Genomic DNA, 57,671 nt, shown 5'->3' on the forward strand with positions numbered 1-57,671 from the left:
ACCTATATCCGTTATGAAGGAATCGGCTTGGAAAACAACAGGATCGGCTACCGGCTGTATCTCGACTGGCGAAACGCGTAGGTGATAGCATAATGTACTTTAACTGCTACATTTTTTCAAAAGACGATTCTTTAAAAGTCGGAAAAGTCAAAAATTGGAATAATAGTATAATAAATCACTGGATATTAAGAAAATAATCTAGTATATACTTTTCTTATTTGCTGAAATTATTAAAATGAGAATCATTTACAAGTAAATCAAGATATTTTATTTTGATTTGTAGGAACGATTATTGTTATTAAGATCTATTTGCACATAAAATGTTTGGAGAATCTTGGGCCGATAACGGCGATCGTTTTTGGACGTGCTTATGATCTTTTACTTAAGATGCTGCCGGGATAGATCACAGCTGGCGGTAGTTGGTCTAACAACTTGGAAAACGCAAAATGTTTAGAAAATTATGGGTTAAAGTTAATTTGAAGAGAAAAAAATAAATTTCTAAAGCAATTGGTTTATAAAAAATGATTTTCCTTTTTACTGAAGCTAATTAATAAAAACAGCAGGAAAGTATTTCATGGTTGAGCTGAATCTAAATTTCAGATGAAAATAATGTTTTTCAGTAAATAGGCAGAAATTCTTTCTGTAAAATTTCCTACTGCCATACCCTTGTCATCATCTGTCTTATCTTTGCACTATAAATAACCATTATGAGCTATTGCACCGTTATTGAAACCCTGCAGCCCGAAAGCAGAAGGGCACTTCACCAAAATTATCACGACAATTATTACGGTTTTCCGATTCATGACGACAACGAACTTTTCGGAAGGCTAGTGATGGAAATCAACCAGGCAGGTCTGAGTTGGGAAACCATTCTGAAAAAGGAAGAAGGGTTCAGAAAAGCATATGACAATTTTGAGATCGAAAAAGTTGCAGCGTATACCGAAGCTGACCGTGAAAGGCTGCTTGTTGATCCCGGAATTATCAGGAACAGATTAAAGATCAATGCAGCCATCGAAAATGCAAAAACCATTATCGGGTTACAGAAGGAATTCGGTTCGTTCGAGAAATGGCTGGACCATCACCATCCGAAAACACTGCCGGAATGGATGAAGCTTTTTAAGAAAACCTTTAAATTCACCGGCGGGGAAATCGTCAACGAGTTCCTGATGAGCACGGGCTACCTGAAAGGCTGCCATTCGGAAAGCTGTCCGGTGTACCAGAAAGTGCTGGAACAGAATCCGAAATGGCTGGAAGGATGATAAGCAGAAAGAGGGAAGCTGGGTGCTGGAAGTTTTTAGTAAACAGTAAGAATAATTAATGTGGGTCTGATGTAACATAGAATTAATTATTTGATATTCAATGTATTGTGATTGTCAACAGCGTCAGGCTTTAGCCCGATGTGAAAATTGCAATTCCAAATCGGCTTTAACCGAAATTTTACCAAAGTTTTGGCTAAAAACAATCTTTCTTCTAAATTATTAAAATGGGCTCCCTTCCCTTCGTCAAGCTCAGGATAATATTGCCAATTCATATTGATATTTGAACATTATATTTACAATATTTAAATTAATCCTGATTGGCTTTTAATCCTTTCCGTCAGCATCGAAATAATCCTTTTATTAAATGATTTGGTGTCGGAAAGATAGAACTTCATTTCTTCCGGAGTCAGCATGCCGATGGTCATTCCGATAAAGATATTACGGAGGGCATTATCTTTCTGCAGGCTCTGATCAATAAAATTTATTTTCTTTTCCTTTTTCAGCGTCTCAAAATCTGAGGTTTTACGCAGCGCATAATCTTTGAACAGCATCAGATACACTTCATTCTGCAATTTCAGAACAGGACGGAGCGTCTGGTTTTGGAAGATTTCTGTTTCGCTGGTGGTATCGAATAGGGGAAGATCCAATGTTTCCCGTAAATCGGTTTTATTAATCATCAATGGAAGTTTCTTAATTTAAAATTTATTTTTGATGCCAGCTCAATCCGCAGTATCTGCATTGTTTTGCAACAGGGGTTCTTGCCAGCTTGCCGCAGTTCGGGCAGTTGTTGAAAAAGATCTTTTCCGGTGTTTGCGCTACAATACGTTTGGCCACGTCGGTTTCAAATTCCTCATACCCGTTCCGGAGCAAATCATCCGTTTCAGTTGTCTGACGGATCCAGCCTTTTTCTATCATGATTTTCCGTTGCTTTTCATTATCGGAAGATTTATACATATACATCTGATATTTCAAGGCTGCCTTTTCATCATCTGTCATGAGATGGCCGAAATAGCGTATAATATATTTTACGGTTTCTTTGTCCATGAATTTAGTTATTTAAAACAAAATCAATTCGTTTTTCAGCCTCTTTTTTTGAAATTCCCCGGTGGAAATCTTTCACAAAGGGATGATCATGGCTTTTATGAGGGTAGATGAAAGGTCTTCCTAGTTTATTATCGATAAAGACGTCGGTAGGAATAGAATTGCTGAAATCGTAGTCCGGAAGGTAGCTCGCCAGCCATCCAAAACATCCGCCTTCAAATTCTTTGTCGTCATAATGTTTCACGTAATTCTCAGAACTTTTTTCGCTTAGAGAAACCCAGACCCCATATTCAAGATCCTGGCAGTCGTCATGTACTTCCTGCACCAGAACACCCCTGATAAAATAACAGGTTTCATCCGAATACCGAATAATGCAAAGATCGGACGTTAATTCGGAATTCTTTATTTCATCTTCAGATAAACCGGAATAGGGATATGGTGCAGAATAGGCTATTGCAGGCCAGTCTTCTTTTTCTTCGCCACAGCATGGGCAGGTGTATTTTATCATTGTTTTTTAACGATTCTGGAACTCAGAATTTGTTTGTTTTTTGAAATAACCCGTATCTGATAGACTCCAGGTATCAATGATTCCAGATTCATATCAAGTTCCTGTCTCTCTGAAAAATACTCGGCATACACTTTTTTTCCGGAGCTATCGTAAACCTCTGCTGTAAGGATTTCATATTTCTTATCGAGAAGTATTGAAATATTTTTAATAAATGGATTAGGATAGATTTTATAGGAGTAAACTACTTCTGATTCCTGTGTTGCCAGATTGGAAAGATCATTAAAGAAATACACTGCTCCTGCGCTTGTACTGATATTATTGCCTGCGGAATCAAAATCATGATCTGGTGCCCCGACAACAACGTTGTTATTGTTAACGCTTAATCCGTAACCGAAACCGTCATAAGGATGGGAATCATTATTAAAGATCTTTTGTTTTTGCACCCAGATATTATTTTCAAGTCTATATAAAAATACGGCACCTCCATTCGTAATTTCGTTGGTAGCACCCGGTGCATTGATTGCCAGTAGATTATTATCTATAGATATTCGTGATCCGAAATAAGTAGCCCCATTGTTAATGGTTTGTACATAATTATATTGTCCTGTTGCCTGCTCAAGCTTATAAACAGCGACAAATCTATTTATGCTGTTGGCTGCTGTTATAAAAAGATAATCCCCGTTGGCATGGGTGGTAAATCCGAATTGATTTGAACCTGTAACCGGGGAATTGATCGTCTGGTTAAGTTCCCAGGTATTTGAAGAGATGTTCTTCTTATAGATCGTAACCTGACCCGTATCAGACGTTCCGTTAACCACTTGATTTGAAGAGCCTATAAAAATTCTGTTGTTGTAAACATACGGATTTGAATTATATATCGATGGAAAATTCTGCTTAAAATCAAACATCTGGCTGCTGCTGTTATATTCATAAATAGTAAAGCCCTTTCCTTCTGTACCTACGGCAAGAGTATTGGAATCCGCTCCGAGCCGGTATCCGAAATGAGTATAAGCAGCAGCAACGGCAGGCATAAGCTTTTGGACCTGAATCCAGTCTCCGTTGTTGTTTTTACTGAAAAAATAAACAGCACCTACTGCGAAGCTTGTGCCGGATCTTTTTTCAGCAGCTCCTATAAACAATTTATTGTCATCTCCTAAGGCAAATGCTTTTCCAAATTCATCACTGCTGCTGCGGTCGCTGGCAACCAGCTTGGTTTTCTTTACCCAAGAATTATTTTGCCATTCAAATACATAAAAGCTTCCGGCTTTAAATAAACTATTTTGGTCATTCGAATCATAATAATTTCCGTGTAATGAACTATATAAGAAATTATTTTTCAGCAGCAGATCGAACCCGAAAGAGTCTCCACCCTGTCTTATAACAGGAGTTAATTTACTGGTTTGAGTGAAATTTTGGGCAGAAAGATTTATGATAAAAAATAAAGAGGAGATAATATAAAACTTTTTCATTGAATTTTTTTGACAGGGTTAAAAATTTTTACCAAAAATAGGTAATTATTTAATAGTAAAACCTTAACACTGTTTTTACCCCACCGTCTTCGTATCCTCCTCCTTCAGAATCTTTTTCTCCTTCATGGAGAGCATCATTCGTTCGCACTTGTATTTTTGCCAGTCGAATTGGTGGAGAAAATCAAGGGCGGCTGAGAACCCGCGGTTGAAAAGTTCTTCCTTTTCGTTTCTCTTCATAAAAAAGTTCAGCCAGCTGCTGGTCCCGCAGTTTACGGTCTGGATGCTGAACAGGTGATAAAACGTATGTTTGGTGAGAAAGGTTTTATCGTTAAAGCCTTTCAGGGTGCTCAGAATGTTACCGGCAAAAGAAAAAGGCGATTTTAAAATCTCTTCGCTTGTTTTTCCTTTTTCCGAAAGGATGTCCGAATCGCTGGTAAGCTGTACCCCGAAAAGCGGGGTTCTCGGGTAAAATATATCGGCGGAGTGGAAAAGGTCGATCGGGAAATTGGAAATACTGCCGCCGTCGATAAATACTCCGACGGGATTAATATCTTCAGGCTTTGTGTTCATCCAGAATTTCCAGGCATATTTTACCGAATCGTCGTTCCGGTTGATCGGTTTCCGGAACGGCTCGAAAAAGAAAGGAACCGACATCGAAGCGCGCACGAATTCCGCCGGACTGATGTGTTTGAGCTCTTCTTCGGACCAGTACAGATTGGCCATGGTCGGCAGTTCCACTTTGATCTTGGCATTGATGTCCGTTGTTACCACGATATATTCCGACTGCAGCAGGTAGAAAGGGTCTTTTTTATAATAATCGTTGTTGACAGTCCCTTCATAGAAAATCCGGTACCGGATCTCGTCGATGTGTTCTTTGTTGTTGGTGTAGATTTCCTCAATGCTTTCCACGGCAATATCGTAATACTGCATTTCGTTTCCGTAGCGGTAATTGAGGTTGAGGTTTTTGCCTTTCTGAACAAACTTCTCATTCAGTTCGGCAACGGTTTTGATGCCGAAGCCGTCCAGCACCGCTTCCATCTGGTTGAGGAAGGTGTTTCCCGGATTGAGGCCGGAATTGGCTTTTTTAAGGTCGTTATACAGCTTCAGCAGGCAGGTCATGGCAATGAGGATCGGGACGATCGGAACCAGGAACAGCAGTTTTGCCCGCAGGGTCGTTTCCGAAGAAATGGCGAACGGCATAATGACCAGGATCAGCATGATGACCCCGGCAATGATCGCATTGTTCCGGATGAAATGCTTATTGTTCAGCATCGAATGGATGGTGGTTTTGATGTACGGTTTTCCATCCATAAAATCGGCAAAGTTCCAGTTGAACAGGATATCCCTGATGGTTTCGCTCTTGGCTTCCTCTTTCGTCCGGCACGCGGCGATCAGCATGGTATTGATGGCTCCCGCACTTGTTCCTGCCACTTTCAGAAACCGGATCCCGAAAATTTCCAGGGCGTATAAATACCCTACCAGCGCGCTACCCCAGACCCCGCCTCCTTCCTGAACGAATTCTACATACTGGTTCCCTTCTTCATCCAGCAGGTCCGAAAATTCCTTGGCCGAAATAAGATCGTGCAGCGCGGAAAGCTTTTCTTTGGATGCTTTGGAAAGCGTATTGTCTTTAAGGATTTTCTGCAGGGCTTCGGGTTTCATGGTGATTGGTGGTTAAATTATTTTGGGTTCAACGAAGATATTTAATTCTGCCTTTAATAAAATACCCAGACAAGAATTCTTTCAATCTTTACAGCCGTTTTCATCATAGAGCTAATCAATTTAACATTACCACTGCTTCCTTCTCGCGTAAATAAAGGTACAGATTACGACCAGTGCCATTAATCCTAAGGTGAAAAAATATCCGTTTTTTTGGTGCAGTTCCGGCATATTGTCGAAATTCATCCCATACACCCCGGCGATAAAAGTAATCGGTAAAAAATAAACGGAGTAGACGGCCAGTACTTTCATCACCTGGTTGGCCTTCTGGTCGGAAAGCGCCAGGAACATTCCGATCAGGTTGGTCACCTGGATATTGAGGTGGTCGAAATCCGCAACCACATCTTTATGCTTGTCCTTTAAATCGGAAACTTCGGAATCCTGAAGTCCCAGCAGTTTAAACTTATCGATGGCATCGGTAGAAACCGTCAGCACCCTTGAGTTAAGCCCAGACTTTCTCTTCAGCTTGTACAGCCGCCTGATCTGGTTGGTGTGGTTGGTATTTTTAAGGAAAATCTCATTTTCGATATTGTCCATGGTTTCCAGCAGGCTTACCGATTCGTCGTCAAAACTTTTCATGATCAGCAGGGCAATCCTGAGGGCGATATCCTTGACCGTGGTTTCGGTTGTCAGGGAGGATAACTGCTTTTTGGTTTCGGTAAGGCTCTTGGTCTTCATCCGGTGGATGGTGATGATGGTTTTATCCAGCAGGAAGATCCCGATTTTGGTGCTGATGTCGCTGATGGAGTTGAGGTTTTTCCGTTCCAGTTCGGTGCTTTCCCGCAGCAGGAAAAATTTTACGTCGCCGTCCTCCTCATATTTCGGGAGGTGGTTCGGATCCAGGGTATCTTCCAGGAGAAGATTGTTGATTGCGTATCTTTCGTGTAAAAACGTCAGGTCTTCCGCCGTAGGAGCTTCCACATCCACCCATTCGCATTGGGAGTCCCGGTAAATGGTAACAATTGCCATATGGTAAAAATAATAATATTTTGAAAAACTATGTGTTAAATAAGTTTATCTTTACCAAAATTAAACAAACTACATGATTAAAAGTACAATAAAAGGGATCGGATTCCATGTTCCGGATCACATTGTTACGAACGATGATTTAGCCAAATTAATGACCACCAATGACGAGTGGATTACGGAGCGTACCGGGATTAAGGAAAGAAGACACCGGGAACACCGTAACGATGCGCAGGAAACAACCGCTTATTTAGGATTCAGGGCTTCCGAAAAAGCCATTGCCAATGCAGGACTGACTTCAAAAGATATCGATTATATTATTTTCGCCACCCTTTCACCGGACTATTATTTCCCGGGATGCGGTGTCCTTCTGCAGGATATGCTGGGTTGCGGGACCATTGGGGCACTCGATGTAAGAAACCAGTGTTCGGGTTTTGTTTACGCCATGAGCGTGGCCAATGCATTCATCAAATCGGGAACCTATAAGAATATTCTGGTGGTCGGAGCCGAGGTACACTCTTTCGGGCTGGATTTTTCCGATGAAGGGAGAGGCGTTTCCGTCATTTTCGGGGATGGGGCAGGAGCCATTGTCCTTTCTGCGACCATTAATGATGACGCGGGAGATGTACTGGCGGTGAATATGCATTCCGAAGGAAAATACGCTGATGAACTGTGCACCCAGTTTCCGGGTTCCAAATACGGCTGGAGCGACCGGATGAGAAAAGAACCGGAAAACGTAACCAATAAGGAAGTCTATCCGATCATGAACGGCAACTTTGTTTTCAAACATGCGGTAACGAGATTCCCGGAAACAATGAAGGAAGCCCTGGACAAAGCCGGAAAAACCATTGATGACGTAGATATGTTCATCCCGCACCAGGCAAATTTAAGGATTGCCCAGTACGTACAGCAGAAATTCGGTTTGCCGGACGAAAAGATCTTCAACAACATCCAGAAATACGGAAATACGACGGCAGCCTCCATCCCGATTGCCTTAAGCGAAGCCATAGAGCAAGGGAAGATCAAAAGGGGAGACCTCGTCCTGCTTTCGGCCTTCGGAAGCGGCTTTACCTGGGGAAGCGTCCTTTTTGAATATTAAATAAAAACTTTTTAAAATAGAAATCCGCTGTCTGAAGAGGCAGCGGATTTTTTTATGTTTTTGACGTGACGTTAATCTTTCAAGAGCTTTTCGATCAGCTTGTTCTGCATTTCCATCAGTCGGTTGATCTGGTGTTGATTATTAATAACATTTTCCAATAAATTCTGATCAGTCGTATTGTTCATTGTTGTATCACCAATATTTCCTACAGATGAATTCGTGCTTTTTTCAACGTTATTGTTAACAATCGTATCACCTTCTAAAAAATACTGAGGTTCCACTTTAAAAAAATCGGAAATCTTCTGCATAAAAATGAAGTCCAGTTTTTCGATGGCCCCGTTTTCAATTTTGCTGAGGTGGCTTTGGGATACATCCAGCTGAAAAGCCTGGTCCTCCTGATCAATGTATTACAGTCAGCAATATCAGGCGGTAAGAAAAATATTTAAGCAGGCTGCTATTGCTGCGCAAACTTCAGCAGATGTAGAAATATGTTCTGTTGACTCTTTACAACATGGTATACAAAGCAAATTCCTATTTCTGAAGGACCTTATCGGTTTAAAGGGCTCACAGGTCTGATACTTCAGGTTAATGGCGAGAAAAATTATCACTCTTTCAATGCGATTGGTATTGAGAAAAAAAAGGTTGAAATAAAACCTTTCTCAAAAGGTATTCCTGTTACCGGAGAGCAATACTTAAAAAAGAGGGATGAATTTAAAAATAACCCGTACCCTGAAAGAAAGAATTTTCCAAAGGATAAGAGAGATCAGATGATTAAAGCGTTTAAAAAAGAAGTTCCATTAGAAAGTTAAAAGACCCGATTTAAGAATTAATAAAAAATCCGCAGATTGTTCTGCGGATTTGTCAATTTTATTGTATCGTTAAGCTCTTCAGCAGCTTTTCGGTATCTGCTGAATCTTCGCCGGATTTTTTCGCCAGTGCAATGGATTTTTCTGCCCAAAGCTTTGCGTTTTTCTTGTCGCCTACTTTGTTGTAAAGGTTGGCCAAAGTATCGGTATTGGCATAGTTCTCATTTTTCTTCACCGATTCCTGTGCCCAGGCTACGGCTTTTTCAAGAGACGCTTTATTGGTTACGTTCTCAAAGAAATTCCATGCCAGGGAATTCAGTTCTTCCGAACTCATTGCAGAAGTGTCTTTATTCAGTTCCAGGGTCAGCTTTTCGTATTTGGCAATATCTTTATCCCTCAATGCTCTTCCAGCCTGTGTCTTCTTAAGAATTTTTTCAGCTTCTTCCTTAGACATAAACTTTTGCGCTTCCGTCAGGAAATAATTGTCATTCCAGGATTTGGTATCGGCATTGTATGATTTCTTGAAGAGACCGCTGATCTTAATGCTTTTATCAATAGCCTCATATTTTTCAGGAGTAATGACGTTGGAAATCTGTGCCTTTTTAGCCTGGAATGTTTTATACATCGGGCTGTCGATATTCTGGGCAGCAAACACAAGCATCTGGATATCCTCCTGGTTCAGTTCCGTTTTCGCGTTGAAATAACGTTCCATTACTTTTCCTGAAAATTCAGGGTCGCTGTACATGGTAAGTCCGGCAAGGTTTTTCAGGAATTCAGGATCTTTTTCCCCGTCTTCGAATTTCTGCTTCAGGGCAGTCAGTCTTTTGCTTGGATCTCCCGCATCCTTGGCAAACTGGATAAAGTCGTTTTCTTCTACATATCCCAGAGTCCGGTGTACCAGTTCTCCGTTTCCGTCTACAAAAAGATAGGTAGGGAAGGCCTTCACGTTATATTTTTTGGCAATTTCGATTCCTTCGCCTTTCTCCATGTCGATCTTGGCATTTACAAAATTGGCATTGTAATAATCGCCTACGGTTTTCTGTGGGAATACGTTTTTGGCCATCAGCTTACAAGGTCCGCACCAGGTGGTATAAGCGTCGATAAAGACCAGCTTATTTTCTTTTTTGGCTTTGGCAAGAACCGTAGCAAAGCCGGATTCTTCAAATTTAATTCCCTGTGCGAAAGCAAAAGCTCCGATAAACAGGGCCGAGAATATTGTCAATTTTTTCATAGTACTTTTTATTGGCTACAAATGTAATAATTATGTCGACATATCAGTCTGAATAAGACAAAAATAGTTACAGCCATATTTAGATTAATGAATGCCTTTCAGGTTAAAAGACAAAACCGGTACTTTGAAAATCAATTTGATAGGAGAGCTCAGGGAATTTCTTCAATAAAAAAACCGCAGTAGAGCTGCGGTTCTGTTTTATTTCGTTGTTGCGGTATCCCGTTTCATTGCCGTGCTGTCGGAAGCAGAAGATTCCGAACGGGCGCTGGCCGTGTCGCCCAGGCTGTTTCTCATATATTCCTTGTTGTGGTCGTCCTTAAATTCTTCACGGTTTTCTTTTTTATCCGCGCAGCTGCTTAAAAACAATAAGCCTAAAACAACGCCTATTCCTAATTTTTTCATAGTAAATTCTTTAATGTTTAGTAGTAGATCAAATATAGTGATTAAAAGTAAAAAGTAAAAAGTAAAAAGTAAAAAGTAAAAAGTAAAAAGTAAAAAGTATCTTTATTAAGTCTCTGGAAAGTTACCGGTCGTAAGGTGTTGTACCATAATGTAACTTAAAGCAGCAGTGTAATTATAGGCTGGAAAAGGGATGCCGGATGCTGTAAGCTTTCTTGTGGGTACTATAGCCAATGGTCTTGAATATCAAATGATATTTTTCTCAGCCTGCTAAAAGGATTCTAATTAAATTAGATTGATCAAATTCGCTGTTCACTAACTGAAATAAATAAATTATAACTGCATTTACATTAAAACAAAAATCCCCTGATTTTTCATCTGAGGATTAAATGTTTGGGGTAAGGTAGATCCTATCGCGCAGTAGCGGCAGTATCCATTTTCATTTTCATGCTGTCCGGATTACCCGTGGTCGTCGGTGCCGTCGTCATGGTATCTGTGGTGGCAGGTGCCATGGTTGCAGTATTGTCCACTGCCGCGGAATCCGAATTACTCATTGACGTCGAAGATTCTTTTGTACCGCAGCTGATGGCAAACATTCCGACCGCTGCTATTAACACTAATTTTTTCATAATATTTTGTTTTGGTTGCGTGTTTCCATCAGTTCAATAACCGTTCCGAAAATTCCGTTTGCAATTAAATATCAAAATAAAACCCCGGAACCAAAATTCCGGGGCTTATTATCATTCATCAATGATCATTTATCGTTCATTATCCAAGATATGGATACTTATAATCTTTAGGGGAAACAAAAGTTTCTTTAATCGATCTTACGGAAGTCCATCTCAACAGGTTCATTTTAGAACCGGCTTTGTCATTGGTTCCGGAAGCTCTTCCGCCTCCGAAAGGCTGCTGGCCCACTACGGCTCCTGTCGGTTTGTCGTTGATGTAGAAGTTTCCGGATGCATTTTCCAAAGCTTTGAAGGCTTCGTTGATGGCATAACGATCCTGTGCGAAAACAGAACCCGTTAAGGAATAAGGTGAAGAAGAATCTACCAGTTCAAGGGTTTCCGCCCATTTTGCATCTTCGTATACATATACAGATAAGATCGGTCCGAAGATTTCTTCAACCATGCTTTCGTACTGTGGATTGGTGGTTTCAATAACGGTAGGGTATACGAACCATCCTTTGGAATCATCAGTTTTTCCGCCGATTACTACATTCGCTTCTTCCGATGCATTGGCTCTGTCGATATACCCTTTGCACTTTTCGAAGGAATTTTTATCGATTACCGCATTCACAAAGTTGGACGGATCTTCAGGAGAACCGATTTTAATGGAAGAAACCTGTGTTTCCATTACTTTTTTCACCTCAGCCCAAAGCGACTGTGGGATATAAGCTCTGGACGCTGCCGAACATTTCTGTCCCTGGTATTCAAAAGCACCTCTTACCAAAGCGGTAGCTACTGCTGCTGCATTGGCGGAAGGGTGGGCGATCACAAAGTCTTTTCCTCCGGTTTCCCCAACGATTCTCGGGTAGGTTCTGTAATTATGGATGTTATCTCCGATCATTTTCCACATTCCCTGGAATACTTTTGTAGAACCGGTAAAGTGAAGTCCGGCAAAATCTCTGTGGGCCAGTACTTTTTCAGCTGTTTCCTTCCCATCGGTAAAGATCATGTTGATTACTCCTTTGGGAAGACCTGCTTCCGTAAGAACGTCCATGATTACTTTTGCGGAATAGATCTGCTTATCGGAAGGCTTCCATACCACCACGTTTCCAAGCATGGCCATACAGGCCGGTAAGTTTCCGGAAATTGCCGTAAAGTTGAATGGGGTTACTGCAAAGCAGAATCCTTCCAACGGTCTGTATTCTACACGGTTCCAGATTCCTGCATCCGACACCGGCTGCTCGGAATACATTTCCGTCATAAATTCTACATTGAATCTTAAGAAGTCGATGAATTCGCATGCCGCATCGATTTCTGCCTGATGAACATTCTTAGACTGCCCGATCATCGTTGCTGCATTGATCACATCCCTGTAAGGTCCGGCCAAAAGATCGGCCGCTTTCAGGAAAATCGCAGCACGGTGCTCCCAGCCCAGCTCATTCCATTCTTTTTTGGCAGCCAATGCCGCGTTGATGGCATCATCTACGTGCTGCATTGTCCCTCTATGATAGAATCCGAAATCATGGGAATGATCCTGAGGCGACTGAAGCTGAACTTTGTCTCCTGTCGTTACTTCCTCACCATTGATGATCATTGGGATTTCTACCTTCTCCGCCCACATTTTTTTATATTGGGCGATCAGGCTTTTTACTTCCGGGGTTCCCGGTGCATAAGAATTTACCGGCTCGTTTACCGCGAACGGTACTTGCGAAATTGCTTTTGCCATATTCGTTGTATATTTTTTATTTGCTAAGGATACAAATTTACAACATTTATTTGAGGTCTCCGGCAAAGAGCGTTACGAATGGTGAATAGTAAATGGTCAATCCGCAATGCTTTTCAATTTTTTATGAATCAGGCTTTTTTAACACGGAGTTCGCAAAGTTTCGGTTAAAGGATTATGCATATTTCCCATCCGCAATGGCATGGTAAATAGTGAATTCACTGTGCCTGTCAATGGGGAATGGTGAATTTTCCGCCAGTCGTTAATTAAGTTTTGTCCTAGTAAGACATTAGTACATTTTTGCTTAAAACTGACCATCTGTCATTTACCATTGACCTTCTAAATCTTCTCGTTTTCCAAAATCTTCAGCACCAGCTTTTCCTCATGGGTAAGGCCGGCTTTCCCGTCATTTTCTTCAATTTTCTCGAGTTCGTCGAGGTATTTTTTGATGGTGTTGTTTTCATAAAGGTTGATCACCAAAGGATGAACATAGTATTTACGGCACACGGTGCTGGTATTTCCCAAATGGGAAGCAACCATTTCCAGGGCTTCTTTTACTTTTTTCTTGTATTCCGTATGGGTCCCTGCATAGCCAATTTCTTTAAAAGCAATAAGGGCGCTTACCGTTCCGGACCAGGTTCTGAAATCCTTTGCCGTAAAATCTTCACCGCTGATTTCCTTGATGTACTCATTCACCATTCCTGAATCCACGGTATGACGGTTTCCTTCATCATCGATGTACTGGAAAAGTTCCCTTCCGGGAATATCCTTGCATTTCTGGATCAGTCTGGAAAGCCGCCGGCTTTTGAGGTCGATATCATGCATCACCCCTTTTTTACCTTTGAAGTGAAACGTAATTTTCTGTCCCTTAACCTTTACATGTTTACCTTTCAAGGTTGTCAGTCCGAAAGACCCGTAGAGTTTTTCGTAGGCATTGTTTCCGATACGGATATTGGTTTTCTGCATCAGGCTTACAATCAGCGCAAGGATTTTTCTTTTTTCAAAGTTCCGCAATGCCAGATCTTTTTCCACCTGCAGCCTGATATCGGGCAGTGCATAGCCGAATTGAAGCATCCTGTAAAACTTGGTATGGTTCCGAAGGGCACTCCATAGCGGATGATAGCGGTATTGCTTTCTTTTCTTAACGTCGATTCCGGTTGCCTGGAGATGGCCATTATCCAATGCACAGATCCAGACATTTTCCCAGGCCGGAGGAATTACCAGCTTATTGATGCGGGCAATTTCTTCTTTATCCTTTATTTTTTCGCCGTCTTTGTAATAGGAATATTTTTTACCTGTTTTTTTCCGGGTAATTCCGGCTGTTTCTGCATCGGAGGTATAAATAAGATGTACCGCCTTTGCAGAAGCTACCGGATCTTTCATAATTTTTACAATCTTCGAAGGCTTCAGATGGGTGATAAGGTCTAGGTCTGAATTTTCCATAAGATTTGGTTAAGAGTTTCTACCCCTTGAGAATAGCCATAAGATAAGGGCTATTACGCCGACAACGACAATGATGCCCCACCACATCCCTGCTTTAAAGATTGTTTCTACTGCTTCGCAACTTGTTAACATCAGCAGACAGAATACCGTCATGCTGTATAAGCTCAATTTTTTCATGATAATTTATTTTGGTGTTTATTATTTAAAATTAAATCCGGTGATGGTCGGCCCGCCATTTTTTGATGGATCTTTTGATTTCATCGCCTTTGATGTTTTCGTGAAGTGCTTTATACAACAATTCCTTGAATTCATCATCATAGGCGAATCTCAGAGCAGCAATCTGGTCAAATGTCAATTTGCTTTCTACTTCATCAGACCGAAGCTGGAAAAGCTCAAAATATCTTTGCCTGAATTCCATTCTTACCATCCGGTTCTGTAGCCCAAGTGCGTAATGCTGTCTTACCATAACGGCTAGGTATAAAATCAGAAAAACAACTGCTGAAAATAAAACCCAGAGCAACTCATGCGGTTCATCACTAAAAATCTTATAAATCCCGAAAATCTGCAGCACCATTAATAATGGAAGGTAAATAAAATGATGCGGCGGGTAAAATTTCCTGTGGTTTTTATAATTTTGGCTTTCCATAATCTGTAAGTAAGCAATAACCTTTCCAAAATCTTTTAATTTCTGATCGGAACAGCATTTTGGTCTCAAGAAATGGCAAGTTTAGGCTTTAATTGTCATGCCGGATAATAGGTTATAATAATATCTGAAATTGTGTTTACCTGTACATCGTTATATTTGAGTATCTTAACATTTTAATTAAATACATGTACAAATAACCAACGGGGGATACTGAGTATGTTGACTATTCTGATTTCAGTAGTTTATTGTAGTCAAATACAATTTTACTGATGCATGTATATGCAAGCCAGCCGGTTAAATTTTTTAAAAATCTTTAAAGAATAAATGGTTTGATTATGGACAAAAAATAAAAATATTTCTGATCAGATCTGCAGTTGTTTTAAGCGCAATCCATTTATCTGGCTTATTTTATCTATGACTACTTTAAGTTTGAAGGAATCCGCACAGTTGATAGGTACACGGAGTTTTATAGATTCAAATTTTATGATGACGTTTCTATTTCCCACTTTTTTATTACCGGCCTGTTTCTGTTTTGCTTTCTTGTTTTATTGTTAAGGAATCATGCCAAAAAAGATACAGCGCCGCCAACAAGGTGAAAATTGGTGATTCCGTACTGCTTATTTCCTTTCTCTCACTGACTTTTTTTAAGTTATAGTTTTGGATTAAATGCCAAAATGAGACAGGAGCTTCCTGAAAAAAATTTTAATAAAGACAAGACTTTGCTGAATGTCCTAAATCCGTTTTTGTACACTTATACTTCATATAGTTCGGACAAATTGTTCAATCCGGAAAATATTTTATATCCTGAACCTTACCCGGTGATCGCGGAAAGAGACACCACCTTTTATGATCCCGGTAATCCGGACTATTATTCCGTTGAAACAAATTATTACAGTGTAGATACCTTAACAGCGCCAGGTTCTGATTATAAAAACATAAGCTCTGAAATACTTTCGGAATGGGTGATCTCGGACTTGAACCTAAGGCGGTTATAAAAAGAATTATTTCGAAAAACATATCCGGAGACAGTACGGAATTATATTCAAAGGGATTGAGGTAGATCCGGAGTATGATGAACAGGTTTGTGTCTTTTTAGAAAATAAGATGTTATACAGCCCCCTTTCTAAAGTTTCTCAAACGGCCCAACAGTATCAGAATGCGGTAAGGCGATACAAATTGCTTTATAAATATAATCAGGACTCGCTGCTTCAATCGTTCCAAAATTTCGCTGCTTTGCTCAGAAAATATCATATAGAATCGCAAATCGTTCCCAAGGACCTGAACCATGATGTCTTTTATTACCGTGACCACAGCCGGGAACCCCTCAATGAAATCCGGAATACTTTTGACAGGCCTGAACTGAAAGATAGATTGGTGACTCTTGAACGTTTATATTATAAACCCAACTATCTTCATCCCTCGATCCGGATTATTTTCATGATCGTCGTGCTGAGCGTATGGCTCTTATCTTTCTGCTGTATCTGATCTGGAATTACATGAACACAAAGAAATCTTAGGAGGCCTTCGCAGGATAATGGATATTTGCAATAAAGTAAAAAGACGATCCTCCTTCAATACAGAAACGGCCTAACAAGATGGTATTTATCTGAGCTTCGATCGTGGCGGGCAATATGCTGCAACAAAATCCGATAAAACATCGTTAAACGCTGTCAGATAACCTTTAAATTCGTAACTTCACCTTTTAAAAAATTATAAAAAAATGACTTCAAAGGACAAAGTAGCTGCGCTTCGTGAAGAGATGCAGAAAAATAATGTTGATGCATTTATAGTATATTCCGCAGATCCGCACATGAGCGAATACCTGCCTCAGGAATGGCAGGAAAGGGCTTGGTTGTCAGGATTCCTGGGTTCCGCAGGTTTTGTGGTAATTACCAGAGACAAAGCCGGTTTATGGACGGACGGACGGTATTTTACCCAGGCACCGATTGAGCTGGCCGGATCGGGGATCGATCTGTTCAAGGACGGAATGGAAGGAACGCCGAATTACATCGACTGGATCATTTCCGAAATTCCGGAGAACGGAAAAGTAGCAGTAAATGCGGTGGCCACTTCCCACGCCAACTGGGAACTTCTTACGGAAAAATTAAACGCTAAAAATATTACGCTGGTCGATCTTCCTTTGCTGAAAGAGATCTGGAAAGACCGGGGAGCCCCATCTAAAAATCCGATCTTCGTACATCCTGTGGAAAGAGCAGGGAAATCGGTCATTGATAAAATTGCATCCATCCGCCAGAAAATGGAGGAGCAGTGTGCGACCATCCATATTATTTCGAGCCTGGATGATGTGGCCTGGACATTGAACCTCCGGGGAAGCGACGTTGAGAGCAATCCCGTATTTTTAGGGTATCTGGTGATCACAAAAAACGATGCGAAACTTTTCACGGACCTGGATAAGCTGGATGTGGAATCGAGGCGGCAGATGGATGAAGCGTGGGTAAAAATGATGCCGTACGAAGAGTTCTACAACTGCCTGAAAGCATTCAGCAATGAGAAAGTATTGGTTTCGCCAAACAGCAACCAGTCGATTTTTGAAGCGCTGAAGCCGGATAATGAGTTCATCAAAGCGGCGGTGCCGGGAAATCTGATGAAGGCCCAGAAGAATGAAACGGAGCTGGAAGGTTTCAGAAAAGTGATGGTGCGTGACGGCGTAGCCATGGTGAAATTCCTGTACTGGCTGACGCACAATGCCGGAAAAGAAGCCATGAACGAATATTCCATCGGGGAAAAACTGAGAGGTTTCCGTGCGGAAGGCGAGAATTTTGTAGGCGAGAGCTTCGGAAGTATTGTCGGATACAAGGATAACGGAGCCATTATGCATTACTCCGCGAAAAAAGAAGGCAGCAAAGAAGTGACCGGCGACGCCAGTATTCTGGTCGATTCCGGAGGACAGTATCTTGAAGGAACAACAGATATTACAAGGACACTGGCTTTAGGGGCGGTTTCCGAAGAATTCAAAAGAAACTCAACGCTGGTCCTGCAGGGACTGATCCGTCTGTCGATGGTGAAATTCCCGAAAGGCACACGTGGCGTACAGCTGGATGCCATTGCCCGACTGCCTTTATGGATGGAAGGAAAAGATTACAACCACGGTACCGGCCATGGGGTAGGAAGCTTCATGAATGTGCACGAAGGCCCTCAGAATATCCGGAAAGACATGAATCCGCAGGAGCTGATGGCCGGAATGGTGTGTTCCAACGAACCGGGGTATTACCTGGAGGGAGAATACGGCATCCGTCATGAAAACCTGATTGCGGTAAAAGAATCCGAAACAACAATCCACGGCACTTTCTATGAGTTTGAAACCCTGACGTTCTGTCCGTTCTTCAAAGATACAGTCGTTAAGGAAATCCTATCCGAAGAAGAAGTTACCTGGCTGAATACTTATCACAAAACCTGTGAGGAAAAGCTGGCTCCGTTCCTGGAAGGGGAGGTGAAAGAATGGTTCCTTGAATTGGTGAGCCCGCTTTAGCAGACTGCTAAGGCTGGAAAAGAGGAGCCGGGTGCCGAAAATTTTCGGTTGACATTCTGCTGAATTCGAAACCGGCTTAGAAATCTTAAAATAAATGGTCGTCCTGCAAATCCTGCAGGACGATTTTTTTATCGGGTTACCGTGTTTTTACGGATGGCATTTTAGGGTTTTCCCTGAAGATACCGGAACCGGCTGATCCTATCTTTGTCCCAACAAACATCATTCATATCTTCAATAGTAAATTCAAAGCAGGCAAATCATCTCAGTTCTTGAGGTGATTTTTTTTTCTATTTTATTATAAATATTTGATAATAAATAAATTATAAATTTAATTCCTCCGGTGAGGGGCGCATTGAAAATAAAGTGAATCGTGAATTTTGCTCGAGTCAGTCATCAAATCTGCAAACATCGACCATTGCCTGTTTTGCCTACGGCTGCCTAGCCCGGATAGTAACGGATACCCCGCAGCAGGAGAAGGGGAGCAATGGCTTAAGCCAAGGCCGGGAAAGGCGTGAGGAGTATAAGTGGATAGCCGGAAAAAGCTCCTGAGAAAATGCCGGGTTTATCAATGGTGGAGTCTGTGTTTCAAGTGAATGCTGAATCTTGATGTGTTGAAAATTGAACGTAAAGGTGAATCTTATGTATTAAAAAACTGACAAATAAAGCGGATTGACGATTCACTATTCACCTTCCAATAGAGGCAATAGACAAACGGTATGGCGGTTTGCGATTAAAATCCGTAAATTTGCGGCATGAATAACGATACGATTTGTGCGCTGGCTACGGCTAACGGCGTAGGGGCTTTGGGAATTATCCGTGTTTCAGGAAATGAAGCTTTGGCTGTGGTTCAGAAATCCTTTCCGGGGAAAAACCTGGCCAGACAGAAATCGCATACCATCCATTACGGTTATTTTATGGATGGGGAAGAGGCGATCGATGAGGTTATGCTTTCGATTTTCCTGGCGCCGAAGAGCTTTACGACCGAAAATTCCGTGGAGATTGCTTTTCACGGGTCGCCGCATATCGGGAAACGTATTCTGGAAACACTGATTAAAAACGGTGCGCGGATGGCCAAAGCCGGTGAATTTACGCTGCGGGCGTTCATCAATGGCCGGATCGACCTTTCACAGGCCGAAGCCATTGCTGATGTCATTGCCTCCGAAAACGAAGCTTCCCGGAAAGTCGCTATCAGTCAGCTGAAAGGGGGAATTACCAATGAAATTTCGTTTCTGAGAACAGACCTGCTGAATTTTGTTTCACTGATTGAACTGGAACTGGATTTTGCCGAGGAAGATGTGGAATTTGCAGACCGCAGTGCCCTGAACCAGCTGCTGGATAAGATCACTCTGAAATTAAACTCGCTGATTGAAAGTTTCCAGTATGGAAACGCTATCAAAAACGGAACCGCCGTGGCGATCATCGGAAAGCCGAATGCCGGGAAATCGACGCTGCTGAATGCGCTTTTGAAGGAAGAGCGTGCGATCGTCAGCAATATTGCGGGAACAACGCGGGATACGATTGAGGAAGTGCTGCACATCAAAGGCCATGCATTCCGCCTGATCGATACGGCCGGGCTGCGTGAAACGATGGATGAAATCGAAGCCATCGGGGTAAAAAAAGCCAGGGAAAAGGTAGCCAATGCCAATATTCTTGTGTATCTGGCCGATGCCGGAACCGCCGATTTTTCGGAAGATATTGAGATGATCCAATCCCTGCTGAGGGATGACCTGAAGCTGATCATCTGTGCCACGAAAATCGATGAAGTAATCCCGACCCAATATGAAAAAGTGGAAGATACCTTCCGGCAGGCAATTAGCCACGAGTTTGATTTCATCAAAATTTCTGCCGTTGAAAACCAGAATATCCAGGATCTTAAAAATGAACTTTCTTCCTATGTCGAACAGCTGAAAGCTTCGGAAAACAACGTGGTCATTACCAACCAGCGCCATTATGAAGCCCTGCAAAAATCCCTCGACGCCGTTGAGAAAGTCAAAGAAGCCGTCACCTTCCGGATTTCCACCGAACTCCTGGCCTACGAACTGCGCAATGCCCTGGAGCATCTCGGTGAAATCTCAGGGGAAGTGACGAACGACGAGGTGCTGGGGAATATTTTTTCGAAGTTTTGTATCGGGAAATAGTCAAGGAAGCAATTTAAAGCGGGATTAATTAGGGTACTTTATAGAAATCTACAGTGCCTGATCACAGGACTTTTTCTCAGATCATTGCATTTTCCCAATCAAATCACCAAGCCGCCTGCTTTTATCATCAATTGATGAAGCTCCGTATTTTTGATAAAGGGGGAAAGAAATTCTCTTCCGGGACCGTAGGCGGCAACTTCCACATAATCTCCCGAATGATCCATACTGATCCATCCGACATGATTGTGCTGCTGCTGAATATCCGAATATGCTTTGTAAGGTAGCTTTTTATAATTATACAATCCGGATTCCTGTTTCTCCAGTCCCTTATAAAAATTGAGGAGATGCCTGCCTTCTTCATCCGTCAGCCGGATCTGATTGGTCTCATAGATCCAGTCTTTGATCTGCTGCAGGTTAAAATCAGATTTTATAGCATTCAGGATGTATTCATTGGAATATTTGTAACCGGAGATGCTGTTGAACCCGGAGGCGGCATCGGTTCCGTAGATGGTTCCCGGATTGGCATTGCCATGGTCGGTTGTAATGATAACCAGGGTTTCTTGATCTTTTTCGGCAAAATCGATGGCAACTTTTACCGCTTCGTCAAATGCCAGCTGGTCGTGGAGGAGGGCTGCCACATCATTGGCATGGGCTGCCCAATCTACTTTACCGCCTTCTATCTGTAGCACAAAACCTCGGGGATGGTCCTTCATCAGGTCGATAGCCGTTTTGGCCATATCCGCAAGGGTAGGGCTGTGCTGCAAATCAGAAAGATTTGTCCGGTCTATTGCATAAGGCAGTGCGCCCGTACCGAAAACCCCCAGCATCTTACCGGGCTTCCGGATATTTTTCAGGTCATTTTTGGTTTTGAGAATCTGATAGCCTTTCTGCCGATAGGCTTCATACATATCTTTACGGTCCGCTCTTTTGTCGGGATTAAAAAACTCATCACCTCCGCCCATCATGACATCCAGGCCAAGCTGGAGATACATTTCTGCAATTTCAGGCTCAGCGTTCCGGCTGTCGGAATTCACACAAAAGCCTGCCGGAGTAGCGTGCGTAACGGTAACTGTCGTCACGCAGCCTGCTTTTTTGCCTGCTTTTTTAAACTTCTGCCATATCGGAACATATCGTTCACCATTAACGCCGACGTTCAGCACGCCGTTTTTAACCCGGGTTCCGCCTCCGAATGCCGAGCTGGCGGCGGCTGAATCCGTCACAATCGAACTGGCAGACGCCGTATCCATCAAAGCCCGGCTTACCTGCCCCGTGTGATACAGGTTCATCCAATGGCTGGTTCTACCGAGTATATTTCTGGAATAAAGATCCGCCATCGTGAGGGTTCCCATACTCATGCCGTCACTGACCATAAAGATGATGTTTTTAGCTTTTCCGGGATCCGGAGAAGTTATTTTTGAATTCCCGGCTAAAAGATCTGCCGGATTTAAAGCAAAGGCACCGGTGATAAACGCCGAACCTTTTAAAAATGTACGTCTGTCCATAACGGAATTAAATGTGCAGCGAAGATATAAAGACTTTAGTTCTATTGAAACTTTGTTGCGTTAATTATTTGTAAATTTTGAGATTAAATATTTTGGGGAAAGGGATCTTCAAAATATCTTTCTTCTTTAGCCATCTTCGATTCCATTTCATTTACCAGGCAGTTTTCCAGATCTTTTTGCATTTGTGCAGGATTAATATGCTGTCCGATGAAAACCAGTTCATTGATTCTGTCTCCCCAGTTTTTATCCCATCTTTCTTCGATGAAAGCCTGATTTTCCACAAATGATGAATATCGGACCCTGTGATTAAGCGGCATGCTGCACCACCATACACCGGCCTTTTCCAACCGGAATGACCCGCCGGCCTGCGAAAAGTTAAGGGCGTCATCCGGCCTTGATGCCAGCCAGAATAAACCTTTCGCCCGCAATGTCCCCTGAGGATAAGAAGTGCTGAGGTATTCCCATAGCCGGAACGGGTGGAAGGGCCGGCGGTCTCTGAAAACAAATGCATTTATTCCGTATTCTTCGGTCTCCGGCGTATGATTATCAGCCATTAGCTCTTTCTGCCACCCTGCAGAGTTCTGCGCTTTTTCAAAATCAAATAATCCGGTATTTAAAAGTTCTTTCGGATTCACTCTGCTGAATTCCGACTGAATAATCCTGGCGTCAGGGTTCAGCTTATTTAAAGCGGCTTTCAGGAAGCCTATTGTACCGGCATCGACAAGGTCGGTTTTATTGAGTACAATGACATTGGCAAACTCGATCTGATCTGTGAGAAGGTTAACGATGGTCCTGTGGTCTCCCTGGATATCGGTAAGTTTCCGGTCGGTAAGCAACTCATTACTTTCAAAATCTTTTTCAAAATTAAAGCAGTCGACCACTGTTACCATCGTATCGATATAGCTGAATTCTGATAAATCAATCCCGCTTTCCTCATCGATATAAGAAAATGTTTGTGCAACAGGAACCGGTTCGCTGATTCCGCTGCTTTCAATGAGCAGATAATCAAACCTTCTTTCCTGAGCGAGACGTTCGACCTCAACCATCAGGTCTTCTCTTAAAGTGCAGCAGATACAGCCGTTGCTCATTTCAACAAGTTTTTCTTCCGTTCTGGATAATGTATTTTCACTGGCTACAAGCCGGGCATCGACATTTACTTCACTCATGTCATTTACGATGACAGCTACCTTCAGACCTGCTTTGTTATGAAGGATGTGATTAAGCAAGGTGGTTTTTCCGGCTCCTAGGAAACCGCTCAGAACCGTTACCGGTAATTTACTGTTCATGATATTTAAATTAATGTCTGTGATGACTGAAGTTGATGAGGTGTCCGGCAATCAGGCCTGCTGTTCCAAAATAAATCAGCGGCAGGTGGATCTCAAAGATCATGTCTGCAAAAACGGAAACTGAAATAAGCAGAAGGGAAGTGGCAAACAAAACTTTCAGCCATTTGATGCGGGTTTTCTTTACAATCCGGTAAACCACAACACCGCCTATCGACAGGAAGGCCAAATCAATAAACAGGTTGTGTGAAATTCCCAGTGGAACAATCAGCAGTAACGGGAAAACCACACAGTGAATCAAACAGAGTACCGCAGCGGATATTCCGACAACATCTAAAATTTTTGATTTCATAAAAGTAATATTTAAGTTTCTTTATCGTAACACGGTTGCAAAAATATAAATAACATTTAATTAATGCAACTTAATTGCATTAATATTGTAACCGGGATTAATCTGTCATTTTGGTTCGGGTCCGCCAAAATACTTGGCATATTATTAGATTGAGAATTTAAATCTCTAGGAGTTGTAGTTGATTCATACAATTCATTTAGATGAAGAATGACATCAACTATAAATAAATCATATGAAACACAACATTTTTAAATGGACTCTGGCCATGAGTACTTTAGTCCTGACATTTTCATGCTCCAAGAAGAGCGACACGAAAGATTCACAGAACATGACGGCAACTGCAGGTGATTCTGCAAAGACATCGGCGATCAAACCTACCGGCGCTGCACCGGACTGGGGCAAAACCATGAAGCCCGAAATGCTGGCGGTTATTGAAAAACTGGGGAGCTACGGTGATAAGCCGATTGAAACCCTGAAGCCGCAGGAAGCCCGTAAAAATCATACCCCTACCGATGCGGTGATGGATTTGGTAAAAGAAAATAACATTGCCATGCCGGCACCAAAAGTAGACACTACCGGAACTAACATTGACGTTACCGGAGGAAAGATCCACCTTCGGATGTATACTCCCAAAACGGGAAACGGCCCTTTCCCCGTAATCGTTTATTATCATGGCGGCGGATTTGTTATCGCTGACCCTGATGTGTATAATGCCTCTGCACAAGGCCTGGCAGAACAGACCGGAGCTATTGTGGTTTCCGTTGCGTACCGTCGGGCACCGGAACATAAATTCCCGACTGCCCACAATGATGCTTTTGCCGCTTACGAATGGGTGGTGAAGAATGCAGCAAGTATAAAAGGAGACCCTAAGAAAATTGCGGTTGCCGGAGAAAGTGCCGGAGGAAATTTAGCGGCTAATGTTTCCATCATGGCGCGCGATAAAAAGATTATGCTGCCGCTGCACCAGATCCTGGTGTATCCGATTGCCCAATCTGATATGAATACGGCATCTTACGTAAAGTATGCCAATGCAAAACCGTTGAACAAAGCCATGATGGCATGGTTTACAAAGAATTACGTGAACACCATGAGCGAAGCCAAAGACCCGAGAATTTCTCTGGTGAATGCCGATCTTAAAGGCTTACCTCCGACAACCATCATTACCGCTGAAATCGATCCGCTGAATCAGGATGGAAAGATGCTTGCTGAAAAGTTATCTGCAGCCGGGGTTAAAGTCGACAGTAAAGATTATACCGGGGTTACCCACGAATTCTTCGGAATGGCAATTATCGTTCCTGAAGCCAAGCAGGCACAGGCATACGCTGCTGAAAAATTAAAAGCGGCTTTTAAATAATAAAACAATTCATATCTTTTTTACCTCCCGTAAAGTAAATCTTTGCGGGAGATTTTATTTTGTACAAAATTATTATTTGTTTTTGATGCAGATCGGTTCTTTTTAAATGACAAACCGTAAAAATACTGTAGCTTTATCATTAATTTAACAGCCGATGCAAAAGCTTTTGAAAGGACAGTTTTACGGTGAGACCCACTTTAAACGGAGTGTCAATTCATTGACGCTTACGGATACGGTGTATACGCACGATTTTGTCGACTGGCATTATCATGAAACGCCTTACTTTACTTTCCTGCTGCAGGGCGGTCTGACCGAAGGATATAAAAAAGGGCGGAAAAACTTTATGGCCGGCACTGTTTTATTTCATCATTGGGACGAATGCCACTATAATCATAAACCGACTGAAACGGCCAGGGGATTTCACCTGGAGATCGGTTCTGAATTTATAAAAGGTCACGGCCTGTCGTTGCAGAACCTTCAGGGAAATCATGAAGTACAGAATCCTCTGTTGAAAATTTTATTTTACCGGTTATTAGCCGAGAGCAAATCAAACGATCCGTTTAGTGAGATGATCATCGAAGCATCGGTCCTGGAAATCTTTTCAGGATTAAATAACGAATCAACGGATCATGAAACGCGTACGCCGCTATGGGTAACCCGGATCAGGGAAATCCTGAATGATCATGATTGCACGTCTTTAAGACTGACCAAAATGGCCGATCTGCTCGATATCCATCCGGTCCATTTATCCAGAAGCTTTAGAAAATATTTTCACTGTACCCTGGGAGAATATGTGCGGAGAATCAGAATTGAAAAGGCATTGTCTGAAATGCTTAACGGCAATAAATCTTTAACCGAGATCGCCCATGACTGCGGATTTTCCGACCAAAGCCATTTTATCAGGGTCTTCAAAGCTTATCTTGGCACGAACCCTTTGTTTTATAAAAAATCCGGAAGCAAATGTTAAGCTGATTCTATTTTTCCTGTTTATTTTATATGAATTTTGTCCGGTCCCAAAATTGATACCTCGTGAAAAATTTGTTTCTGGTCCTCTGCTTATTTCTGATCACCCTATTAAATGCCCAAGTTCAGCCAACTTCTGATTCCGGACGTTTGCATGCTGCCCATACCGGAAAGATTCTATTCCTGTTGTCTTTTAAAGGTTTTGATCAGATTAAGGAAAGCGACTTTATCAGGGAATATACCTTAACCAACACCAGTGACCTTTCTTTTATCGCTTTTTTTGACAGGCCGCTTACGGAATATACATCTAAGTTATGTCCGGATATAAAAAAGGATTCTTTATTTAAAACCGGAAATTATCAGTTGGCTTTATGGATTGATGATAAGGAGATCTACAGAAGCAATCTGCTGCCCGGTGCTCCTCAGCAGAAGGTGCAGGATACGGCCGTGATACTTAACCGTTCTTTGATCAATAATACCGACGGACAGGGCTCGTGGAGTGAATCGTTCTGGAACCGGTTTATGAACAACGGCGGGGAAGAGGCATTGAAAGATGGGCGGCATTATCTGCGTATGGAAATCCGGCCTTATGTTAATGTAAATAATCAGGTTAAAGCAGGACCCTTAATGGCAAGCGGCGAACTGAACCTGCAGGTATCGCGGAATCCTGTGATCGACGTCCGGCAGATTACCTTAAATATACCCAGGCCTTATGACGGTTTTCCGGTCTCCTCGGAACCATTTGACACCGGAAAAATAAAGCAGCTGAAAGGTCTAATCAGAGAAGGCGTATTCAAACGGATCAACAGCATCATCGTCATTAACAAACGAAAACTGCAGATCGAAGAATATTTCAACGGCGTAGACCGGAATGCCCTGCATGATCCCCGGTCGGTCGGGAAATCCTTTGCTTCCACTTTAATGGGAATAGCGATCGGCCGTCAATTTATTCATAACGAAGATCAGCAACTCAGCAGGTTTTATGATTTTAAAAAATATCAACACCCCAAAGGTAAAAGTGAAGCAACGATCAAAGATCTTCTGACCATGTCTTCCGGGTTTGAAGGTGACGATGAAGTCCCTGATTCTCCCGGCAATGAGGAAAAGATGTATCCTACGGAGAACTGGGCTGATTTTGCATTGAACCTGCCGTATGATCCGGCTTTGAAAAACAATTGGCATTATTTTACGGCAGGCACGATTCTGCTCGGTGATATTCTGAACCGGTCTGTTCCGGGAGGACTGGAAAAGTTTGCGGAAGAACAACTGTTCAGTCCGCTGCACATTAAAAATTACCGCTGGGAATATACCCCGCAGCATATTCCCAATACGGCAGGCGGAATCCGGATGAATGCCCTGGATTTTGCAAAATACGGTCAGCTTTATAAAAACAACGGCCGTTGGAATAAACAGCAGGTCATCCCTGAATCCTGGGTGAAGAAAACCCTGACCCGGCAGGTCCGGATCCCAAACCGGAAAGAGGAGTATTACAGCTACCTTTTCTGGAACAAAAGTTTTAAAGTAAATAACAATAGGGAAGCGGAAACTTTTTACTGCGCGGGAAACGGCGGCAACTACATCATCATCCTGAAAGACCATCCTATAGTGATTGTTATCACGGCGAGTGCTTATGGCCAGACCTATGCCCATCCTCAGGTTACCAAAATGCTGGAAAATTTTATTCTTCCTGCTATTCTTCGATAACATGTATGGAAGCTATTATCTGCATGAGGTGTTTAACCGTAAAAAAATCAAAAGATATTGATTCGGGATAAAGAATTTGAATGCTTCAAATCGTACAAAACCTTAAAATCTTTGATTTTTATGATCTGTATTTCGAGTACCGCCCCCGGTGGCTGAGCAGAACCCAAGCCATGCTGTCATCTGTGAAATCTGTAAAAATCCATTGAACCAGTGGCAGATAACAGAACGGACTACCATCGGTTTCGAGGCAGTACTGCTTCCACAATGGTGTCCTGTAATCCGGCAAGCGCAGAAACTACAGCTTACGTCTGAACAGGCCGCTTCGGGTTGGACCGGACTGCTGAAACCGGCGACCGCGGTTTCAATTCTGCTTTCTTCCAGGGTTTGTGCTTTTTCAGGATCGTTTCCGGGAACGGATGACCGCTCTTATACGGACTTCCCGTTAATGCAGTTCGCGGCAGATCTTTCCGTCTAGGCTTTGGGTGGTACCGGCAACTAAAATGATGTTTTTCATAATTCGGGTATAATTAAAGCTCCCTTCGTTAAGATGGGGGACATAGGTTTTGATAAAATCGGAAGGCTCTTGCATAGAATTCGGCACAGGTTCATGGAATATTATCTACGCAAATGTGTTATAAATTTTCATGGTTATTTCGAGAATTACAGCAGGGGTTTATGAAATCACGGGTATTGGTTCTTTTGACTACATCTAAATAAATATTGTACATGTGTATGATATAACTCATTATTTACAATACATAATTTGTCTGCTAAATCAATTACGATAGTGGTCATTGAATTAACCCCTGCAATGGTACTAGTGCTTTTTTTCCTGAGCTTTACCCAGTCAGCCCTGTAAGAATACTCTACATTAAACGGAAAGTCTGTAAACATGTCCACTACGGAAGGCAGGTTCAGGTAATTATACTGGATTTGCATTTTATCCGGAATCTCCGTAAAGTAATTTCTGCTATTGCAGATAAGAATGCCTCAATATCCAGCGATCAATCACCGCAATTCTTTTAAAACAGATACCATATTTTTATAGCTCCGGTTGACCGTTCTGGCATAATTTTAGTCAGTAAGTTTCTCAAAATAAATCAGTATGAAAAAAATATTATTAAAGTCATTCTTCGTTCTCAGCGTGTTGGGAACCTTATTATTTACCATGACCAGCTGCGACGGGGATGAAGGCATTCCGGTTCCGTTTGATATTCCGATGACGGTGGAGCAGACTTTACCTTTTGCTACGGTGAATACTACTTCTTACCTCCGATATCCGGAAATTACACTGAATCTCGATGCCGATGCGGCCATCAAGGAAAAATATTCCAAATTGTCCATCAACAATCTGAAAAGTGCAAAACTCACCGGTTTCTCAATCGATTATCTGAGTTCCAAGTTAGGGAATAAGCTTAACATCATCAGCGGGGCCAAAGTGTACCTGAAAGCGCCCAATCTTCCGGAGGTACTGATCGGGACAGTTGAAAACAACACCAATCCGGCCACCATTACCCTCAATACGGCAGATGCAGAATTGATCGATTACCTGAAGTCCAAGCAGAATTCCCTTATCCTGGAAATCAAAGGGGCACAGACCAGTGTGGATGAATTAAAGGTGAACCTTAAACCGGTCTTTAAAATAAGTGTCGGACTGTAATTGATGCAGCTGACCAGTCCGATAGAAGAGAAATACAAAATTAAATGAGCCTAAGCACCTGCCAAAGCTCATTTTTATTTTAAACCATTCATCCGTTTTAATTACAGTGAAACAAAAGCTTTATCCGTATCAGCTGTAAGTAAAGGGACAGATTATAATCATCTTACCTGCCACAGAACTGACCGCAAAAACAATTATTCAAATCGTTTAAGTAATCCTCTGTTCTTCAAATTCTAACAATTCTTTCAATTGAATGAGCTGGGATTGATCATTGTCTCAAAACAAAAATTAGCAGTAGCATTAAATCATTACTGTATGGTTTTTCTATTAGAATTAATGATGACGCGATCTCGATCTATCTATTGGAATCAAACGGTTTCAGTTCCCGTAATCAATATTTTCGCAGAAATTAACCAATCGAATAATAAACTATTAAATCAGGCTTTTATGATAAATCCAAAACACCCTCTTCAATATTACAACATCCAGCAGGAATTTTTTCTTCAGCATCTTGCTGAAAAAAATAAAGAATATCATAGGTTACATATTTCCTACAGCAATGCAGTGTATTTGTATTATGACCTCCAGCTGAATGTGTCAGAGGTTCATTATGAAGAATGGCTGACTGAAATAGAGGATGAAGAAGTAAGACATACCATGCAGTCGGCAGGTTTCAAAGAATGCCGGCAGAATGATTCATTCATCCGGTTTATTCAGGAGAAAAGAAATATAACCGAAAATGATTATATTATGGAAAAGATGGGAACTGAAGAATATACCCGGTATAAGGTGCTCTGTAAAAACAATCAGGACTTTTCAAAAATATCATCTGTAAAACTTACAGGGCAGTAAATTCATCAGTTTAAACCATTCCGGTTGGACGGCCTGGAAATTTGCTGATCGTAAAAAGTAAATGACTCAAATCTGTTTTTAGTGGGCCTAAAAATTCCTGAAATCATAAGAAGCAGATTACGCCATATGGAGGGATCAAAATTAGAATCCGTAAATTTGTATTACAAATAATCTACTATGGATCACAATGACACCCGAAAACCTATCGATAAAATTATACAGCCTGTTCAGCGGTTTATCCAGCAGGAAAAATCGGGCGGGCTGCTGTTGGGAATCAGTGTCATTGTTGCCCTGCTGCTGGCCAATACGCCGTTGGCCCATACTTATCACGAAATCCTTGAGCAGTCCTTTGGCTTTCAGTGGAACGGTAAGACTTATTTTGAGTACAACATCCACCACTGGATTAACGATGGGCTGATGTCGATCTTTTTTTTCGTAGTCGGGCTAGAACTCAAACGGGAGATCATCGGCGGCGAGCTATCCAACCCAAAAAAAGCTTTGCTCCCCATTATTGCAGCGGTGGGAGGGATGCTGATGCCGGCTCTTATTTACCTGCTGTTTAATCCGTCGGGTGAACCGCATAAAGGCTGGGGAATCCCGATGGCAACCGATATTGCTTTTGCATTGGGCGTTTTGTATCTGCTGGGAAACCGGATTCCGCTGGCGCTGAAAGTATTTCTTACCGCCCTGGCCATTGTCGATGATCTGGGAGCCGTCTTGGTGATTGCCTTTTTCTATACTGCCGACATCAATATGATGTACCTGATGGTTGGACTTATCATTCTGGCTGTGATGTATCTGGGCAACAGGCTCGGGGTGCGGTCCATTCTTTTTTATGCATTGCTTGGAATCTGCGGCGTGTGGACGGCTTTCCTGCTTTCAGGGGTTCATGCCACTATTGCAGCGGTGCTGGCTGCCTTTACCATTCCTGCCGATGTAAAGATCCCGGAAAATGTATTTATTTCTAAGATACAGCTGTACCTCGAACGGTTTAAGAATATCGACCCTACCGAAAATACACCGACTTTAACCAATGAACAGCTCCATGTCCTGGAGCAGGTGAATGAAGCAACCCTTGCCGCAACACCGCCTTTACAAAGACTGGAACATGCCATGCACCCGGCCGTATCGTTCCTTATTATTCCCGTTTTTGCCGTGGCCAATGCAGGGGTGTCGCTGGATATTGATTTTGATAGCCTCTTCAACAATAATATTGCGCTGGGTACCGCAATAGGGCTTATCGGTGGTAAAGTACTGGGCGTCGTAGGGTTCAGCTATGCTTTTATCAGGCTGAAAATAGCTCATGCCCCGGAAGGAATGAATTTCAGAAACCTGCTCGGACTGGGCTTCCTGGCTTCCATCGGTTTTACGATGTCCCTGTTTATCACTTCCCTTGCCTTCTCGCACGAAGAATACCAAGCCCAGGCCAAGATCGGTATTTTTGCCGCTTCGCTGATCGGAGGAATCATCGGCTATGTTATTCTGAATAAAAACTCCCGGCAGGCCGGCAAATGATAGATTATATTTTAATACTAAATACAGGCAGGGTATTCTCCGGCAGTTTTATTCAACTTTTCGGTTCTTCCCGGACTCTTCAAGAGCCTCAGAGTCCGGAAGGAACCGAAGAACAGCCTCATAAGGTTCGGGGCATTTACCTGAACCTGTGATTGGAATCGCTGCTGATAAACAGGGTATTTTTTTCCTCCGATATGATTTCGATGAACCGCTCATAGTGCTTCAGTACATCCGAGATCAATTCGTTTTTGGTAAAAAGCTTTACATCGTAGCCTTCCCGGTTGTCCCCAAAATAAGATTTCGGGAAATAGGCGAGGTTTTTTTCTGAACCGGGAAGATTCCCTTCGTTCAGCAGGTATTCCGAAATGAGCTTTTTTTCGCGTTTTATTCCGTATAAAAAATTGTTGATCAGGTCATACTTAATCTCAATTTCCAAGCTTTCAGGACTGTTCTCCGAATTGATGCTGGCCTCAATACCATTCACGGCGAATTCTGCTGCCAGTTCTTCAAATGCCTGTTTTACCGTTGTTTCGATATACTTTTCAGTGGAAGCTGCGTCACTGAATGAAGCAATCTGCTTCAGTCTTTCTCTCCAGTGCTCCCCGGACCAGGGAACGGTGGTTGACGAAAAATCTTTTTCATAGTAGTTTTTATCGATCACCAGGGCTTTGATGAGACTCACGATAAACAGAACCATAATTATGGAAAAGGGCAGTGCGGTAATCAGGGTCATGCTCTGCAGTGCGGCCAGCCCTCCGGCGTTAAGGAGCATCAGGGCAAGGACTGCGAGAAGGGCTCCCCAGCCTATGGTCTGCCAGCGGGGCGATACCCTGGCATTTTTTGTGGCAATGCTGTTCATCACAAAAATACCGCTGTCGGCGGAGGTTACGAAAAAGATGAGGATAATCCCGATTACGACGAAGCTTACTAGCTTTGTTAAAGGAAAGTATTCGAGAAACTGGAACATCAGCCCATCGGGGTCATTGGCCATTTTGCTTAAAAAGCCGTGGGCTTCATTCATATCAAACCATATGGCACTGTTTCCGAAAACGGTCATCCAGATGAAATTGAAAAGGGTCGGCAGGATCAGTACCGCAGCCACGAATTCCCGGATGGTTCTCCCTTTGGAAATCCTTGCAATAAACAGCCCTACATACGGAGACCAGGAGATCCACCAGGCCCAGTATAAGATCGTCCAGTCATGAAACCACTTCTGGGTGTTCTCTTCATAAACATGGGTGTTGAAGGTCAGGCTGAAAAAGCTGTTGATATACGTTCCGATGCCTTCGGTAAAGCTTCCGATCAGATAAACGGTGGGCCCGAGGATCAGTACAAAGAGCAGCAGGGCAACCACAGCAATGATATTGATGTTGCTTAAAATCCTGATGCCTTTGTCTACTCCCGATATGGCCGAAAGTATGGCCAATGAAACCAGAACGGCGACGATAAGGACCTGATAGATAAAACTGGTTTCCGGCAGGATATTCAGGGTAATGAGCCCCGAATTGATCTGTACCACCCCGAAGCCCAGGGTCGTGGTAATCCCGAAGAAAGTACTGCACAGGGCAAAAATATCAATTACATTTCCCCATTTTCCTTTGATCTTATCCTTCAGCAGAGGGTAGAAACAGCTTCTCAGGGACAAGGGCAGCCGGTAGCGGTACGAAAAATAAGCCAGTGCCAGACCCACGACGCCGTAAATGGCCCAGGCATGGATTCCCCAATGGAAAAAAGTATACAGCTGGGCGTTCTGAGCGCGTTGGACAGGAGATTTATAGGCAAAGATTTCGTTCGAGTAATGCTGCATCGGTTCGGCAACGCTGAAGTACATCAGGCCGATTCCCATTCCTGCGGCAAAAAGCATCGAGAGCCAGGAGAAAAAGGAATATTCGGGTTTGCTGTCATTCCTGCCCAGCCGGATATTTCCGTAGCTGCTGGCCATGATGTACACCAGGAAAATAACAAACAGGGTCACTGCCCAGATGTAAACCCAGTTGAGATTGACGAATATAAAATTTTTGACGACATTTAAAACCTGTTCGGTAAGCTGAGGGTAAATCGCAGAGATCAGGCATACGCCGATAATAAAAATAAGACTGGGCACCGTGATCCCTTTCTTCAGAGTCGTTCTGATTTTCATATTTTGTGAGAGGTTTGTTTTCTAAAGTTACGTAAAAACAATAAAAAATCCTGATCTGGACAGAAAATATATGCAGCACCCGTTAAGAAATATCTGAAAACAGCAATAACCGGGACCTATGCATATTTCAATCGTTAGCTGTACATCCTGATAAAAGATAAGTACCGGCACAGCGCAAACCTGAGCCTGGCTGTTTTACCGTTGCTGCCTAATTTTGTGGCGGGATATTTGCCTGACTGCCGGTGAGAATTATTCCGGATCCCCTGCGTAATCAGCAATAGTAAAACAGTAAAAGAAGGAGGGTCTGCAGGCAGAATAATGTACAGTTTATGGATGATTATTTACTTATTTTAACCCTAACCGGTGCGGCTACGTTTGTTATGGCCTGGATGCCCGGCTTTTCAAAAAAAACAGGAATATCGTATTCAATATTCTACATCATCGCCGGGATTCTGCTTTACCTGGCTATTCCGGAATACCTTCCCGATCCGCTTCCTGAGAATAATGAAAACTTAACGCTTCACCTTACCGAACTTATTGTTATTGTTTCGCTGATGGGATCGGGGATCAAGATCGACCGTCCGTTTTCTTTCAAAGCATGGTCGTCTCCGTTAAAGCTGATTGGCATTACCATGTTGCTCTGCATTTCAGCCGCTGCTGTGATGGGTTATTATCTTCTGAGCCTCGGCCTTGCTTCGGCAGTGCTGCTTGGTGCGGCACTGGCGCCTACCGACCCGGTGCTTGCTGCCGACGTGCAGGTGGGCCCTCCGAACGATAAGGCGAAATCGGAAGTGAAATTTACACTGACCTCCGAGGCCGGCCTGAACGATGGCGTAGCTTTTCCCTTTACCTGGCTGGCGATTGCTCTGGGCTTAATGGTTTCAGGGAGGCAGGTCAGTTTTATGGAGTGGTTTGCCTTTGATGTCCTATACCGATTAGGCGCAGGCATCCTGATCGGATGGGCCTGCGGCAAAGGCATTGGCTTCCTGCTGTTCAGGACATCCGAAAAAAGCGGACCGTTATCAAGCCGGGACGGTTTTCTGGCGATTGCAGCGACCCTGTTGGTGTACGGAATCACGGAATTTGCCCACGGCTACGGATTTCTGGCGGTATTTATCTGCAGCATTACTTTACGGCATTATGAAAAGGACCACCAGTACCATAAAGAACTGCATTCCTTCACCGATCAGGCCGAAAGGCTGCTGCTGAGCCTGCTGATGATCCTATTCGGAGGCTCACTCGTCATGGGTGTCTTAAAGCCGGTCAATACAGAAATAATTGTATTTGTCATACTCTTCCTGTTAGTGATCCGCCCGCTTGCAGGCAGGCTGGCTGTGGCCACTTCCAAAATAAAAAACAGGGAAAAGTGGGTGATCGGCTTTTTCGGGATCAAGGGGCTGGGTTCTGTCTATTATCTTTCGTTCGGTTTCAGCGAGTTCCATTTCCAACATCAGGACCGGCTTTGGGCGATCGTTTCCTTAACCATTCTTTTATCCATCATTATGCATGGATTCTCGGCGACCACCATTATGAAGAAGGTTGAATAAAAAGAACCTCTTCTGAACATGCTGAAGGCACGACACCATTAGATCTGGCACAGAAATTAAAGAATAAAAGCCTGTTCAAAATCAGAATTTAAACCTAGCCGGGCTGAACCTGCTTTACTCACGCAGATTCAGCAGATTTGTATTTTAAATCTGATCATCAATCATATATAAGATATACTGTTTTTTTATGTTAAATTTAAATAGCCTCTGGATTAAACGTTGATTGTAATTTAACTGAAGTCATTTCAGTGTGTTGAATTTACTGATTGCTAAAGTCATATTTCGTAGGAATATCATCTGTGTAGCAACAACAGGCATTCACGGTCATCAGCATGCCGTAGGTGTGGGGTCTCAATAGCAGTGGCTGTAAACGGAAATTCTACAATTCGGATTACCTGCTAAAAAAGCCGGATACAAACTGCATCCGGCATAGAAAAAATTGAAATTAAAAGGGTAATAGTCAGTCGGTATACTTTTTACGGTAGGCAAAATAAAACACCAGCGGCAGGATCGTAAACGAAAGGATCATACAGATGATCAGTCCGCCGACAATCATAATCGCCAGGGGTTTCTGGATTTCAGAACCCATTCCGTTGGAGATGGCGGCGGGGAACAGTCCCATCGAACCCATCAGGGCAATCATCACCACCGGACGGATCCTGCTTTTAACGCCTTCCGAGATGGCTTTTCTCAACGGCATTTTCTGCTGGAGGTTTTCCTTCATCACGCCGATCAGGACAATCCCGTCAATGGTCGCAACCCCGAAGAGGATGATAAAGCCGATGCCGGCAGAGATGCCGAAGATGGTTCCCGTAAACCACAGGGATAAAAACCCGCCGATGAACGCAAAGGCCAGGGTGACCGATGAGATCAGCGTGTCTTTCATATTTCCGAAGTTGAAGTAAAGCAGCATCAGGATCAGGATCAGCGATATCGGTACCACCATCATCAGCTGTTTGGCAGCTCTTTCCTTGCTCTCGAACTCACCGGCCCAGGTCATCTTGTGCTTTTTGGGGATATGGACGTCTTTGGCGACTTTCGCTTTGGCATCTTCAATCGTGCTTCCCAGGTCGCGGCCTTCAATGTTGAACCCGACACCGATGTACCGGCTGCTGCCTTCACGGTAGATGAAGGACGGACCTGTGTGGTAATCAATGGTGGCGATTTCCTTCAGCGGGACTTTTTTACTGTCTTTGGTCGGAATCAGGATATTGCCTATTTTCTCCGGATTGTCACGGTACTGTTTCTCGAAACGGAGGGTAACGTCAAACATTCTTTCTTCCTCATAAAATTTCGTCGCAGCCTGGCCGCCGATGGTCATTTCGATCACCGCCTGGGCATCGGCAGTGGAAATCCCGTATTTGGCCATTTTGGAATCGTGCAGCTGGATCCTCAATTCCGGCAGCCCGATATTTTTGAAAACATTCACGTCCGAAATCCCAGGTACCGTTTTAATGGAATTGGCCACTTTATTGGCATAATCTTCCAGCTCGAAAAGGTCATTCCCGAAAATCTTGATCACCAGAGGCGCTTTTACACCGGCTACATATTCTTCCACATTATCCTGGATGGGCTGGCTGAAACCGAAATTGATGCCGGGATATTTCTCCAGGGAGACCCGCATTTTTTCCAGCAGGTCTTCTTTGGAACTTTTGTTTTTCCATTCGTCTGCCGGTTTGAGCTGGATGTTGAATTCGATATTGAAAAATCCGGTAGGGTCGGTTCCGTCGTTGGGCCGGCCGGTCTGGGTCATCACGAATTTCACCTCATCATAATTTTCCAGGGTCTTTTTCATTTCTTTGGTCAGCCTTACGGATTCGTCGAGGTTGACGCTGTTCGGAAGGGTAGCCCGTACATAGATCGCCCCTTCATTCAGCTTGGGCAGGAATTCCGAACCGTAGTTGGAAAACTTAAGCCCGCAGATCACCAGCAAAGCGCCGAATCCGATCATGAACGCTTTCTTGTGACGGTCCGCAAAGGCATACAGCCGGTAAACATTCACCCTGAAGAACCGGGAAATCACGTTTTCTTTCTCTTCGATATTTTTGGTCAGCAACAGCTTGCACATCGCCGGAACATAGGTCAGGCTCAGGATCAGTGAGCCCAGCAGGGCATAGCCTAAGGTAAAGGCCAGCGGCGAAAACATTTTCCCTTCCACTTTCTGGAAAGAGAAGATCGGCATCAGCGCGACAATCAGGATCAGCAGGGCAAAAAAGATGTAGCTGGCCACACTTCCCGCGCTTTTCTTGATGATTCCCAGCTTCGACATTTTGTTGAACCGGGCAAGGCCGACCTTCTTGGCTTTATGTTCCAGGGCAACGAAGACATGCTCTACGATCACTAATGTTCCTTCAAGCAGCAATCCGAAATCCAGCGCACCCATGGAGATGAGGTTGGCCGGCAATCCCTGTATTTTCAGCATAATGATGGCGAAAAGGAAAGCCAGCGGAATCACCGATGCCACAATAAAGGTCGTCCTCCAGTTGTACAGGAAGATAAATACGATGATGGATACCAGGATGATTCCTTCGATCAGGTTTTTGGTCACGGTATGCACGGTCGTGTTCACCAGTTCCGTACGGTCGATGATCGGGACGATTTTTACATCGCCGGGAAGCTCGCCTCCGTTGAGTTCGGCAATCCGGTCTTTCAGTCTCGCGATCACATCGCTGGGGTTTTCCCCGCGGAGCATGATCACGATGCCCTCTACTACATCATCCTCTTTGTTGTAGCCCACCTGGCCCAATCTTGGTTTGGCCGAAACTTTCACTTCCGCAATATGCTTCACCAGGATCGGTGTGGAACCTTTCACTTCGATCTGTATGTTTTCGATGTCGGCTTTGCTTTCCAGAAGGCCGATCCCGCGGACCACATAGGCCTGGTCGCCTTTGGAAACCACATCGCCCCCGACGTTCACGTTGCTTCTTGACACCGCTTCATAGACATCAAGAGGGGAGAGGTCGTAATTCTGGAGCTCTGTGGGGTTGATCCTGATCTCATAGATTTTCTTCTCACCGCCGAAGCTGACGATATCCGCCACGCCGGGAACGGCCAGCAGCTCCCTTTCGATCACCCAGTCCTGGATGGAGGTCACTTCCCTGATCGGCAGTTTGCTTTTGATGATGTACCGGTAAATTTCCCCGGTGGCCCCGGACGGCGGTTCGATGCTGAAATCGGCCCCGTTGGGCAGGTCTACATTCCCGAGCCGGTTGGACGCATATTGCTGGGCATAAAAATCGTCAACATGATCATCGAACGTCACCGTAACCACAGATAATCCAAATAGCGAAATGGAACGTACCGAAGCCTTGCTCGGAATGGTGTTCATCTCTTTGGAGATCGGCAGGGTAACAAATTTCTCGATTTCCTCGGCACTTCTTCCCGGCCATTGGGTAATCACCCGCACCCGGGTGTTGGTAACATCCGGAAACGCCTCGATGGGCGTATGGATGTATGAATAGATGCCTCCGGCCAGCAGCAGAAAAGTTCCCAGAAGGACAATCAGGGAATTTTTAAGGGAGAAGGAGACAATATTCTGAACGAATTTTCGCATTATCTGGTAGAATTAACGGTTTGGTTTTTCAGGTTTTCATAGATGATCAGGCCGTTGGTCGCCACGACGCGTTCGCCTGCTTTCAATGAACCTTCCACATACGTGGTGCTGTTGTTGGAAACGATTTCGGTAACGTGCCGTACTTCCAGGTCACAATCCTGTTTGTAGACCAGCACATAGCTCTGGTTGTTGTCGAAGATCAGCGCCTTGGTCGGAACGGCGAGGGCGCTTATATTCTGGGAATTGATGGGAAGCACGATGTCCGCGGACATTCCCGGGCGGAGCTTCATGTTGTTGTTATCCATCACAATCTTTGCTTTCAGCACCCTTTCGTTTTCATTGAACACCTGGGAAACCGCATCGATTTTCCCGGTAAAGCTTTCGTCGGGATACGCGAGGGTCCTGATCACTGCCGGCTGGTTGACGTAGATATGGCGCATGTTGGTGGCGTAGACATTCGCCATTACCCAGACCTTATCCAGGTTGGATATGGTAAACAGCTTGTCGCCGCCCGCTGAAACCGGCATTCCGTTGGAAATGTTTTTTTCGATCACGTATCCGTCTGCGGGCGACTTGATGAGGAAATCGCTTTTCCCTGCCGAATACAGCTTCATGTTCTTCTGGGTCTTGGAGATATTGGATTTCAGGATCTGCACTTCCGACCGTGCTTCTTCCAGGTCTTTTTGTGAAGCAATATCGTCTTTGAACATCGCTTCCACCGAGGCGAGCTTTCTTTTGGCCACGGCCAGCTGGGCTTCCAGGGTCTGGGTGTCGCCCTGCATTTCGTTCAGCGAAACACTTTTCACGCTGGCCAGCACCTGGCCTTTGGAAACGTGGTCGCCGAGTGAGAAAAACGTTTGGGTCACCACGCCGTCTACCAGGCTTACAAACGGGACGGTTTTATCGGAATTGCTTTCCACCTCACCGGTAAGCGTGATGCTCTCTTCGATGGGCTGGAGGGCAACGATAGCCAGTTTCAGATTGGATTTAAGTTCGGGGCTGATGCAGTAGCCTGCCGGTTCTTTCTTTTCCCCGGTATCTTTCTGTGAGCAGCCCGAAAGTGCCAGCAGAAGGGGAAAGCCGTAAGCGGCTATATATTTTTTTGTTCTCATTTTCTTAAAGGTCTTTTCCTACGACGTACTGCAGGTTTTCAAAATATTCGTTCAGTTCCTTCCTGGTATCGAGGATGATGATTTTATTGTCGATGAAGGTTTCCAGGAAATCCATGTATTCCAGCATGCTGATGTTCCTCAGCCTGAAATTTTTCTCATGGCTTACCAACAGGGAATCCAGCGTACTTTCATAGTCATCGTCCAGTTCGGCGGAGATCTTTTTTGTCCTCAGGTAGTTTTGGTACACGGAACTGATTTCGTTCTGTGACTTCACGATATTCTTTCTGGTTTCATAGGCTGTTTTATCGACTTCGATCCGGGCATCCTGGATATTGCCTTTGTTCCGGTCGAAGATGGGCAGATCTAAGGAAACGCCCACGCCTATGAAATCCTTCATGATATTTCCGCCGCGGTCATAGCCCACGGAAAAAGTAAGGTCGGGGGTTTTCAGGGCATTTTGGATCTCAAGGTTTTTCAGGGCCTGCTTTTCCTGGTTTCTGGCAAGCAGGATGTCGGGCCTGTTTTCTGCGGATTCGGCAATCCATCGGTCAAGATCAAGCTCGGAAAAATCTCCCGGAGGCTGTTTCAGGGAGTCGGTGATGATGACGTAACGGTCTGCCGGCAGCATCAGCAGGGCTTTCAGTTCCGTCTGGTGCTCTTCCGCTTCCTGTTGGAGGGAGACCTGTTTTTTCCGGAATTCCACTTCCTGCGCTTTCAGCCGGATGTACTCGGCTTTGCTGATGTTCCCGGCATTCAGCTGGTTTTTATAGGAGGCCGCCAGTTTCGTAATAGAAGAGATCTGGCTCGCGTATAGCTGTTGCAGTTCCTGGTTGTAAGCCATCTCCGTCATCGTATTGCGGAGCAGCTTTTTCAGTTCCCGCAGCACTTCCTGCCATTCGTATTTCTCGCCGTCCACTTCAATTTTCTGAAGCTCGATATTTTTCCTCCGCTTGCCGGCGGTTTTGATCACCTGTTCAATTTGCACCGAAATCTGGGAGCTTTTTCCCCAGTTGCCGATAAGCGCCGGCTGTGCTTCGATGTCATACGTCCGCCAGAGGTTCACCTCATCCACGGTTAAGGTAGGATTCGGCCAGTATTTCGCCTGCAGCACCCGGGCTTCTGCCTGGGAAATTTCCAGTTTCCGGACAATAAGGTCAATATTTCGCTCAAGGAATGCAGACTCTGCCTCAGATCTGCTGATTTTAACCGTATCGCTCACCTGTGCGGAAGCGTACGCGAAAAGCGGAATGCAGAGTATCGTAAAAATAATTTTCTTCAAAGCCTTTTATTTAGGCGGCAAAGTTATTTCCGGCAGATTAGAGGGAATGTCAAGCTAAATTAAGATTCGGTTAATCCAACATTAGAGTTTGGTTAGAAGGTGGATGGATAGGCTGGATGCTGGATGCGGGGTGCTGGGAGTTTTTGTGGTTAGTGGTATGACCGACTGTTAATCAAAGCGCCAAAAATTCCCCTCCCCGGAGGGGTGGCGAAAATTCAAAGAATTTTTGACGGGGTGGTTTAAGAATAACCGGTTCAGAAAGCATAAAAACTCAGACAAAACCTCAATTCAAATCCCCGTTAAAAACCAGCGACACCGTCGTCCCTTTCCCCAACGCAGACCCAATGCTCATCTCAATACCGTGATGCCGCAGAATGCTCTCCGACAGCGACAGCCCGATACCGCTTCCTTTCACTGCACCCACGTTTTTCCCGCGGTAGAACGTCTCCGTAATCTTTAATAGATCTTCCGGCGCGATCCCGACCCCGGAATCTTCAACATCTATCGCCAGATGTCCTTCTTTTTCATAAATACGGATGGTCACCGGGCTGTTGTCCGAGTATTTCAGCGCATTCTCAACGATGTTGTACAGCGCGAGGTAGAGCAGGGTTTCGTTGCCATGGTATTCGAGAAGGGAGAAATTGGTCACTTCAAGTTTTACGGAAATCACGGCATGATTCCGGTTCCGGTGATTCTGCAATTTTTCATGGACTTTCCAGACCACTTCATCGATGCGGAACAGCTGGCGGGGTTTTTCGATTTTCGAAAGCCCGGACATCAGCAGCAGGTTGTTGAGGATGCTCTCGATTTCGTAGACGTTTTCCAGCACTTCTTCGGCGACTTCTCTGTATTCCTGCGGCGACCGTTCCTTCCGCGCGAAGACTTCCAGGCTGCCCGAGATGGCGGCCAGCGGCGTCTTGAACTCATGAGAAACGTAATTGATGAAGTTCTGCTGCAGCAGCATGTTTTCGCCGATTCTTCCGAGAAGGCGGTTGTAGGATTTGATCAGCTCATCGATTTCATCGTGGGTGTTGGTGGAGGTGATGGCCTGCGAAATATCGGTTTCACTGACGCTGTTGATGCGCCGGATCACTTCCGAGACCGGTTTGTAGACGACCTTGGAAAGGTAGCGGCTCAGCAGGTAAATCGCCAGCAGCCCGACCGCCAGTACCGAAAGCATAATGATCAGCAGCCGGATGACCTGCGACGAAAACGAATCGCTGGACGACTTCACGAAGACCACGAAATTCCCCTGGTTGTCCGGGTAATAAATCCCGTAATAGAAATGGTTGTCCGCCATAAACTGGACCTTTCCGTTGGCGCGGGCTTTCTGGAGGTCCTGCGGTCTGATGTTCCGGTCATCGAGGTTCATGCCGAAGGTCACCACATTGTTCGGGTTGTACACCGCGACCTGGCTCTTCTGGATGAGGTGGTTGTATTCTTTTTTGATCTGGGTATGCCTCGGTTTGGGAAGCTCGTCTTTCTCCAGGTAATAAATGGCAGAGATCAGCGCCGTATTTTTCAGCCGGTCGAAATAGGCCAGCTTCGTGCTGTCGTAATAGGCGATGAAGATCACCACAAACGTAATGACCGAAACGATGCCGAACGACAGGCTGGAAATCAGGGTAAAGCGGTTCCTCAGCGTCATAGCGGTCAGTCTTTGATGAGGTAGCCGGCCCCTTTTACCGTGTAAATGATCTGCTCCCCGGATTCATCGATCTTGTTCCGGAGGTAGGAGATGTAGACATCCACTACGTTGGTGGTGCTGTCGAAATTGATGCCCCAGACGCCGTTCAGGATCTGGGTACGGCTCAGCACTCTGTTTTTGTTTTCCAGCAGGAACAGCAGGAGCTTGTATTCCGTGGGCGACAGGTTCACCTGCCGGTCGTCCTGCGTCACGGTGTGGAGGTCTTTATTGAGGGTGATGTTCCGGCAGTGCAGCAGTTCCGGGCTTTTCTGATAGGACAGCCGGTTGCGGCGGGTCAGCGCATTGATCCGCGAAAGCAGCTCATCAAAATGGAAAGGCTTCGTCAGGTAATCATCGGCGCCCAGGTCCAGCATTTTCACCTTGTCGTCCGGGCTGTTCAACGCGCTCAGCACGAGGATCGGGATGTGGATTTCCTTAAACCGGATCAGCTGCGTCAGCTGGATCCCGTCCAGGCCGGGAAGCATGAGGTCCATCAGGATCACCTCAAAATCATAGGCCCCGATCATCTCCCTTGCCGCTTCACCGCTTTCGGCCAGGCTCACCTGATGCCCCGCTTCGCCCAGCCCCTTCACCAGAAACCGGCTGATTCTTTCGTCATCTTCTACCAGGAGAATATTCATGTTGGGAAATTAAGCCCTAAGATAGGGAATTTTGGGGTAATGGAATTTTTGAATTGAAAGACGTTGATAATATAGGATATAAAAATTCAGTATAAATACGGATTGCCGTAAACCTGCATAATTTCTTATTATTACATTTGATTTTATAGCATGTTTTTAAACTAATAAAGCAGAACTCTTAAGATTTATTTAAATTGAAATGAGAAATTACGATATTGAAATAGATAATACTAAAAAATATAATATATTAATGTCCAATGAGATATATGATTACAGAGATACACCTTTTGACGGTTTAATCTCTCAATATTATGAATTTTGTAAGGACAATTTAGATATTCAAAGCAGAAAAATAGATATTAATCCGAACATAATAATTTTTAACAACTTTTTTAATTCAAATGCAGTAGCAAAGTTGATGAATGGAGTTTTTTCAATCTCTATAAATATTGGTTTGATAAAAAAATGTAGTGATAATTTTCTTGTAAATGAAAGGTTAGATCAGTTCATTGATAATAAATTTAAAGAAATTACTGATAGGCTAGATAATAAAATTTCAGGTTTAGGTTTTCAGATTGCAACAAATTTCACATACTATCATGAACTAGCACATTTATTTCAGTTTACTAAAAAAAATGAAGACTTTAAATTAAATGAAAAAGTTGAGAATTCGTCTGACTATAGTTTAGAAAAACATTATTTAGAAATAAATGCTGATGCTTTTGCTTCGATTGCTTTGGCAAGTCATATCTCTCAATATTTAGAAAAGAGTTTCGGAGAATCTTTAAATCAGACTATCGCAGATAATGTAATTATCATATTAGGCTCTTGCTTGCTGAATCATATTGCAAACTTTTATTCAGACATCACAGCAATTTATTTTAATGAAAACTCGCATCCGCATCCAATCCTAAGAATTTTCAATTCTCTTCTTAATCTTACAAACTATCTTAATCAAAGCACAGTGCTCCAAAAGCAGAACATAAATATAGAATGCGCTACAATGTTTAAAAAAATAATTGACTTTTACAGAGAAATGGAGACTAATAATATATTTGATACTAATTTTGGTGGTGCTATTGATGCAGCTGAAAAAGTAGAGAAAGAAATTATTGAATACTTAGGGCAACTTATAGAATTTAATCTAACTGAATATCATAATGCTTTAAACTTATGGAATAGCCAAATGACATAATTACATCTTTTATATGTAAACTGATAATCAATAAGATCTATATTATTAACTTCTAACTTGCTAGTAAAGTTTTTTGACTAAGAATCTTTGCTTGGAATTAAAAAAGAGAATTAAAGTAATAAATCTGTATTATCTTAAAATTAAAAATATGGTTTCAAATCTCATTTCTTCTAAAGATAAATGGGAGATTTATTTATAAATGCATAGTTACTAATATCAATACAAATGTAATGAGTTACAATGATTAATTGTGAAGATTCTGATATTTAAAATATTTATCCAAGAAAAGTCTTTTACTTATAATTTAATTATTTTTGTATAACAATTTTGAAAATAATGTCAACTCAAAACAATATTTCGCATAAGTTTGAAGGATTATCATTATGGAACCATTTCGTAAATAATTCCGGAGCTTTAGTTACAGATATAGCAATGGTACAACATCATATTGACTATGCAATGCCATTATTGGATCGGTATACAGAAACATTTAGAAAGTACACTTTGCATAATGAGCAGCATCAAAGGAATATTGTAAAGATTATGGGTGAACTGCTCGGATCGAATTTATCAAAATTAACAGCACTTGAGTCTGCTATGTTGTTGCTAAGTGCTGTCTATCATGATATAGGAATGGTATATTCTGAGAATGAATTAGCAATTATTACTGCCGAACCTAAGTTCCAAGATTTTCTTAGGGAAAATCCAAAAGCGATGTTAGAATATCAACAGAATGACCAACAGATTGATGCCAGTTTAATTGAATGGTATTGTAGATCTATGCATGCTGAGCGAGTTTGGATTTATCTTAATAAAGTTAATAGTGAAATACCTTTAAAATGGGGAAATGCTTCTGTAAAACAAGGTCTCGGCCATCTTTGTGAAAGTCATAATTTTATTGTTGAAAAGATTATTAATGAACTACCCAATTTCAATAATCATTACTTGGGAAATTGTGATCTTGTTTTTTGTTCAATATTATTAAGGCTTGCTGATATTTTAGATTTCGATAATACTAGAAGTCCTAAGAGCGTATATGAATTTTTAGACTTGGATAATCCCAAAAACAAACTTGATGCATTCAGCAAAAAAGAATGGGAAAAGCATCTCAATTCTAATGGTTTTGTATTTGAGTGGGATAATAATAGTAGTAAAGTAAAAGCTATTTTTAGTGCAACAACGCCGCATCCTAACATTGAATTAGCTATTAAATCATTTATTGAAACAATAAATTCTGAACTTGCATCTTGTCATAAATTACAGCGCTTCTGTTCTCAAAGATGGATTAATCATCCATTGCCTGAAGAGATTGATATTCAGAATATAACAGCAGAAAACTATCAATCAGGCGATTATCATTTCAGCTTATCTGAGGATAAAATATTAGACCTTTTAACAGGCGATGGGCTATATAATGATGAGTTTATTTTTATCAGAGAGCTACTGCAAAATGCAATTGATACAAGCAGGCATAGAGAGTTTTATGAAATGCAATCTAATTCTTCATTTATAGTTTCTCCAATCGAAGTATCTTTTTTCGAAGACAGTATGGGTTACCAATGGATAAGGATTGATGATTTCGGCATGGGTATGAATGAAGACATTATTGTCAATCATTTACTTAAAAAAGGTGAGTCATATTATAATTCAGATAAATTTAAGCTTGATAAAATTAAGATCAATAAAGTCTTAGCTAAGGATTTTGTTCCAATAAGCAGATTTGGCATTGGTCTGCTTTCTTGTTTTATGGTTGGAGATAGGATTGAAATAAATACCAAGCATATTTCATCCGGTGCTGATTCTTTCCGTTTAGGTATAGAAGGTAGAAATGCGCATTATATTTTACAATCCCAAAAAAGACACCATGATCCACTTTCAATGCCCTCAAAGTATATTCCAGATGAAGGATATAGAAATGAATGTGGAACTTCTATCGCGGTAAGAATTACCACAAATAAGGAATTTTTAGGTTTTGACATAAAAACTGAACTTGAGAAATTTATCGTTTGTTCACCAATACCAATTTTGTTTGAGGGAAATATAATCGGAGGGAATCATGAGGATGTGGTTAAAAAGCCGTGGGTAAATGATGAAATGATTCAAATTAGTTCGGCTTTCGTTGAGAAAGTTGAAGCGACTTTTAATATAAAATTCAAAAAGGGGATTAATATTGTTCTCCAAAATATAAATATCACCAAGCGATCATTAAATCCTAACTTAAAAGGTCAGCTTGCTTTTATTGCAGTTAAAGCAAAATATGAAAACCTAGGTGCTTTTAGAGATATTTCTTTTGCGTTAGGCTTTGATAATAATCGTTTCACATTAAACGTTTACGGAACAAAAAAAGTGAAAAAGAGCAATGTTAAAAATATTGAATTACATGAGATTATAGATATAAATTTCATTATTGACAAATTAAAAATTCCCGAGATTAATCAAAATCATAGGTTTGATAGCCAAGAATTTCGAATTAGAGAAAATATATTATTAAGTCATAATGGTATTGCATTAGAAGACCCCCGTGCAATCTTCACTCTAAATCTTGAACGTATCAATCGGGAATACGCAAAATCCAATCATAATAATTATTCTTTTATATATTTTGGAATTTTATACTTTCAGGATGATCTCTTACCAGATCTTAGTGTGTCCCGTAATGAAATAAAGGGACTTTCGTTTGATCTTGTCTCAAATCTGAGTTTTTCTCTTGAACCACTTAATCAATACCTTCATAATGCTTTCCATAATTTTACTTTTTTCAAGAGATATGGCCGCTTTGATGAGTTTAATTCAAATGAAATTGAGAAATCTGGTTTTTACAATAAAAATCAGATCTATCTAGATAATTACATAACTTTGGAAGTTGAAGGTAAGATATGTAGTATTGAAGAACTTAAAAAGGAAAAGTTTATTAATAAACAATTTCGTTATAATTATTATCGACATTCGTTCTATGATGATTTGATTAATTATGTCATAGAGCAAAATTTTGATGTAACAATAGCTATTGACGAAAATGGGGACTCTTGTAAGTTTTTTATCAGCAATCGACATAGTCCTTTTCCAAAGGCCCTACAAGGTTTTATGCCAATTACATTCGTTAGTTTTCAAGAAGATGATCGCCTTTTTTTCGGTCAAAAAATGAACATTAATCATCCTTTCATTAAATGGTATATCGTTGCCGTACCAATTTTAGATGCAGATTATTCTTATTATTCAAAACAATTAATTTATACATTCTTCAATAGCAGTAAGGAAATTGCTTATGAAAACTGCACTAATATTATAGATCGACTCAATATTGTTCTACCTGAATATTTGAAGCCATTTAAGAATTTTACATTGAAAAAGTCTGATTTAATATAATGTCAAAATATTTCTATAATTTTTAAAAAAGTTAGATTGGAAATTATGCTTAAATTTGCCGGTTTTATGTTAATATTTTTTCGAAATAATAAACCTTTAAGCTTTAAAACTAAATTTAATATATTTTGATAAATATTCTTTATTTATAAATAGTATTCCAAAGTTTATATCTAGATAGCGATTAACTGCCATTTTCACTCAACCCCCTCAATCCCCACAACCTCACTCTCCATCACCTTCGTCCCGCTCTCATTATAAACCTGCTTCACAGTAACTTTGATGCGGTCATGTTCCGGGGTAGAGAAATCCATCAGTTCGGAAATGTTTTTAAAGCCGAAAGCTTTGGCCAGCAACGAAATGTGGCGGGTAGAATACTTTTGATGTTGCTTATAGGATTCAACATTTCCTACAAATTTTGTAGCAACTCCCATCTCAATACTAAGTGCTTCCTGTGACCAGCCTTTTGATATTCTTAATGATTTGATGTGTTCAATGAAAGCAAAATCAAATTGATAAGTCTCAAACGTAAATATTTTCTCCATTTTTTTACCTTACTATAGTGGGGTATAGAATTATTTTTATATATTTGTATCAGCGAATGAATAACAGCCTCTGTAGACCCGTTACAAAAACGCATTCCGAGCCGGCACAACGATTTCCATCGGGAAAGCCCTGTGAAAGGGTTTTCAAATGGCATCACTTTTCCGTCGGCAAAAGGGTGGTTCCAGCGCAGGTTTCAGGGGGAAGTTATTCTCAGACAAAAATGATGAAAAAGAACATTTCCACCCTGCTGCTGAGCGGCCCGCCGGCCTGACCGGAGCCCTTCAGCATCAGCGATTACCGTGCGGTACCGAAACTGCCTGCAAAGGCAGGAAGGCGGGGTACCGCCGCGCCCGAAAACCGCCGCCCTCCGAAATTCCTTTAAGCCAAAGGAAAGCCGAAGCACGTTTAAACGCACCCTTAAAAGTACTGGCTTTCTTTCAATTTTCCAAATTATTTTCGTTACGGAAGGAATTTATAAAAAATGAACCGTTTGCCTGCCGCAGCGCGGAAGCATGGCCTTGCATCCGGTCAGGGTCTGGCCTTGAGACCGTCCGGCTCCGGCGTGCTCATGATGACCTCGGCAGGCAGATAACATTCCGGCCCTACGGAGAAGTTCCGTGGTGTCCAGGACAACCCGTAACCTAAATAAACAGAAAATGAAAAAGAGAAAAAGAGATTTCGGAGCCCGTTTCTGGTCCGGCACCCGGAAGCATTCGGCGGTCGGCCTGCTGGAAACCTTCTTCCGGTTCAACGACCTGGCCGAAGTAGAACAGAACCTCAGCCTCATGATGCAGTGCTCGGTCCGGCAGAACACCCGGATCCGTAAAGACCCTTCCGAAATCTTCCACCTGTACCAGTCGCTGCGGTCGCTGGTCCGGGCCGCCCGCCTGATCGGGGAAAAAGCAGAGAAAGGAACGTTCCGGGTTTCTCCGGAACCCCATCCTCCAATGCCGCTGACTTTCCTTTCGGCCGAGGAATACCGGGATCCGGTGCGGGTCTTACGGCGTGCTTTCAAAACCTGCACCCTGCAGGAATACGATGACTTTCTCTCGGCGGTAGTGTATTTTTCGCTGGCAGATGCAGGGTGCGAAGAGGAGAGGAGGATCGTCATCCCGTACCTCCAGCTCATCAAAATGCTCGATGCCGCCTGGCTGATCGTGGAAAGGGCTGCAGCCGGAAAGTAACCGGATTTTTTACCACAAACCGAAGGTTCGAGGCAGCCAATAGCCACAAAAGCTTTTGGACACCTTGGAAATTATGCGCACGGCCAGGCTGAGGGTCTCTAAGCCCCGCATCATCGGTGAAAATCCGTGGGAGATTTCTTTTCATTAAACAGCAATCCGGACACGAATCTTCCGCTTATCGCTGATATTACGCCCGGATCCCCTGCGGGGACGGCAGACGGCATGTAGAAATTTGGCCTTCGGAAGGGATTGGCATCCCGAAAGAAAGTGGGAAAAATTTGGCTGTTTCCTTTTTATTCCGTGAAAGATTTGGGTTTTCAGTATAAAATTTTCCTTCCTTCCAGCCGGATGGTATTTTCTTTTTCCATTTTTTTAATGATCCGGATGGTGGTTTCCAGTGAAAGCCCGGTAAGGGAAGCCAATTGCTGTCTGGTATAGGGAATTTCCAGAGAGAACTTGTCTTTTTTGGCCCTGGATTCCTTCATCAGCTCCATGATCTCAGTAAGCCGTTCTTCAGCGCTTTTGCTGGTAATGGTATGCATCAAGGTCTGCTTTTCAAAAGTGCTGTCGGCAAGTGCGGCATACATTTCCTTGAAAACCAGGGGATTTTCCCGGAGCAGCCGGAAAAACCGGCTACCGGCCATTTTCAGGAGGCTGCATCTGGAAAGCGCCACGGCATCTACCGGGTAGGTTTTTCCCAAAATAAGCATGGCTTCCCCGATACCGGATTTTTCATGAATGATCTCCTGTATAAATTCCTTTCCGTCCTCAGGATAGTTGGTAAGCTTCACTTCACCTTCAATAATATAGAAGTAGAACTGAGGAAAGGTATCCTGGCGGAATATATAATCGCCGCTCTGGTAATGCTGTTCTACTGCTCCTGCCGAACGCAAAAGTTTTTCGCTGATGCACATACTTAAAGTTTTAATTTTGGAATATTTCTTCTGCACAATGCATCGTGTTGCATCCGTTCAGATGCTTTACCGGTAGATTTCAGGTGAAAAGAAATATCATAAAGCCATATCGCATGGATTTTTGGGCTCGTCAAAGATACAGCTATCGCCAGCTTATAAATATGATGTAGATCATATTCTGTAAAAACGGGACGGTGACTTTCAATTTGTTGACCTTTCCGGATGGGCCTTTCCGGAGTTCAGGCGGCGAAATGCATGCCTCTCATCCGTGCTCTGTAAAGTACGGAATATCCATTATTTATCTTAGATAAATTCTTAGCTGTCTTTCTCTGACCAAAATCATAATAAAAAGGAAAATTTGATTGTATATTTGTATGGTGTTGCGTGTATGCCTTGATTATTGGGTATTTACGCAGGCAGCAAATGGAATTATTTAATGAGCGCTATGGCCATCAAAGAAGATTTACTCATTACTTTTGGAGCGGAAATGCTTCATGTAAAGCAGTCCGAGATAATTTTTAAGGAAAATGATGCGCCGGAGTATTACTTCCAGATTAAAAAAGGCAATATTAAACTTACGAACTTTAAAAATGAAAATGAAGAATTCATCCAGAGTTTTCATAAAGAAGGCGATTCCTTTGGGGAAATATTCTTATTCTGCAAGCACCGGCGATATCCTGTAGCAGCCATGGCAACGAAGGATTCCGTTATCCTGAAACTGGAATATTCTAAATTTTTAAAAGTACTGGAATCCGACTTTGAAATCCAGCTGGATTTTCTGAGAAACTGTGCGGAAAGAACCTATTACAGCTATACTTTTTTAAACAGCCTGACCTCCGAAGATGCAACCCACCAGCTGTTGACGGTACTGGATCACCTAAAGGAAAACCAGCATGCCGCACCCGGTATTCCTTACAAAGTTCCGTACACCAGAAAAGAACTTTCCCACCTCACCGGCCTTCGTATTGAAACCGTTATCAGGATCCTGAGAAAACTGGAAAGCGAAAACGTTGTGAAGATCGTCAGGGGACGGGTGTATTATTAATAGCACCCGGAAGCTTTTCCCAAACGGGTCTGTGCCCATTTTTATATTCGATAAGGTAAAACAACGGCCATCCGGTCGCTGCGTGGAACCGAAGCCAGGCATCATCCGTGCAGGTCCGCGGGAGGTTAATCCGATTCCGGCAGGTTCAGTTATATTTTTTCCGGTTCTTCGAATCACACTTTATCACTTCATTTCCTCATTTTACCCGCCGTTTTCTGCATTTCAGTCATTAAAGGGTTCAAACGTCCAGGGAGCAGCGGTAGCTTTGCCTTAAATGTAAGACAGAGCGTAATGAAACCAGAAAAATACCTTAAAACCCTCAACGCCGGATTCCTGGCAGCCGTTACAGTATTCATCATGAGCTGTAGAGGAAGTAAGGAGCAGGACAGCATGGATCAGGCAGAACCTGTTCAGGCTGAAGTGATGATCCTTCATCCCGCTGAAGCGGTGGTGGAACAGACCTTTCCGGCCGGCCTTCAGGGAAAAGACAACGTGCAGCTGCGGCCGCAGATCAGCGGGTATATCGACAAAATCTATGTGGATGAAGGGGCTTACGTAAAAGCCGGGCAGCCTGTATTCAGGATCAACGCCAATGTATACCGGGAGCAGAAAAATACGGCGTCGGCAGCATTGGGCATGGCCAGATCCCAGCTGGCTGCTGCAAAGCTGGAGCTGGATAAATATAAGGTCCTCACCGAAAATAAAGTCGTGGCCGATTTCCAGTACCGGAAAGCCAGAACCAATTATGACAATGCGCTGGCTGCCGTCAGACAGCAGCAGGCCCTTGTTGCCTCGGCTGATCTTAATCTGGGTTTCTCTACCGTAAAAGCGCCGGTCAGCGGTTACATCGGCCGGATCCCCAACCGGATCGGCGCACTGGTAGGGCCTAATGACGCGCAGGCTCTTACAACACTCTCGCAGGTGAATGAAATCTATGCCTATTTTTCCCTTTCCGAAAAGGAAATCCTGAACATCAGCGCCACCCGTCCCGGAAAAACCCTGATCGAAAAACTGAAAGGCTTTCAGGACATCACTTTACTGCTTGCCGATGGCAAACCGTACAGCCACACCGGGAAAATCGATATGATGGACGGGCAGTTCGATCAGAACACCGGGTCCGTATCGCTCCGGGCTTCCTTTCCGAACCCGGAAGGCCTGCTCCGGACCGGCAATACCGGACGGATTGTGCTGAAAACCATGCTGGAAAATGTCTATAAGATTCCGTTGCTGGCAACCTATGAAGTACAGGACAAGATATTTGTCGGGCTCGTCAACCGTCAGAACAAAGTAACCCGGAAAGCCCTACAGGATTTTACGCGGTCGGGAAATTTCTACCTGCTGAAATCAGGCTTTGCCCCGGGCAACCGCATCGTGGCCAACGAGCTGGCCTCCATTCCTGAAAATTCGACCATTACGCCAAAAGCCGTTCAATAAAAACCTTCCGGATATGTTCAATAAAATTATCAAAAGACCCGTACTGGCTACGGTGATCTCCATTATACTGGTGCTGCTGGGCGTTGTAGGCTTACAGCGCATCCCGATGACGCAGTTTCCGGAGATTGCCCCGCCTACCGTTTTTGTTTCCGGCGTATATCCCGGCGCCAATGCGGAAAGCGTGATCCGCTCGGTGGTGACGCCGCTGGAACAGGCCATCAACGGCGTAGAGCAAATGCAGTACATGACGTCCACCGCCTCCAACGACGGCAGTTTTTCCGTTACCGTAATCTTTAAACAGGGCGTGAATCCCGACCAGGCGGCCGTTAATGTCCAGAACCGCGTCGCCCAGGTGAATGCCCAGCTGCCCTCGGAAGTCATCCGGCTGGGCCTTACCACCACCAAACAGCAGACCAGCAACCTGATGGTGGTGAACATCAACAGTGAGAAACCGGAGCTGTATGATGAAGCTTTCCTGCAGAATTATGCCAGCATCAACCTCGTTCCGGAGCTGAAAAGGATTCCCGGAGTCGGGAACGTAAGCCTGTTCGGGGCCAAAGACTATTCCGTCCGCGTCTGGATCAATCCCTCGAAACTCGCGGGGTATGGCCTGGTTCCTGCCGATGTGGAAACGGCCATCCAGAACTACAGCTTTGAATCTTCACCGGGAAGCCTGGGAGAAGAATCGGATGCCCAGCTGCAGTACGTCCTGCGGTACAAAGGAAAACTGAACAAACCTGAAGAATTTGAGAAAATCATCCTCCGTTCCAAAACAGACGGCTCCGTCTTGCGGCTGACGGATGTGGCCAGGATTGAATTCGGGCTGTCCAATTATTCCAGCGATACCTTTACCGACGGGAAACCTTCGGTGGTATTTTCCGTGATCCAGGCCAGCGGCTCCAATGCCAGTGAAATTGCCGTTAAAGTTCAGGAATCGCTAACAAAGTTCCAGTCGCAGGTGCCGGACGGAATCACCTTCCAGATTATCCAGAATACAAAAGACCGCCTGGATGCCTCTATCTCGCAGATGAAATCCACGCTGGTCGAAGCCTTTATCCTGGTATTCATTGTCGTGTTGGTTTTCCTTCAGGATTTCCGGTCGACCCTTATTCCGGCCATCGCCGTTCCCGTATCCATCATCGGTACTTTCTTTTTCATGTACCTGATCGGTTTTTCGGTAAATGTGCTGACATTGTTTGCGTTGGTACTGGCTATCGGAATTGTGGTGGATGATGCGATCGTGGTGGTGGAAGCCATCCACGCCAAAATGGAAGAAACGGGGGAAAGCGCCGGGACGGCCACGGCTTCGGCCATGAGCGGGATCAGCGGGGCGATTGTTTCGATCACCCTCGTGATGTCCGCCGTCTTCCTTCCCGTCGGATTTATGGAAGGCCCGGCCGGTGTTTTCTACAAGCAGTTTTCCTATACGCTGGCCATTGCCATTGTGATTTCCGCCGTTAATGCCCTGACTTTAAGCCCGGCCTTATGCGCTTTGCTGCTGAAGAACAAGCATGCGGAACATCAGGGGCAGCCTGAGAAGTTTACCCAAAGGTTTGCCCATGCTTTTAATGCCGGTTTTGAGCGGCTGACGGATAAGTATGGATGGGCGATCCGGTTTTTAGGAAAAAGAAAAATCTTGGCTTTGGGGGCTCTGGCCCTGATTGCTTTCGGTGCTTTCTTCCTGATGAACAGTGCACAGAAAGGCTTCGTGCCGGAAGAAGATGACAATAACCTGAGTTTTGTCGTTAACCTTCAGGCCGGTGCCAACCTGCAGTACATCACCCGGGAAATGGAAAAAGCGACGGAAATCGTCCGCCGCATGCCCGAAGTGAAAAGCATCAGCACCGTTTCCGGCTTCAATCTGTTCAGCTCCGCGGCTTCACCCAATTCCGCGATGGGATTCATTACCCTGAAGAATCCGGAAGACCGGGGAGAAGTATCGGATATGAATAAAGTGATGGAAAAAATACAGTCTGCCGTAAAGGGAAAAATCAAAGGTGAATTTATGATTTTCAGGAACCCGGCAGTGGAAGGATTCGGCACCGCCGGCGGGGTGGAATTTGTGCTTCAGGACCGGGCTTCGGGAAGTATTGCCGATTTCGAGAAAGTGAGCAAAAAAGTAATTGATGCTTTAAGCAAAAGGCCGGAGATCGGGACTGCATTCACCAGTTTCAGAAGCGATTATCCCCAGTATGAAGTGGTGCTGGATGAAGACAAGGCCCAGCAGCTGGGGCTTACCCCTAAAGAAATTATGGATGTGATGCAGCTGTACCTTACCGGTTCCCAGACCACGGATTTTATCCGTTTCGGAAGATTGTACCGCGTCAACGTCCGTTCTGAGGCTGAATTCAGGAAAAACGAAGCTTCGCTGGATAATATGATGATCCGGAACCGCGAAAACAAGATGGTTCCGATCGCTACGCTCGTCAGCCTTAAAAAGGTTTACGGTCCGCAGGTCATCAGCCGGTACAACCTTTACAACAGTATTTCCATTAATGCGAATGCTGCCGGTGGTGCCAGCACCGGCAAAATAATGGGTGTAATTGACGATGTGCTGAAGAAAGAACTCCCAAAGGGCTACAGCTATGAATATGGAGGCCTGAGTCTGCAGGAAAGGAATTCCGGTTCGCAGATGCTCTTTATCTTCGGCCTCAGCATCCTGTTTGTGTACTTCTTACTTTCTGCCCAGTATGAAAGTTACCTGCTGCCACTGGCGGTGATGCTGTCCCTTCCGACAGGGATTGTCGGGGTTTTTATCGCCACGGGACTGGCCGGTATCGATAACAATATTTATGTCCAGATCGCGCTCATCATGCTCGTCGGGCTTTTAGCCAAAAACGCCATCCTGATCGTGGAATTTGCCATCCAGCAACGCAAAGCAGGCCTGTCGGTCTTTGAAGCCGGTATTGCAGGAGCGAAAATGCGTCTGCGGCCGATCCTGATGACCTCTTTTGCCTTCATAGCCGGCCTGGTACCGCTGATGTTTGCGAAAGGAGGAACGGCGATGGGGAACAGGTCCATCAGCATCAGTGCCGCCGGAGGAATGTTGAGCGGCGTCATCCTGGGGGTGATGATTATCCCGATTCTGTACATGGTGTTCCAGTGGCTGCAGGATAAACTGTCAATCCATAAAAATGAGAAAAATGAAAAGACTCACTCAATATAGTTTAATAACAATGGTCTGTTGCGGGGTATTGCAGTCCTGCAAAGTGACCCGTGATTATCAGAGGCCGGAGCTCAATCTTCCGGCATCGTTCAACGCAGGATCGGATCGCGTAAAAACAGCCGAAATCCCGGCTTACCGGGATTTTTTCAAAGACCGGGAACTGATCGCCCTGCTGGACCAGGTGATGGCGAAGAATCCGGATCTGCTGATCGCTTCGGAGGAAATCCTGGCTTCCGAAGCCCAGCTGAAAAGTGTAAAGCTGAATTACCTTCCCGATATCAGCCTTCAGGTCAACACCGGGATCCAGCGGCTGTCTAAAAACAGCATGCAGGCTTCTTTCGGTGGCGGCGTAATCTTCCGGGAATATAACTTTGCACCGGTGGTCTCCTGGGAGGCCGATTTCTGGGGCAGGCTGAAAAAGCAGCGGGAAGAATCGCTTGCGAATTACCTCAGCAGGGCTGAGAACAGGCGGGCACTGCGCGTACAGCTGGTGGCACAGACGGCCCAGGCTTACTATAACCTGTTAAGCCTCGATGAACAGCTCAACATCACCCGGCAGGTTGAAAAAAGCATGCAGGAAACTGTTTCCATGCTGAAAACCCAATATTCGGTAGGGGATGTAACGGCGCTGGCCGTCAAACAGGCCGAAGCCCAGCTGGCGGAAACCCGTGCCCTGATCCCCGAGATCAAAAGCAGCATCACGGTCCAGGAAAATGCCTTGCAGACGCTCGCCGGGAATTATCCCGATGCGGTAAAACGATCCCGGAATTTCGATGGCCATGCGTTTACGGCTGACCTTGAAAGCGGTGTTCCGGCTGATCTCCTGGCCAACCGCCCGGATGTAAAACAGCAGGAATTACTGCTGCAGGCCGCTTCCGCCAGAGTAGGCATCGCCAAGACCGAATTTTATCCAAGCCTGAAGATCACCGCACAGGGCGGATCCAATGCCACCAGCCTGGCCAACTGGTTTTCCATTCCGGGATCTTTGTTCGGTACCGCCGCGGCCGGTCTTACACAGCCGCTGTTCAACCGGCGAAGCATCCGGTCGGGTTACGAACAGGCCGTTCATCAGCGG

46 protein-coding genes and 2 pseudogenes (1 of these 48 running past the window's edge) are annotated in these 57,671 nt (G+C 43.7%); 24 read left to right on the forward strand and 24 right to left on the reverse strand.

Annotated elements, in window-relative coordinates:
• Both FY557_RS05055 and FY557_RS05060 read left to right on the forward strand, forming a co-directional pair.
• Nucleotides 1-78 (forward strand): annotated as a pseudogene (locus FY557_RS05055) (DUF4861 family protein); the annotation flags it as partial.
• A 629-nt stretch (nucleotides 79-707) separates the two neighbouring features.
• Nucleotides 708-1,259, forward strand: coding sequence for a DNA-3-methyladenine glycosylase I (locus tag FY557_RS05060; protein ID WP_149246207.1), 552 nt, complete (start codon nucleotides 708-710; stop codon nucleotides 1,257-1,259).
• A gap of 302 nt (nucleotides 1,260-1,561) precedes the next feature.
• Here the strand turns inward: FY557_RS05060 and FY557_RS05065 are convergent, their stop codons facing one another.
• The 6 genes from FY557_RS05065 to FY557_RS05090 all read right to left on the reverse strand — a co-directional run bounded on the left by FY557_RS05065 (nucleotide 1,562) and on the right by FY557_RS05090 (nucleotide 6,965).
• Nucleotides 1,562-1,936 carry a glyoxalase gene (locus FY557_RS05065; protein ID WP_149246208.1) on the reverse strand — a complete coding sequence of 125 codons (375 nt, stop codon included), beginning with the start codon at nucleotides 1,934-1,936 and terminating at the stop codon, nucleotides 1,562-1,564.
• A 25-nt stretch (nucleotides 1,937-1,961) separates the two neighbouring features.
• Nucleotides 1,962-2,303, reverse strand: coding sequence for a hypothetical protein (locus FY557_RS05070; protein WP_149246209.1), 342 nt, complete (start codon nucleotides 2,301-2,303; stop codon nucleotides 1,962-1,964).
• A 4-nt stretch (nucleotides 2,304-2,307) separates the two neighbouring features.
• Nucleotides 2,308-2,808, reverse strand: a complete 501-nt coding sequence (locus tag FY557_RS05075; protein ID WP_185151655.1) for a DUF2199 domain-containing protein — start codon at nucleotides 2,806-2,808, stop codon at nucleotides 2,308-2,310.
• Complete coding sequence (locus tag FY557_RS05080; RefSeq protein ID WP_149246210.1) at nucleotides 2,805-4,277, reverse strand: T9SS type A sorting domain-containing protein; 1,473 nt, start codon at nucleotides 4,275-4,277, stop codon at nucleotides 2,805-2,807. The genes FY557_RS05075 and FY557_RS05080 overlap by 4 nt, the downstream gene beginning before the upstream one ends.
• Nucleotides 4,278-4,352: 75 nt before the next feature.
• The gene (locus tag FY557_RS05085; protein WP_149246211.1) at nucleotides 4,353-5,939 is read right to left on the reverse strand and encodes a patatin-like phospholipase family protein; all 1,587 of its coding nucleotides are present in this window, start codon (nucleotides 5,937-5,939) and stop codon (nucleotides 4,353-4,355) included.
• Nucleotides 5,940-6,065: 126 nt separating this feature from the next.
• Nucleotides 6,066-6,965, reverse strand: coding sequence for a CorA family divalent cation transporter (locus tag FY557_RS05090; protein WP_149246212.1), 900 nt, complete (start codon nucleotides 6,963-6,965; stop codon nucleotides 6,066-6,068).
• A 73-nt stretch (nucleotides 6,966-7,038) separates the two neighbouring features.
• Here FY557_RS05090 and FY557_RS05095 point away from each other — a divergent pair, with 73 nt between their 5' ends.
• Complete coding sequence (locus tag FY557_RS05095; protein WP_149246213.1) at nucleotides 7,039-8,061, forward strand: 3-oxoacyl-ACP synthase III family protein; 1,023 nt, start codon at nucleotides 7,039-7,041, stop codon at nucleotides 8,059-8,061.
• Nucleotides 8,062-8,132: 71 nt separating this feature from the next.
• Here FY557_RS05095 and FY557_RS05100 read toward each other — a convergent pair whose 3' ends face one another.
• A complete protein-coding gene (locus FY557_RS05100; RefSeq protein ID WP_149246214.1) occupies nucleotides 8,133-8,465 on the reverse strand; it encodes a helix-turn-helix domain-containing protein in 333 nt (110 codons plus the stop codon).
• 111 nt (nucleotides 8,466-8,576) lie between these two features.
• On the opposite strand from FY557_RS05100, the pseudogene FY557_RS20575 reads away from it, so the two are divergent.
• A pseudogene (locus tag FY557_RS20575) lies at nucleotides 8,577-8,870 on the forward strand (GLPGLI family protein); the annotation flags it as partial.
• A 58-nt stretch (nucleotides 8,871-8,928) separates the two neighbouring features.
• On the opposite strand, the gene FY557_RS05110 reads toward FY557_RS20575, so the two are convergent.
• The 6 genes from FY557_RS05110 to FY557_RS05140 form a co-directional block, all read right to left on the reverse strand.
• On the reverse strand, nucleotides 8,929-10,098 hold the full coding sequence (locus FY557_RS05110; RefSeq protein WP_149246215.1) for a thioredoxin family protein: 1,170 nt from the start codon (nucleotides 10,096-10,098) through the stop codon (nucleotides 8,929-8,931).
• A 198-nt stretch (nucleotides 10,099-10,296) separates the two neighbouring features.
• A complete protein-coding gene (locus FY557_RS05115; protein ID WP_149246216.1) occupies nucleotides 10,297-10,500 on the reverse strand; it encodes a hypothetical protein in 204 nt (67 codons plus the stop codon).
• Nucleotides 10,501-10,907: 407 nt separating this feature from the next.
• The gene (locus FY557_RS05120) at nucleotides 10,908-11,126 is read right to left on the reverse strand and encodes a cytochrome C551 (protein WP_149246217.1); all 219 of its coding nucleotides are present in this window, start codon (nucleotides 11,124-11,126) and stop codon (nucleotides 10,908-10,910) included.
• A 139-nt stretch (nucleotides 11,127-11,265) separates the two neighbouring features.
• Nucleotides 11,266-12,891 (reverse strand): L-glutamate gamma-semialdehyde dehydrogenase, encoded by a 1,626-nt coding sequence (pruA, locus tag FY557_RS05125; protein WP_149246218.1) that lies wholly within the window; start codon nucleotides 12,889-12,891, stop codon nucleotides 11,266-11,268.
• 336 nt (nucleotides 12,892-13,227) lie between these two features.
• On the reverse strand, nucleotides 13,228-14,331 hold the full coding sequence (locus FY557_RS05130) for a DNA topoisomerase IB (protein ID WP_149246219.1): 1,104 nt from the start codon (nucleotides 14,329-14,331) through the stop codon (nucleotides 13,228-13,230).
• Between the two features lie 208 nt (nucleotides 14,332-14,539).
• Nucleotides 14,540-14,977, reverse strand: a complete 438-nt coding sequence (locus FY557_RS05140; RefSeq protein WP_149246221.1) for a DUF6526 family protein — start codon at nucleotides 14,975-14,977, stop codon at nucleotides 14,540-14,542.
• 674 nt (nucleotides 14,978-15,651) lie between these two features.
• Between FY557_RS05140 and FY557_RS20295 the strand changes: the two genes are divergently transcribed.
• The 4 genes from FY557_RS20295 to mnmE all read left to right on the forward strand — a co-directional run bounded on the left by FY557_RS20295 (nucleotide 15,652) and on the right by mnmE (nucleotide 20,605).
• Nucleotides 15,652-15,972: a hypothetical protein gene (locus FY557_RS20295; RefSeq protein ID WP_228451709.1), complete on the forward strand. Its 321-nt coding sequence runs from the start codon at nucleotides 15,652-15,654 to the stop codon at nucleotides 15,970-15,972.
• 238 nt (nucleotides 15,973-16,210) lie between these two features.
• The gene (locus FY557_RS20300; protein ID WP_228451710.1) at nucleotides 16,211-16,462 is read left to right on the forward strand and encodes a hypothetical protein; all 252 of its coding nucleotides are present in this window, start codon (nucleotides 16,211-16,213) and stop codon (nucleotides 16,460-16,462) included.
• Nucleotides 16,463-16,697: 235 nt separating this feature from the next.
• On the forward strand, nucleotides 16,698-18,467 hold the full coding sequence (locus tag FY557_RS05150) for an aminopeptidase P family protein (RefSeq protein WP_149246222.1): 1,770 nt from the start codon (nucleotides 16,698-16,700) through the stop codon (nucleotides 18,465-18,467).
• Nucleotides 18,468-19,219: 752 nt separating this feature from the next.
• Nucleotides 19,220-20,605, forward strand: a complete 1,386-nt coding sequence (gene mnmE, locus FY557_RS05155; RefSeq protein WP_149246223.1) for a tRNA uridine-5-carboxymethylaminomethyl(34) synthesis GTPase MnmE — start codon at nucleotides 19,220-19,222, stop codon at nucleotides 20,603-20,605.
• Between the two features lie 98 nt (nucleotides 20,606-20,703).
• Here mnmE and FY557_RS05160 read toward each other — a convergent pair whose 3' ends face one another.
• From FY557_RS05160 to FY557_RS05170, 3 genes are all read right to left on the reverse strand, one after another.
• Complete coding sequence (locus FY557_RS05160; protein ID WP_149246224.1) at nucleotides 20,704-22,107, reverse strand: alkaline phosphatase; 1,404 nt, start codon at nucleotides 22,105-22,107, stop codon at nucleotides 20,704-20,706.
• Between the two features lie 83 nt (nucleotides 22,108-22,190).
• Complete coding sequence (locus FY557_RS05165) at nucleotides 22,191-23,393, reverse strand: GTP-binding protein (protein ID WP_149246225.1); 1,203 nt, start codon at nucleotides 23,391-23,393, stop codon at nucleotides 22,191-22,193.
• Nucleotides 23,394-23,403: 10 nt separating this feature from the next.
• Nucleotides 23,404-23,742, reverse strand: coding sequence for a MerC domain-containing protein (locus FY557_RS05170; protein ID WP_149246226.1), 339 nt, complete (start codon nucleotides 23,740-23,742; stop codon nucleotides 23,404-23,406).
• Nucleotides 23,743-23,974: 232 nt separating this feature from the next.
• Here FY557_RS05170 and FY557_RS05175 point away from each other — a divergent pair, with 232 nt between their 5' ends.
• The 7 genes from FY557_RS05175 (at nucleotide 23,975) to nhaA (ending at nucleotide 31,790) form a co-directional block, all read left to right on the forward strand.
• Nucleotides 23,975-25,096, forward strand: coding sequence for an alpha/beta hydrolase (locus FY557_RS05175; RefSeq protein WP_228451711.1), 1,122 nt, complete (start codon nucleotides 23,975-23,977; stop codon nucleotides 25,094-25,096).
• A gap of 154 nt (nucleotides 25,097-25,250) precedes the next feature.
• On the forward strand, nucleotides 25,251-26,063 hold the full coding sequence (locus tag FY557_RS05180; RefSeq protein WP_149246227.1) for a helix-turn-helix transcriptional regulator: 813 nt from the start codon (nucleotides 25,251-25,253) through the stop codon (nucleotides 26,061-26,063).
• 62 nt (nucleotides 26,064-26,125) lie between these two features.
• Nucleotides 26,126-27,763, forward strand: coding sequence for a serine hydrolase domain-containing protein (locus tag FY557_RS05185; RefSeq protein WP_149246228.1), 1,638 nt, complete (start codon nucleotides 26,126-26,128; stop codon nucleotides 27,761-27,763).
• Nucleotides 27,764-27,911: 148 nt separating this feature from the next.
• Nucleotides 27,912-28,238, forward strand: a complete 327-nt coding sequence (locus FY557_RS05190; RefSeq protein ID WP_149246229.1) for a hypothetical protein — start codon at nucleotides 27,912-27,914, stop codon at nucleotides 28,236-28,238.
• Between the two features lie 630 nt (nucleotides 28,239-28,868).
• The gene (locus FY557_RS05195; RefSeq protein WP_149246230.1) at nucleotides 28,869-29,423 is read left to right on the forward strand and encodes a hypothetical protein; all 555 of its coding nucleotides are present in this window, start codon (nucleotides 28,869-28,871) and stop codon (nucleotides 29,421-29,423) included.
• Nucleotides 29,424-29,870: 447 nt separating this feature from the next.
• Nucleotides 29,871-30,275, forward strand: a complete 405-nt coding sequence (locus FY557_RS05200; protein ID WP_149246231.1) for a hypothetical protein — start codon at nucleotides 29,871-29,873, stop codon at nucleotides 30,273-30,275.
• 177 nt (nucleotides 30,276-30,452) lie between these two features.
• Nucleotides 30,453-31,790 carry a Na+/H+ antiporter NhaA gene (gene nhaA / locus FY557_RS05205; RefSeq protein ID WP_149246232.1) on the forward strand — a complete coding sequence of 446 codons (1,338 nt, stop codon included), beginning with the start codon at nucleotides 30,453-30,455 and terminating at the stop codon, nucleotides 31,788-31,790.
• Nucleotides 31,791-31,926: 136 nt separating this feature from the next.
• Here the strand turns inward: nhaA and FY557_RS05210 are convergent, their stop codons facing one another.
• Nucleotides 31,927-33,930, reverse strand: a complete 2,004-nt coding sequence (locus FY557_RS05210; protein WP_149246233.1) for a BCCT family transporter — start codon at nucleotides 33,928-33,930, stop codon at nucleotides 31,927-31,929.
• A 329-nt stretch (nucleotides 33,931-34,259) separates the two neighbouring features.
• On the opposite strand from FY557_RS05210, the gene FY557_RS05215 reads away from it, so the two are divergent.
• Nucleotides 34,260-35,477 carry a cation:proton antiporter gene (locus FY557_RS05215; protein WP_149246234.1) on the forward strand — a complete coding sequence of 406 codons (1,218 nt, stop codon included), beginning with the start codon at nucleotides 34,260-34,262 and terminating at the stop codon, nucleotides 35,475-35,477.
• 460 nt (nucleotides 35,478-35,937) lie between these two features.
• On the opposite strand, the gene FY557_RS05220 is transcribed toward FY557_RS05215, so the two are convergent.
• The 5 genes from FY557_RS05220 to FY557_RS05240 form a co-directional block, all read right to left on the reverse strand.
• On the reverse strand, nucleotides 35,938-39,030 hold the full coding sequence (locus FY557_RS05220) for an efflux RND transporter permease subunit (RefSeq protein ID WP_149246235.1): 3,093 nt from the start codon (nucleotides 39,028-39,030) through the stop codon (nucleotides 35,938-35,940).
• A complete protein-coding gene (locus FY557_RS05225; RefSeq protein WP_149246236.1) occupies nucleotides 39,030-40,142 on the reverse strand; it encodes an efflux RND transporter periplasmic adaptor subunit in 1,113 nt (370 codons plus the stop codon). The genes FY557_RS05220 and FY557_RS05225 overlap by 1 nt, the downstream gene beginning before the upstream one ends.
• 4 nt (nucleotides 40,143-40,146) lie before the next feature.
• Nucleotides 40,147-41,421, reverse strand: coding sequence for a TolC family protein (locus FY557_RS05230; protein WP_149246237.1), 1,275 nt, complete (start codon nucleotides 41,419-41,421; stop codon nucleotides 40,147-40,149).
• Nucleotides 41,422-41,704: 283 nt separating this feature from the next.
• Nucleotides 41,705-43,069 carry a sensor histidine kinase gene (locus FY557_RS05235; RefSeq protein WP_149246238.1) on the reverse strand — a complete coding sequence of 455 codons (1,365 nt, stop codon included), beginning with the start codon at nucleotides 43,067-43,069 and terminating at the stop codon, nucleotides 41,705-41,707.
• Nucleotides 43,070-43,074: 5 nt separating this feature from the next.
• On the reverse strand, nucleotides 43,075-43,749 hold the full coding sequence (locus FY557_RS05240) for a response regulator transcription factor (RefSeq protein ID WP_149246239.1): 675 nt from the start codon (nucleotides 43,747-43,749) through the stop codon (nucleotides 43,075-43,077).
• Nucleotides 43,750-43,948: 199 nt separating this feature from the next.
• Between FY557_RS05240 and FY557_RS05245 the strand changes: the two genes are divergently transcribed.
• Both FY557_RS05245 and FY557_RS05250 read left to right on the forward strand, forming a co-directional pair.
• The gene (locus FY557_RS05245) at nucleotides 43,949-44,944 is read left to right on the forward strand and encodes a hypothetical protein (protein WP_149246240.1); all 996 of its coding nucleotides are present in this window, start codon (nucleotides 43,949-43,951) and stop codon (nucleotides 44,942-44,944) included.
• 336 nt (nucleotides 44,945-45,280) lie between these two features.
• The gene (locus FY557_RS05250; protein WP_149246241.1) at nucleotides 45,281-48,310 is read left to right on the forward strand and encodes an ATP-binding protein; all 3,030 of its coding nucleotides are present in this window, start codon (nucleotides 45,281-45,283) and stop codon (nucleotides 48,308-48,310) included.
• A gap of 194 nt (nucleotides 48,311-48,504) precedes the next feature.
• On the opposite strand, the gene FY557_RS05255 is transcribed toward FY557_RS05250, so the two are convergent.
• Nucleotides 48,505-48,852: a helix-turn-helix domain-containing protein gene (locus FY557_RS05255; RefSeq protein ID WP_149246242.1), complete on the reverse strand. Its 348-nt coding sequence runs from the start codon at nucleotides 48,850-48,852 to the stop codon at nucleotides 48,505-48,507.
• 56 nt (nucleotides 48,853-48,908) lie between these two features.
• On the opposite strand from FY557_RS05255, the gene FY557_RS05260 reads away from it, so the two are divergent.
• Both FY557_RS05260 and FY557_RS05265 read left to right on the forward strand, forming a co-directional pair.
• Nucleotides 48,909-49,124, forward strand: a complete 216-nt coding sequence (locus FY557_RS05260) for a hypothetical protein (protein ID WP_149246243.1) — start codon at nucleotides 48,909-48,911, stop codon at nucleotides 49,122-49,124.
• 349 nt (nucleotides 49,125-49,473) lie between these two features.
• Entirely contained in the window at nucleotides 49,474-50,037 is a 564-nt protein-coding gene (locus FY557_RS05265; protein WP_149246244.1) for a hypothetical protein, read from the forward strand.
• A gap of 317 nt (nucleotides 50,038-50,354) precedes the next feature.
• Here the strand turns inward: FY557_RS05265 and FY557_RS05270 are convergent, their stop codons facing one another.
• The gene (locus tag FY557_RS05270; protein ID WP_149246245.1) at nucleotides 50,355-50,951 is read right to left on the reverse strand and encodes a Crp/Fnr family transcriptional regulator; all 597 of its coding nucleotides are present in this window, start codon (nucleotides 50,949-50,951) and stop codon (nucleotides 50,355-50,357) included.
• Between the two features lie 445 nt (nucleotides 50,952-51,396).
• On the opposite strand from FY557_RS05270, the gene FY557_RS05275 reads away from it, so the two are divergent.
• From FY557_RS05275 to FY557_RS05290, 4 genes are all read left to right on the forward strand, one after another.
• Nucleotides 51,397-51,996: a Crp/Fnr family transcriptional regulator gene (locus FY557_RS05275; protein ID WP_185151656.1), complete on the forward strand. Its 600-nt coding sequence runs from the start codon at nucleotides 51,397-51,399 to the stop codon at nucleotides 51,994-51,996.
• 291 nt (nucleotides 51,997-52,287) lie between these two features.
• Entirely contained in the window at nucleotides 52,288-53,430 is a 1,143-nt protein-coding gene (locus tag FY557_RS05280) for an efflux RND transporter periplasmic adaptor subunit (protein ID WP_149246247.1), read from the forward strand.
• A 13-nt stretch (nucleotides 53,431-53,443) separates the two neighbouring features.
• Nucleotides 53,444-56,596 carry an efflux RND transporter permease subunit gene (locus tag FY557_RS05285; protein WP_149246248.1) on the forward strand — a complete coding sequence of 1,051 codons (3,153 nt, stop codon included), beginning with the start codon at nucleotides 53,444-53,446 and terminating at the stop codon, nucleotides 56,594-56,596.
• Nucleotides 56,574-57,671: the 5' portion of an efflux transporter outer membrane subunit gene (locus tag FY557_RS05290; RefSeq protein ID WP_185151657.1), read on the forward strand. 297 nt of this gene lie beyond the right edge of the window; the window shows 1,098 of its 1,395 coding nt (coding positions 1-1,098); it begins with the start codon at nucleotides 56,574-56,576; its stop codon lies beyond the right edge, outside the window. Before FY557_RS05285 ends, FY557_RS05290 begins: the two co-directional genes overlap by 23 nt.

This window comes from Chryseobacterium sp. SN22 (assembly GCF_008329705.1).
Classification (GTDB): Bacteria; Bacteroidota; Bacteroidia; order Flavobacteriales; family Weeksellaceae; genus Chryseobacterium.

Excerpts from the sequence above, each read along its gene's own strand:
- FY557_RS05220 (WP_149246235.1), bottom strand. The coding sequence starts at position 39,030 with ATGCGAAAATTCGTTCAGAATATTGTCTCCTTCTCCCTTAAAAATTCC.
- FY557_RS05090 (WP_149246212.1), bottom strand. The coding sequence starts at position 6,965 with ATGGCAATTGTTACCATTTACCGGGACTCCCAATGCGAATGGGTGGAT.
- FY557_RS05240 (WP_149246239.1), bottom strand. The coding sequence starts at position 43,749 with ATGAATATTCTCCTGGTAGAAGATGACGAAAGAATCAGCCGGTTTCTG.
- FY557_RS05210 (WP_149246233.1), bottom strand. The coding sequence starts at position 33,930 with ATGAAAATCAGAACGACTCTGAAGAAAGGGATCACGGTGCCCAGTCTT.
- FY557_RS05195 (WP_149246230.1), top strand. The coding sequence starts at position 28,869 with ATGAAAAAAATATTATTAAAGTCATTCTTCGTTCTCAGCGTGTTGGGA.
- FY557_RS20295 (WP_228451709.1), top strand. The coding sequence starts at position 15,652 with ATGAGACAGGAGCTTCCTGAAAAAAATTTTAATAAAGACAAGACTTTG.
- FY557_RS05270 (WP_149246245.1), bottom strand. The coding sequence starts at position 50,951 with ATGTGCATCAGCGAAAAACTTTTGCGTTCGGCAGGAGCAGTAGAACAG.
- FY557_RS05275 (WP_185151656.1), top strand. The coding sequence starts at position 51,397 with ATGGCCATCAAAGAAGATTTACTCATTACTTTTGGAGCGGAAATGCTT.
- FY557_RS05180 (WP_149246227.1), top strand. The coding sequence starts at position 25,251 with ATGCAAAAGCTTTTGAAAGGACAGTTTTACGGTGAGACCCACTTTAAA.
- FY557_RS05060 (WP_149246207.1), top strand. The coding sequence starts at position 708 with ATGAGCTATTGCACCGTTATTGAAACCCTGCAGCCCGAAAGCAGAAGG.
- FY557_RS05115 (WP_149246216.1), bottom strand. The coding sequence starts at position 10,500 with ATGAAAAAATTAGGAATAGGCGTTGTTTTAGGCTTATTGTTTTTAAGC.
- FY557_RS05170 (WP_149246226.1), bottom strand. The coding sequence starts at position 23,742 with ATGAAATCAAAAATTTTAGATGTTGTCGGAATATCCGCTGCGGTACTC.
- FY557_RS05085 (WP_149246211.1), bottom strand. The coding sequence starts at position 5,939 with ATGAAACCCGAAGCCCTGCAGAAAATCCTTAAAGACAATACGCTTTCC.
- FY557_RS05215 (WP_149246234.1), top strand. The coding sequence starts at position 34,260 with ATGGATGATTATTTACTTATTTTAACCCTAACCGGTGCGGCTACGTTT.
- FY557_RS05260 (WP_149246243.1), top strand. The coding sequence starts at position 48,909 with ATGAATAACAGCCTCTGTAGACCCGTTACAAAAACGCATTCCGAGCCG.
- FY557_RS05280 (WP_149246247.1), top strand. The coding sequence starts at position 52,288 with ATGAAACCAGAAAAATACCTTAAAACCCTCAACGCCGGATTCCTGGCA.
- FY557_RS05095 (WP_149246213.1), top strand. The coding sequence starts at position 7,039 with ATGATTAAAAGTACAATAAAAGGGATCGGATTCCATGTTCCGGATCAC.
- FY557_RS05175 (WP_228451711.1), top strand. The coding sequence starts at position 23,975 with ATGAAACACAACATTTTTAAATGGACTCTGGCCATGAGTACTTTAGTC.
- FY557_RS05120 (WP_149246217.1), bottom strand. The coding sequence starts at position 11,126 with ATGAAAAAATTAGTGTTAATAGCAGCGGTCGGAATGTTTGCCATCAGC.
- FY557_RS05250 (WP_149246241.1), top strand. The coding sequence starts at position 45,281 with ATGTCAACTCAAAACAATATTTCGCATAAGTTTGAAGGATTATCATTA.
- FY557_RS05150 (WP_149246222.1), top strand. The coding sequence starts at position 16,698 with ATGACTTCAAAGGACAAAGTAGCTGCGCTTCGTGAAGAGATGCAGAAA.
- FY557_RS05130 (WP_149246219.1), bottom strand. The coding sequence starts at position 14,331 with ATGGAAAATTCAGACCTAGACCTTATCACCCATCTGAAGCCTTCGAAG.
- FY557_RS05070 (WP_149246209.1), bottom strand. The coding sequence starts at position 2,303 with ATGGACAAAGAAACCGTAAAATATATTATACGCTATTTCGGCCATCTC.
- FY557_RS05160 (WP_149246224.1), bottom strand. The coding sequence starts at position 22,107 with ATGGACAGACGTACATTTTTAAAAGGTTCGGCGTTTATCACCGGTGCC.
- FY557_RS05255 (WP_149246242.1), bottom strand. The coding sequence starts at position 48,852 with ATGGAGAAAATATTTACGTTTGAGACTTATCAATTTGATTTTGCTTTC.
- FY557_RS05075 (WP_185151655.1), bottom strand. The coding sequence starts at position 2,808 with ATGATAAAATACACCTGCCCATGCTGTGGCGAAGAAAAAGAAGACTGG.
- FY557_RS05110 (WP_149246215.1), bottom strand. The coding sequence starts at position 10,098 with ATGAAAAAATTGACAATATTCTCGGCCCTGTTTATCGGAGCTTTTGCT.
- FY557_RS05225 (WP_149246236.1), bottom strand. The coding sequence starts at position 40,142 with ATGAGAACAAAAAAATATATAGCCGCTTACGGCTTTCCCCTTCTGCTG.
- FY557_RS05080 (WP_149246210.1), bottom strand. The coding sequence starts at position 4,277 with ATGAAAAAGTTTTATATTATCTCCTCTTTATTTTTTATCATAAATCTT.
- FY557_RS05245 (WP_149246240.1), top strand. The coding sequence starts at position 43,949 with ATGAGAAATTACGATATTGAAATAGATAATACTAAAAAATATAATATA.
- FY557_RS05065 (WP_149246208.1), bottom strand. The coding sequence starts at position 1,936 with ATGATTAATAAAACCGATTTACGGGAAACATTGGATCTTCCCCTATTC.
- FY557_RS05200 (WP_149246231.1), top strand. The coding sequence starts at position 29,871 with ATGATAAATCCAAAACACCCTCTTCAATATTACAACATCCAGCAGGAA.
- FY557_RS05140 (WP_149246221.1), bottom strand. The coding sequence starts at position 14,977 with ATGGAAAGCCAAAATTATAAAAACCACAGGAAATTTTACCCGCCGCAT.
- mnmE (WP_149246223.1), top strand. The coding sequence starts at position 19,220 with ATGAATAACGATACGATTTGTGCGCTGGCTACGGCTAACGGCGTAGGG.
- FY557_RS05165 (WP_149246225.1), bottom strand. The coding sequence starts at position 23,393 with ATGAACAGTAAATTACCGGTAACGGTTCTGAGCGGTTTCCTAGGAGCC.
- FY557_RS05235 (WP_149246238.1), bottom strand. The coding sequence starts at position 43,069 with ATGACGCTGAGGAACCGCTTTACCCTGATTTCCAGCCTGTCGTTCGGC.
- nhaA (WP_149246232.1), top strand. The coding sequence starts at position 30,453 with ATGGATCACAATGACACCCGAAAACCTATCGATAAAATTATACAGCCT.
- pruA (WP_149246218.1), bottom strand. The coding sequence starts at position 12,891 with ATGGCAAAAGCAATTTCGCAAGTACCGTTCGCGGTAAACGAGCCGGTA.
- FY557_RS05285 (WP_149246248.1), top strand. The coding sequence starts at position 53,444 with ATGTTCAATAAAATTATCAAAAGACCCGTACTGGCTACGGTGATCTCC.